Raw genomic sequence first — 57,671 nt, 5'->3', positions numbered from 1 at the left:
CAGCGGATGACGCGGGTCCATAATAAAAACTAATGCATTGACGGTGCGGCCATCGTCCAGATCCAGCTTACACCAGGTCGGCAGGTAGCAGCCGGTGATCATCTCCCGCTTCCACAGCAGGGTCAACTCTTCTTCGAGAGTGTCATCAGGCAGGCGGTAGGCAACCCCGGTGGTGCGCCCGCCCTCTTTCAACGCCAGCATTCGACCCGGCTGAGTGGCGCTACCGCGCCCGGCGGTGAGCCGCAGGCAAAACGCGCGGTGCCAGCCCGGTAGCGTACCGGTACAGGACTCGCGATACTCCAGCGCCGGATTCCACATCAGCGAACCGTAGCCAAAGATCCACACCGAGCCATCGTCCGGACGACAGGCCAGGGTCGCCGCCAAAGAGGCTGCCCGCTGCTCTGCCGACCAAAGAAGCGATTCCTCAATAGCGCCAAACGCCGTTTTACAATCCGCATTCAGTAAGAAATCACGCGTTAACACTTTCTACTACCTCCGCCACTGCCCGCTTCCCGGCGATTATCTGGTGCCATCCGTGAAGTATTGCCGAATTATTATCCAGCTTTATTTGACAATAAGCAATGAACGAGCCGCGGGCAAGGGCTCAGGCAGCACATGAGGTAGCAAAAGCGATTACTTCTTCTTATGCCACTTATCATCATCGCCTTTTTGGTACTCATTTTTCACCGCCGCCCAGGCGACTTTGTGCGCCGTCTCTTCACGGCTGGCGTCATCACGTCGGTCTTCTTTATGCTTATACTGGTCCCAGGCGCTGTTAAAGGCCTCTTTGTAAATCTCCTGGGCATGCGCAGGCAGAACGTGCTGAACGCTGTCGGGTAATTCACTTTTGTTGCTATAGGGCATGGCGACCTCCAGATTTAGGGTGAATAGTCAGTCTGTCAGGCGATTTACCGGCTGGCAAGGCGATGGATAAATGAGAAAGATGTTTTAGTAATTATCTGAATAATAAATACAAAACGATAGTAACCGCAGTTTATGGCAATCTACCACTTTTCCATGGTCAGAGTGGTAAATTTAAGTAAAAAAACAAAGTAGTTCGATCAATGTCTGTTATTTTATTAACTTACAGTATCTATAATTATAACACCTGCACACCTGGAGATAATTCATGACCGATGCACATGAGGCGGTGAAAACCCGCCACAAGGAGACCACCCTCGCCTTTCCGGTTCTGGCGCTGGCGGTGCTGTTTTTCTGGGGAAGCAGCCAGTCACTGCCAGTGGTCGTTGCCATTAATATCCTGGCGCTGGTCGGGATTCTGAGCAGCGCGTTCAGCGTTGTTCGCCACGCCGACGTTCTGGCGCACCGCCTTGGCGAACCCTATGGTTCGTTAATTTTAAGCCTTTCAGTGGTTATTCTCGAAGTCAGCCTGATTTCCGCATTAATGGCCACCGGCGACGCCGCGCCGACCCTGATGCGAGATACGCTTTATTCAATCATCATGATTGTTACCGGCGGGCTGGTAGGTTTTTCTTTATTGTTGGGCGGGCGCAAATTCGCCACCCAGTATATGAATCTGTTCGGCCTTAAACAGTACCTCATCGCCCTCTTTCCGCTGGCGATCATCGTCCTGGTCTTTCCCATGGCGCTGCCCGGGGCTAATTTCACCACCGGCCAGGCACTGCTGGTTGCGCTGATCTCCGCCGCCATGTACGGCGTGTTCCTGCTGATTCAAACGAAAACGCACCAGAGCCTGTTTGTTTACGAACACGAGGATGACGGCGACGACGATGACCCGCATCACGGCAAACCGTCGGCCCATAGCAGCAAGTGGCACACCGCCTGGCTGCTGGTACACCTGGTTGCGGTTATCGCCGTGACTAAAATGAACGCCAATCCGCTGGAGACGCTGCTGACCAGCATGAATGCCCCCGTCGCCTTTACCGGCTTCCTGGTCGCGCTGCTGATCCTCTCTCCGGAAGGCCTTGGCGCGCTGAAAGCGGTCCTGAACAATCAGGTCCAGCGGGCGATGAACCTGTTCTTCGGCTCCGTGCTGGCCACCATTTCCCTGACGGTGCCGGTGGTGACGCTTATCGCCTTCCTCACCGGCAACGAACTGCGCTTTGGCCTTGGCGCGCCGGAAATGGTGGTGATGGTCGCCTCGCTGCTGCTGTGCCAGATATCGTTCTCTACCGGGCGTACCAACGTGCTGAACGGCGCGGCGCACCTGGCGCTGTTCGCCGCCTACCTGATGACCATTTTTGCCTGAACCTTCCCCGGCGGCGTCCGCCTGTCGGGGAGATAAAAAAAGCCTGCCGGTTTTGCAACGGGCAGGCTTTTGTCATTTCAGCGACGGTTACTTGCTGGTATCCAGCTCATCGAAGCCTTTAACCAGATCGTCGATGGCTTTCATCTGCTTAAGGAACGGCTCCAGTTTATCCAGCGGCAGCGCGGACGGACCGTCGCATTTCGCGTGTTCCGGATCCGGGTGCGCTTCAATAAACAGGCCGGCGATACCCACCGCCATCCCGGCGCGCGCCAGTTCGGCAACCTGCGCGCGGCGTCCGCCGGAAGCGGCGCCAAACGGGTCGCGGCACTGCAGAGCGTGAGTAACGTCGAAGATAACCGGTGAGTTATTGGAGGCTTTCTTCATCACGCCAAAGCCCAGCATGTCGACCACCAGGTTATCGTAGCCGAAGTTCGCGCCGCGATCGCAAAGGATCACTTTGTCGTTGCCGCCTTCGATGAACTTATCGACGATATTGCCCATCTGGCCCGGGCTCACGAACTGCGGTTTTTTCACGTTGATCACCGCGCCGGTTTTCGCCATCGCTTCAACCAGATCGGTCTGACGGGCGAGGAACGCAGGCAGCTGAATAACGTCCACCACGTCAGCGACCGGCTGAGCCTGGCTGGCTTCGTGAACGTCGGTGATGATTTTCACGCCGAACGTTTGTTTCAGCTCCTGGAAAATCTTCATCCCTTCTTCCAGACCCGGCCCGCGATAGGAGTGGATGGAAGAACGGTTAGCTTTATCAAAAGAGGCTTTGAACACATAAGGAATACCCAGCTTCTGCGTGACGGTCACGTAGTGTTCGCAGATACGCATCGCCAGATCGCGGGATTCCAGCACGTTCATGCCGCCAAACAGCACGAATGGCAGGTCGTTTGCTACGTTGATATCACCAATGCTAACCACTTTTTGTTTCATAAGTTCGCCTTATCAGGGTGTAACCGGAATGGTTTCAGACTAATGCAATGTAATTTGTTTGTGCGAAATGGTGTTGATCTGCGCGCGGATCATCTCGCTGATGGGATCCTCCGGGCACTGTTCAACGAAGTAACTGAGGTCCTGCAGCGCCACGTGATCGCAATCCAGCTGGGCGTATATCAGTCCCCGGTCGCGAATTTCGTACGGGTCTTCCGGATTGAACTGCAGCAGCGCTTCGCTGGTCCGTAACGCCAGCTCCATCTGCCGCTCTTCCATCAGCGCCGATTTGAGCGTGTCGAGCAGCTTGCGGATCACTTCCGCGTTGTCGGCTTCATCGAGGTCTTCGTTAAACAGCTCGGCGACCGGACTAATATTGCCCTTCAGCCACACTTCCAGCGTATGCTCGTTGAGCGTTTCGCCGTTAAATGGATTAATGAGCCACATCTCTTCGCTCTCTTCAGGGTCGGCGCGAAGCAGCATCTGGGTCGGAAAAATCACCGGCACCACCGGCAGCGCCAGACGCTGAGCAATCCACAGCAGGATTGCGCCTAGCGATACCGCGCTACCCTGACGATTGTTCAGGACTTTATCAAGCCAGAGCACGTCGGACAGGCGGTAAACGCCGCGCGAATCGCTAAAGCCCCAGTCATGATAGAAAAGCTCCAGCAGACGTTCTATCTGGCGCTCCTGGTCCCACGAAGAGGCAATCTCCTCACGCGCCAGGCCCAGCAGCCGCTCCAGCTCATCCTGCACATAGTGCGTCGGAAAATCGTCGCGGATTAATTCAGAAATGAGGACCATGCCGTCGCATAACGGCGCTTTATTAAATTCGAAATCAGCTAACGACCTCATGCCTTACCCCAGTAACGGTGTTCTTGTGATGGCGAGTTGAATAATGATAAACAACACCACCAGGGCCAGCAGAAAGGCGACAAACCGGCTCTGCTGACTGCGCTGGCGACGACGGCCCAGCGCGATAAATCCCAATGCGATATAAATGATAACGCCAAACAGCTTCTCAGTCAGCCACGTACCCTCTTCGGTAAACGGCAGATAGTGCGTTATTGCCATTAATCCGGCGCCGCTGAGAAACAGCAGCGTATCGCTACAGTGCGGCGCGATACGAACCCAGCGCTGGTCGAGCAGACGGTTTCCGCTCCAGCTCCACCAGTAGCGCAGCACGAACAGGCTCACCGAAACCACCACGCAGGCGATATGCAGATACAGTACCGCGTTAAACAGATTCATACGCCTCCCTGATATTGCCCGAGCGTCAGACGCTCGTTGTCTCCGTAGTCGCGACAGGTGGCAATATTGCCATAACCCGCCGCGCGAAAGATTGCGCGCACCGCTTCCCCCTGCGTCCAGCCGTGTTCCAGCAGCATCACGCCGCCGGCAGCCAGATAGCGGCGGCCTTCGCGGATGATATGCGCCAGATCGGCCAGACCGCCATCGGCGGCGACCAGCGCCGTTTTCGGCTCAAAGCGCACATCGCCCTGCGCAAGATGCGGGTCGGTTTCATCGATATAGGGCGGATTGCTGACGATGATGTCGAACTGCTGCCCGGCGAGCGCGCTAAACCAGTGGCTTTGCAGTATCCTGACGTTAGGGATAGCGAGATGTTCAGCGTTACGCGCCGCCAGCGCCACCGCGTCGGGCATTACGTCAACGGCGGTGACGTGGCAATCGGGGCGTTCGCTGGCCAGCGCCAGAGCGATGGCGCCGGTGCCGGTGCCGAGATCGAGAATGCGGCACGGCTTGTCGGATAACCGCGCCAGCGTCTGTTCAACCAGGCATTCGGTATCCGGACGCGGGATCAGTGTGGCGGGAGAAACGAACAGCGGCAGCGACCAGAATTCGCGCTGGCCCACCAGATGAGCCACCGGCTCGCCCAGGGCGCGACGGCTGAGCAACGTTTCCAGCTCGGCGGCCTGCGCCGCCGTCAGCGCCGTTTCGCCAAAGGCGAGAATATAGGTCCGCGCCCTGCCGGTCACGTGACCCAGCAGGATTTCGGCATCCCGGCGCGGGCTTTCACTTTGGCTCAGGCGGACGATGGCCTGCGTCAGCCACTGCTGAAAAGTCATCATTCCTGCTCGGAAAGGGCGGCCAGCTGATCGGCCTGATATTCCTGAACGATCGGCTCAATCAGCATATCCAGCTTGCCTTCCATCGCTTCGTCCAGACGGTAAAGCGTCAGGTTGATGCGGTGATCGGTCACGCGGCCCTGCGGAAAGTTATAGGTGCGGTTACGATCGCTGCGATCGCCGCTGCCCAGCAGGTTACGACGCTCTGAGGCTTCCGCCTGCTGGCGCCTGGAGACTTCCGCGGCGCGAATACGCGCGCCAAGCACCGACAGCGCTTTGGCTTTGTTTTTGTGCTGAGAACGTTCGTCCTGACACTCGACGACGATGCCGGTCGGCAGGTGGGTAATACGGATCGCCGAGTCGGTGGTGTTAACGTGCTGACCGCCCGCGCCGGAGGAGCGGAAGGTATCGATGCGCAGATCGCTCGGGTTGATATCCGGCATTTCGGCTTCCGGCAGCTCCGGCATCACCGCCACGGTGCAGGCGGAGGTATGGATACGCCCCTGGGATTCAGTGGCCGGTACGCGCTGTACGCGATGGCCGCCGGATTCGAACTTCAGTCGCCCATAGACGCCGTCGCCGCTGATTTTGGCAATCACTTCTTTAAAGCCGCCGTGCTCGCCTTCGTTGGCGCTCATGATTTCCACGCGCCAGCGGCGTGATTCCGCGTAACGGCTGTACATACGGAACAGATCCCCCGCGAACAGCGCCGCTTCATCGCCGCCGGTACCGGCGCGAACTTCAACAAACGCGTTACGCTCGTCGTCCGGGTCTTTTGGCAGCAGCAGAACCTGCAGCTGCTGCTCCATCTGCTCACCCTTTTCTTTCGCTTCGCGCAGCTCTTCCTGCGCCATTTCGCGCATTTCCGGGTCGTCGAGCATCATCTGCGCGGCTTCGATATCATCCTGCAGCTGACGCCAGTCGGTGTAGCAGCGGGCGACGTCGCTCAGCTGTGCGTATTCGCGCGACAATGCGCGAAATTTATCCTGATCGGCGATGGTTGCGGCATCGCCGAGTAGCGCCTGAACTTCCTCATGGCGTTCGTAAAGGGCTTCCAGTTTGGCAACAATAGAAGGCTTCATAGGCGTGAATTCACCCTGTCCTAAAAAAGAGAGAAAGGTGCGCTATTCCAGCCCGAGGCTGTTGCGCAGAATATGCAGGCGTTCATCATCCCCGTCACGGGCGGCCTGCTGAAGAGATTTGGTTGGCGAGTGGATCAGGCGGTTAGTCAGCTTACGCGCCAGATCCTGCATGATTTCCTGCGCATCGCCGCCCTGATTGAGCGCAGCCAGCGCTTTTGCCGTCAGCTCCTCGCGGACCTGCTCGGCCTGGGAGCGATATTCGCGGATAGTCTCGCTGGCGCTCTGAGCGCGCAGCCAGGCCATAAATTCGCTGGCTTCCTGCTCGACAATGGTTTCCGCCTGCACCGCCGCGGCTTTACGCTGCGCCAGATTGTGCTGAATGATGTTTTGCAGATCGTCCACGCTGTAGAGATAGGCGTTCGCCAGCTTGCCAACCTCCGGTTCGACATCGCGCGGAACGGCGATATCCACCAGCAGCATCGGCTGATTGCGGCGCGCCTTCAGCGCGCGCTCCACCATCCCTTTGCCAATAATCGGCAGCGGGCTGGCGGTAGAACTAATAATGATATCCGCTTCTTTTAGCCGTTCGTCGATGTCGCTCAGGGCGATCACCTCCGCGCCGACTTCATCGGCCAGCGCCTGAGCGCGCTCGCGGGTGCGGTTAGCAATCACCATCTTGCGCACCTTATGCTCGCGCAGATGGCGGGCCACCAGCTCGATAGTCTCACCGGCGCCAACCAGCAGCACGGTCACGCTGGAGAGTGATTCGAAGATTTGTCGCGCCAGGGTACAGGCGGCAAACGCCACGGAGACCGCGCTGGCGCCGATATCGGTTTCGGTACGCACGCGTTTGGCCACCGAGAACGACTTCTGGAACATGCGCTCCAGCTCGCTAACGTTCAGGTGACCACGGCTGGAGTCGGCAAAGGCTTTTTTCACCTGCCCGAGGATCTGCGGCTCGCCCAGCACCAGTGAATCCAGGCCGCTGGCGACGCGCATCAGATGGCTAACCGCCTCGTTGTCCTGATGCCAGTAGAGGCTTTTGCGCAGGTCGTCTTCATTTAAACCGTGGTAGTCGCACAGCCAGCGGATAAGCACTTCCTGAAGGTTATCCTGCTCTTCGACGCTGAGATAGAGTTCCGTGCGGTTACAGGTCGACAGCACCACCCCGCCCTGCACCATTGGCTGGGCCAGCAAGCTCTCCAGCGCCTGATCGAGCGTATCCGGCGAAAACGTTACGCGTTCTCGCAGCGCTACAGGAGCTGTTTTGTGGTTAATGCCAAGAGCTAAAAGCGTCATTGTGAGGGAGTAGTACCAGCGTTGCTAAGGTTAGTCTGCAGGCATCATACAGGATGCGCGTAATCAATAAAAGAGAGGCTCCCCTTTTGGAGTAATAGCTAATCTGTAATAGCCATTAACGGTAATTTTTTGATTTCAGACAACTTGAACGTAGACGCTACCGTCCGGCAACGCTAGCATTAATGGTTATAATTGTAACCCGCTACACAAATCGGCCGCCTGTTTCTCCCATTCGCCGCATTTCACTGTAGACATCAAGGATTTGTCATCATTATGAATCGACTGTTCCGCCTGTTGCCGCTGGCAAGCCTCGTTCTGACCGCCTGTGCGATTAATGCTCCGAAAGGGCCGGGTAAAAGCCCGGATTCTCCACAGTGGCGTCAGCACCAGCAAGATGTCCGCAATCTTAATCAGTTCCAGACGCGCGGCGCTTTTGCTTATCTTTCTGATGAGCAAAAAGTCTATGCCCGCTTCTTCTGGCAGCAAACCGGCCAGGACCGCTACCGCCTGCTGCTGACTAACCCCCTCGGCAGCACCGAGCTGTCGTTAACCGCCCAGCCGGGCAGCGTGCAGCTGATTGACAATAAAGGCCAGACCTACACGGCGACCGACGCCGAAGAGATGATTGGCCGCCTGACCGGCATGCCGATTCCGCTCAACAGCCTGCGCCAGTGGATTATTGGCCTGCCGGGCGAGGCCACCGACTACTCGCTTGACGACCAGTACCGCCTGCGCGAGCTGAACTACACGCAAAACGGCAAAACCTGGCACGTCACCTACGGTGGCTACACCTCGGACACCAAACCTTCGCTACCGGCCAATATGGAGCTTAACGACGGCAGTCAGCGCATCAAGCTGAAAATGGATAACTGGATTGTGAAATGATGACCCGCTGGCCTTCTCCCGCAAAGCTGAATCTGTTTTTGTATATTACCGGGCAGCGCGCCGACGGTTACCACACCCTGCAGACGCTGTTTCAGTTTCTGGATTATGGCGACACGCTGACGATTGAACCGCGCGACGATGGCCAGCTGCGTCTGCTGACGCCGGTTGACGGCGTGCCGGATGAAGAGAACCTGATTATTCGCGCGGCCAGGCTTTTAATGCAGGCCGCAGCCCAGGCCGGGAAGCTTCCTGCGGGCAGCGGCGCCGATATCAGCATCGACAAGGTTCTTCCGATGGGCGGCGGCCTCGGCGGCGGTTCGTCCAACGCCGCGACCGTACTGGTGGCGCTGAATCACTTATGGGGCTGCCATCTCTCGGAAGATGAGCTGGCGGCGTTGGGTCTGCAGCTGGGCGCCGACGTGCCGGTGTTCGTGCGCGGCCATGCGGCCTTTGCCGAAGGCGTCGGGGAAATTCTCACCCCGGCCGAACCGGAGGAAAAATGGTATCTGGTGGCCCATCCGGGAGTGAGCATTCCCACGCCGATCATTTTTCGCGATCCGGAACTACCGCGCAATACCCCGTCAAGGTCAATTAATACGTTATTAAAATGTAAATTCGGCAATGATTGCGAGGTTATCGCAAGAAAACGTTTTCGTGAGGTTGATGCAGCGCTTTCCTGGCTGTTAGAATATGCGCCGTCGCGCCTGACTGGCACCGGTGCATGTGTGTTTGCTGAATTTGACACTGAATCCGCCGCTCGTCAGGTGCTTGAAAAAGCCCCGGCATGGCTGCATGGCTTCGTAGCGCGAGGTGTTAATATCTCTCCGCTCAAGCAGGCGCTGCGCTAAGTTCTGCTCATTATAGCAAATTTGGTGAAAACGCCGGGGAAACTGAGTTACGGTGACAACGTCACCCTGTTCCAGACGTTGCATCGGGCTCTTTAAATACACCGCCTGGATGAAATCGTGCCCACCCGCACCGTTTTTGGCCCATTTCATCCACCACTGGACGCATGCCTGAGGTTCTTCTCGTGCCTGATATGAAGCTTTTTGCTGGTAACGCCACCCCGGAACTAGCACAACGTATTGCCAACCGCCTGTACACTTCTCTTGGCGACGCCGCTGTAGGTCGTTTTAGCGACGGCGAAGTCAGCGTACAAATCAATGAAAACGTACGCGGTGGTGATATTTTCATCATCCAGTCCACTTGTGCTCCCACCAACGACAACCTGATGGAACTGGTTGTTATGGTTGATGCTCTGCGTCGTGCTTCGGCAGGTCGTATCACCGCTGTTATCCCCTACTTCGGTTATGCTCGCCAGGACCGTCGTGTTCGTTCTGCTCGTGTGCCTATCACCGCGAAAGTGGTTGCTGACTTCCTGTCCAGCGTCGGCGTTGACCGCGTTCTGACCGTTGACCTGCACGCAGAACAAATTCAGGGCTTCTTTGACGTTCCGGTGGATAACGTATTCGGCAGCCCGATCCTGCTGGAAGATATGCTGCAGCTGAACCTGGATAACCCTATCGTGGTTTCTCCGGACATCGGCGGCGTGGTTCGCGCTCGCGCTATCGCCAAGCTGCTGAACGATACCGATATGGCTATCATCGACAAACGCCGTCCGCGCGCTAACGTTTCTCAGGTGATGCACATCATCGGTGACGTCGCCGGCCGTGACTGCGTAATGGTTGACGATATGATCGATACCGGCGGTACCCTGTGTAAAGCTGCGGAAGCGCTGAAAGAGCGCGGCGCGAAACGCGTATTCGCCTACGCCACGCACCCGATCTTCTCCGGCAACGCCATCCAGAACATCAAAAACTCTGTGATTGACGAATTTGTCGTCTGCGATACTATTCCGCTGACGCCGGAAATCAAAGCGCTGGAAAAGGTACGTACTCTGACGCTGTCTGGTATGCTGGCCGAAGCGATTCGTCGTATCAGCAACGAAGAATCTATCTCTGCTATGTTCGAACATTAATCGAGCCCGGCTCAAAAACCCGCTGCGGCGGGTTTTTTTGTCTCTGAACCTTTTATTCTCCACAAAATCATTCGGCATGCGTCAAGGCGGCAAGTGAATGAATCTCCGGCAGCGTACAGGCAGTACGAGACCGGGGTAAATGAACGCAGCCAACACAGAGGCATCCCGAAGGATGACGTGGAAATGACCGATGCCTCCTTCACCTGCCATTTAGTTGACAGATGATGCGCTCATGGATGAAACATTATTGTGAACAGATTATTTTCCTCACATGTGATGCCTTTCCGCGCCCTCATCGACGCTTGTTGGAAAGAAAAATATACCGCTTCGCGGTTTACTCGTGATGTGATTGCCGGAATTACCGTCGGGATTATCGCTATCCCGCTGGCGATGGCGCTGGCAATTGGCAGCGGTGTGGCGCCGCAGTACGGTCTCTATACCTCCGCGGTGGCGGGGATCGTAATTGCGTTAACCGGCGGCTCGCGCTTCAGCGTGTCCGGGCCAACCGCCGCTTTCGTGGTGATCCTCTACCCGGTCTCGCAGCAGTTCGGGCTCGCCGGGCTGCTGGTCGCCACCTTGATGTCGGGGATCTTCCTGATTCTTTTCGGCCTGGCGCGCTTTGGCCGCCTGATTGAGTATATTCCGCTATCGGTCACCCTCGGCTTCACCTCCGGGATCGGTATCACCATCGGTACCATGCAAATTAAAGATTTTCTCGGTCTGCAGATGGCCCACGTGCCTGAACATTATCTGCAGAAAGTCGGCGCGCTGGCGATGGCGCTGCCGACCATTAACCCCGGCGATGCCGCCATCGGCGTTGTCACGCTGGGCACGCTGATTATCTGGCCGCGTCTGGGGATTCGTCTGCCGGGCCACCTGCCGGCCCTGCTGGCGGGCTGCGCGGTGATGGGCGTGGTCAACCTGCTTGGCGGGCACGTCGCCACCATCGGCTCTCAGTTCCACTATATTCTCGCCGACGGCAGCCAGGGCAACGGTATTCCGCAGCTGCTGCCGCAGCTGGTGCTGCCGTGGGATATGCCCGGTTCAGACTTCACCCTCAGCTGGTCCTCGCTGCAGGCGCTGCTGCCGGCGGCGTTTTCCATGGCCATGCTCGGGGCGATTGAGTCCCTGCTGTGCGCCGTGGTGCTGGACGGCATGACCGGCACCAAACACAAGGCCAATAGCGAGCTGATTGGCCAGGGGCTCGGCAATATCGTCGCGCCGTTCTTCGGCGGCATTACCGCCACCGCCGCTATCGCCCGCTCGGCGGCCAACGTTCGCGCCGGGGCGACCTCGCCGGTTTCCGCCGTGATCCACGCGCTGCTGGTGATCATGGCGCTGCTGGTGCTTGCCCCTCTGCTCTCCTGGCTGCCGCTTTCCGCGATGGCGGCGCTGCTGCTGATGGTGGCATGGAATATGAGCGAAGCGCACAAGGTCGTTAACCTGCTGCGCTATGCGCCAAAAGACGACATTATCGTCATGCTGATGTGTATGTCGCTGACCGTCCTGTTTGATATGGTCATCGCTATTAGCGTCGGTATTGTGCTGGCTTCCCTGCTGTTTATGCGCCGGATCGCGCGGATGACCCGCCTCGCGCCGGTCAACGTTGAGGTTCCCGATGACGTACTGGTGCTGCGCGTCATTGGTCCGCTGTTTTTCGCCGCCGCGGAAGGGTTGTTTACCGATCTGGAAACGCGGATTGCTGGCAAGCGTATCGTCGTGCTGAAGTGGGATGCGGTGCCGGTGCTGGATGCCGGCGGGCTGGATGCCTTCCAGCGCTTCGTGAATAAGCTGCCGGAAGGCTGTGAGCTACGCGTGTCGAACCTGGAATTTCAGCCCCTGCGTACCCTGGCGCGGGCAGGCGTTAAGCCGATTCCGGGCCGCCTGAGCTTCTACCCGGACCGCAGCGCCGCGCTGGCGGATATTTAATTACCCGGCGGCAGGCCCCGGCGCCTGCCGCATCATTACGCCAATCGCCTGCTGAAGCCAGCCAAGCACCTCCGGCGTCATCCACGTTCCCTTCATCAAATGCGGCTCCCGCTCCATGGCATAACGAAACTTCTGCTGCGTGTGCAGATCCTTTCCCGCGTAAGACTGGAACAGCGTCAGCCAGCGCTGCGCCAGCTGCTGACCTTCCGCGGAGGCAGGCTCCCGCTTCTCACGACAGGCCCGATGCAGCTCGGCCACCAGCGCCGGCCACTCCATCAGGCGATCGAAATAGTGCTGCCGTGTAAAAGCCAGCTCTTCGGCGTTCAGATAGCGCGCCCAGATGGCCAGCTTGCTTTCGGCAAAAGCACGGGTAATGAAATCAATCATCTCCGGCGTCACCCCGGTTTGCTCGCGCATCTGCGGTTCGGCGGCGTGCATCTCATTCAGGCGAGTCAGAAACTCCGGCCTGCCGGCGGTATCCTGCTCCAGCTGCGCCATCCAGCGGGTGGCCAGCGCAATCGCCCGAGGCTCATCGGCCGGACAGCGTTCGCCCATAAGCTGCTGCGCTTCACCCACCAGCTCCAGCCATATCTGGTTACGCTGCGCATCCTGTTCTGCGAACGGCAGCACCTGTAATTCCTGTTGACTAAACCAGCGATCGTACATTTTCATCAGCTCCAGCGTTTGTAGCCAGGACTCCAGGTCGGGCTCGTCTCCGCTGTCCAGCTCTTCACGCAGCAGCGCCAGGCGCTGGCGCAGCGTGGAGAGGGTTTGCAGCTGCCGGTCGAGGGTGGCGATCTGCTTGACCAACAGGTCGGACAGCGAGAAGGCGTCCCGGTCGAGATAGTCCTTGATAGTGGCGAGTTCCAGCCCGGCCTGCGCCAGCGCTTTGATCATATGCAGTCGCTGAACGGCCGCCAGATTATAGAGCCGGTAACCCGCCGCGCTTCTGGCCGAAGGCGTCAGCAGTCCCGTTTGTTCATAGTGATGTAGCGTGCGGACGGTTATGCCGGCGCGCTTTGCCAGTTCACCCACCTGAATTAACATGACTGCTCCTTTCGTTTACCAGTGGCGCCACTCTGCTGCCTGACGTGACGTCAGGGTCAAGCGTTCTGTACAGGAATTGTATTAGGCAGGCGGTGCCGAAGAAAGACGAAGAGAGAAAGGAGGATTTGAGACACCAACAGGCGGGCAGCCTGAACGGGCGGCATGAAAACGCACCAGCCGTTCACAACGGCTGGCGGTCTGGAATTCACTCAGCTGTGGCGATGCTGATCGCGGCGGCAGCGTTTATCGTAGTGGCGTACCCACCAGTATCTGTCGCTAACCTGTTCATGACCGCCGATACGGGCGCCAGCCAGCCACAGTACCGCGCCGACAAAGATACTCAAGATCGCGCCGTGTGCGAAAAACTGCGGCAGGTCAAGCTGCGGAAGCTGGTTTAAAATAGAATAACCAACGCCGACAACCATGACGACCAACCCCAACCCCATCAGCACATTACCGAGTAACGAAGCGTTTCTGCGTTTCATATGTCACCTCCGGAACCTTGGGTTGCATGGGAATATCCCCAAATCTTATAGGTGTAGTATAGACAATGGCCAATATAGCGATTGCGTGGACGATCACAGAAGCGAACATCTTGCCAACAAAAGTTTACAAATAACCCACTGAACAACATCAAATTCTAATTATTCAAATCCGTGATTATCTGTGGCGGGTGCGTTTCGCTGGCAGAATTTTGTCAACCGCGCGCGCAGACAGTACACTACGCGCCAGAGAACGATCCAAGCAGGATAAAAAAGTGAGCATAAAATTAATTGTCGGCCTGGCGAACCCCGGCGCTGAATATGCAGCGACCCGACATAACGCCGGCGCCTGGTACGTGGATTTACTGGCTGAACGCCACCGCGCGCCGCTGCGCGAAGAGAGCAAATTCTTCGGCTACACCTCGCGGATTAACCTTGCCGGCGAAGATGTCCGCCTGCTGGTGCCGACCACCTTTATGAACCTGAGCGGCAAAGCCGTCGGCGCGATGGCAACCTTCTTTCGCATCAACCCGGACGAAATCCTGGTCGCCCACGATGAGCTCGACCTACCGCCAGGCGTGGCTAAGTTCAAGCTGGGCGGCGGCCACGGCGGCCATAATGGCCTGAAAGACATCATCAGCAAGCTGGGCAATAACCCGAACTTTCACCGCTTACGCGTGGGAATCGGCCATCCGGGCGATAAAAATAAAGTTGTCGGTTTTGTGCTGGGCAAGCCGCCCGCCAGCGAACAGAAGCTGATTGATGAGGCCGTTGACGAAGCAGTACGCTGCACCGAGGTGTGGCTGAAGGATGGCCTGACCAAGGCGACCAACCGTTTACACGCTTTTAAAGCGCAATAACCGGTCGGCGTGCGGAATTTTTGTCACGCACCGTGTATAATAGGCGAAGCTATTTACTTTTCTGCAATCTGTTCACTGTAACAGGTTGATTATCCAAAGATTAAGGTGATTTAAATCATGGGATTCAAATGCGGTATCGTCGGTTTGCCCAACGTCGGCAAATCCACCCTGTTCAATGCGCTCACTAAAGCGGGTATTGAAGCGGCCAACTTCCCCTTCTGTACCATTGAGCCGAACACCGGTGTCGTGCCGATGCCCGATCCGCGTCTGGACAAACTGGCTGAAATCGTCAAACCACAGCGTATTCTGCCGACCACGATGGAATTCGTTGATATCGCAGGCCTCGTTAAAGGCGCGTCGAAAGGTGAAGGCCTGGGCAACCAGTTCCTGACCAACATCCGCGAAACCGAAGCTATCGGTCACGTAGTGCGCTGCTTCGAAAACGACAACATCATCCACGTTAACAATAAAGTGGATCCGGCTGACGATATTGACGTTATCAACACCGAGCTGGCGCTCTCCGACCTGGACACCTGCGAGCGCGCTATCCACCGCGTGCAGAAGAAAGCCAAAGGCGGCGATAAAGACGCGAAAGCCGAGCTGGCGGCGCTGGAAAAATGCCTGCCGCACCTTGAGAACGCCGGCATGCTGCGTTCGCTGAAGAACCTGACCGAAGAAGACAAAGCGGCGATTAAATACCTGAGCTTCCTGACCCTGAAGCCGACCATGTATATCGCCAACGTCAACGAAGACGGCTTTGAGAACAACCCTTATCTCGATCAAGTTCGCGAAATTGCCGCCGCCGAAGGTTCTGTGGTGGTCGCCGTTTGCGCCGCCGTTGAGTCCGATATCGCCGAGCTGGACGATGCCGACCGCGATGAGTTTATGGCCGAGCTGGGTCTCGAAGAGCCGGGCCTGAACCGCGTTATCCGCGCCGGCTACGAGCTGCTGAACCTGCAGACCTACTTTACCGCAGGGGTGAAGGAAGTGCGCGCCTGGACTATCCCCGTCGGCGCCACTGCCCCGCAGGCCGCGGGTAAAATCCACACCGACTTTGAAAAAGGCTTTATCCGCGCGCAGACCATCGCCTATGAAGACTTTATTACCTATAAAGGCGAACAGGGTGCCAAAGAAGCCGGGAAAATGCGCGCTGAAGGTAAAGACTACATCGTGAAAGATGGCGATGTGATGAACTTCCTGTTCAACGTCTAAATAAAATTTGTTGTCTCATGAGGTTTCATTGAACCTCATGAACATCGAAAAAAACCACAAAATCCACGCAATTGCGTGGATTTTTCATTTCAGCAAGCGCGTAAGCAAGTCGCAGATGGAGTTAGCCCGACACAGGCTCGCCAGTTAGATAAGATCCGCAAGGTCAACGACGTATCCAACACCTTTAAGCTGATCGCTAAAGAGTGGTTGCAGATGAAAGACTGGGCCGAAATTACCAAAACGCGCCGACTGGATATGCTTGAACGTGTGGTTTTCCCCGCAATAGGTAAGCTCCCAATCAGAGAGGTCACTCCACACCACATCCTTAGAATTCTTCAAGAAACTGCTAAACGAGGAGCACCGACAGTTGCCGCTGAAGCTCGCCACACCGTTTCATCAGTTTTTGAGTTAGCAGTTGCAACGCTTAGAGCTGATAGCGATCCTGTACGGCCTGTGCGCAAGGCCCTTCCGGCCAATAAGATACAGCACAAACAAGCACTGAATCCTTAGCAAATCGGAAAGTTATTAAACTGTTTTGATAATAGTCGTGGCTCGTACCAGGTTAACTATTGTATGTGGCTTATGTGGTGGACATTGACGCGTCCTGCAGAAGCCACCGAAGCAGAATGGACAGAATTCGATCTTGATAACGCCCTGTGGACAATTCCGGCAGCGCGAATGAAAGCCCGCAGAGAACACGTTATTCCCCTCCCCTCACAAGCTATCAAAATGCTCAGAACACTACAGGGATTAACCGGGCATCGGCAGCACCTTTTCCCGGGCAGGGATAATCCGTTAGGTCCAATGACATCGCACTCGCTGCGCCAGCTACGTAAAAGCCTCGGCTGGAGTGGTACATATAGCCCACATGCAACCCGAACCACAGGAAGTACCCGTTTAAACGAGATGGGCTATCGACCTGATGCTATTGAGGCCCAACTTGCGCACGCTGATACCAACAATGTTCGTCGCACATACAACCATGCAACTTATCTTGATGAGCGAAAGGTTATGATGCAGGACTGGGCAAATAAACTTGAAGAATGGGTAGGAAGCGCGCGCAGCACTATTGATGTTTCGTAAACCATGATGTATTGGTCTGTTAATGCTGATTATTAACGATAATTTCCCATCAGATTATAAAAACTATATTTCAGCCTACAATTTTGTAACTATCTGATTATACGACCATTGTTACTCTCCTCACCCAGCGTTATAATTTCTTAGCACCCATTAGCGCAGGATGTTCCCATGAGCCGATACCGTGTCTCTGGCAGTGAAGGACAATATGAGAAAAACTCCGATGAGCAAGTTCTGGCAAATAAGCTGGGGATTGCTGATTCTGGTGAGATGGACGAAGCGGAGCTTGTGCTGTTAGAGAAGCTCTATCACTGCATTTTTGAAGAGCAGTTTCCAGCAGGGCAGATCACCGTTGCTTTGCTGAAAAGCTGGCATCGCCGCTGGCTGGGAAACATCTATGAGTGGGCCGGGCAAGAAAGGACTGTCAATATCAGCAAAGGGGGCTTTATGTTCGCGCCCTCTGCACAGTTGCCAAAACTAATACACGAATTCGACGCTAAATACCTTGCCCGATATACACCATGCACTAACATGAGCGAAGAACAGATCATAGAGGCTATTGCTGTAACCCATGTAGAGCTGATACTCATCCATCCATTCCGGGAAGGCAATGGACGTTTATCACGACTTTTAGCTGATGTGATGGCGGTTCAGGGGGGACACAGGCCGCTGGATTATCAAAGCTGGGAGCAAAACAAAGCCGAATATATTTCGGCTATCCACGCAGGTATGTCAATGGACTACGGCCCGATGTGTTATTGGGTCGGTACTGCGTTAAGACGTGATTAAACAGCAAGACGAAGATGGGCGAACTTTTTGCGCGTCGCTTCAAGCGAAGCTTCGATCTTCTCAGAAGACTGCCCCGTCTCAACGGCGGTTGACGTTGCTACCGAGCGAACAATGTCAGCGCGAGACGGTTTAACGTAATACACCTGCGTTTTCTTGTCATTGCTCATCGCGATTCCTCAGCTATCGAATGTGTAATCTGTACTCATTATATCAAGGTTTCGACACGACTTCACATCATCTGTAGCCCGACGTCATCAAGGGGCCATCTAGCTCTGATTTAGCACTGCACTGAATTTGGGTCAGGGTCAGTGGTAACTAGCCTCAGATAGCAGCATCAACTAAAGTGAGTACAGACATGAGTATGAAAATAAAAATCAAAAATAAAAACATTAAATATCAATTCAATAAATATCAAATCACGATTCAACGTCTAAGCATTTCTTCGCCGTCATGCCCTCCACAAAATCCACGCGCTCGCGTGGATTTTTTATTGCCCGCCGTTCCCGTCAGTTCTGACCCGCCGCCAGCGAATATTTCTTTATTTTGCGATACAGCGTGGCGATGCCGATGCCCAGCTCATCCGCCGCCTGCTTTTTATTACTGTAACGAGAGAGCGCATCGCGGATCATCTGCCGCTCCATCTCCTCCAGCGCCGTCACGTTCTCCTCCTGAGTGAGTGTCGCTGACGCTGAAGCCGACGACGTCGCCTGGCTCGCCGCTTCACCGCTGCTTAACAGATTCGGCGGCAGCAGCGACATATCGATGATTTCTCCCGACGGCACCACGTTGACCAGGTACTCCATCAGGTTGCTGAGTTCGCGAATATTGCCCGGCCAGCGATAGCGCTTAAGGAAATCGATCACGTCCTGCGCGACGCCGGGGTAAACCAGGTTGAGCCGACCGGTATGCAAATGCAGAAAATAGTGAATCAGTAACTCAATGTCGTCCTGGCGTTCGCGTAGCGGCGGCAGACGCAGCGGGATGACGTTCAGGCGATAGTAGAGATCTTCGCGAAACTTCCCTTCCGCAATGTACTGGTCAAGGTTTTGATTGGTTGCGGAAATAATGCGGATATCGACCTGAACCGGATGGCTGGCGCCTACCGGCTGAATCTCTCGTGATTCGATGGCCCGCAGCAGCTTGGCCTGCAGGGTGAGCGGCATATCGCCAATTTCGTCAAGAAACAGCGTTCCGCTGTTGGCCGCCTGAATCAGGCCAGTCTTACCGTTAGCCGATGCGCCGGTAAACGCCCCCTTCACGTAGCCGAACAGTTCACTCTCCAGTAGCTGCTCGGGGATGGCGGCGCAGTTAATGGCGATAAAGGGCTTCGTGTGGCGGTCGCTGAGCTTGTGGATAGCGCGGGCAACAACCTCTTTCCCGGTCCCGCTCTCGCCGGCTATCATCACGCTGGACGGGCTTGGCGCCACGCGGCTGATGAGTTTTTTCAACTGCCGCATAGGCCGACACTCGCCAACCATCGCTTCAATTTGCGGCCCTTCCTGCCCGCAGCTGAAATCGCCAGAAGAGTGCGACTGGTGAAAGGCCATTAAAAACAGCCATTGATCCTGCACCGCGTGCAGCTGGCCGATAATGAGCTCCTTGCGATCGTCAAAGGAGATAATGTGCTGCATATGGCCGTGCTTGAAATTATCTTCGAAGGTCAAAGGCTGAAACTGGATGGACTTACCAATCACCTGTCCCTGAGTGACGCTCATTATTTTCAAAGCGGCCTGGTTGGCAAATTTGACTCTTTGATCGTTGCCCACGACCAGTACGCCCTGATCCATATTTTCGATCATGGTTAAAAATATTTTATGGATATTGTCGCCGACCGCCCGCTCCTGCAAAAAGCGGGAAACGAATATGGTTGAGACATGACGAACATAATCAGAAAACTCCTGGATATTCGCATTTATACGTTCCTGCTGCTCGCGCGTCAGCGCAACCAGGCTAATAACGCCGACGCAGCGGTCGTAATACATCACCGGCGTGCCAAGAAAGGCTTTCTCTTCGCATTTCTCCTTATTGTTACAGTCTTTACACAGGGGGTCGAAGCGGGAGTGGGTAACGACCTTCTCGGTCTGTGTTTCAATAATGTAACGCAGAAGCCGTGAATTTGAATTTAATTTATAGCCAATCTGCTTACTATAAGCCCCGGTTCCCGCAACGCGGTATAATTCGTTATCGACAATCTCAACCTCCAACTGTAGTACGCTGGATAACATCCTTGCAAACTTTTGAATTGTAGGCTGAATCTGCATTAAAATGGAGGGTGCTTTGGACGGTATCATGTCTATCGGCCTTCTATTATTGCTCACCTGTTCGGCGTCAAGCGAAGCGGCTTTATTTATCTGCGGGGAATGATACCACTCCTTTTAGCCACCCGCGTTGATATAGATAGGGCCAATTCCCCCTCCTTATCTTAAATATGCAAGAGCTATCACAGTTTCTTATCATTATGATAAATTTGCCGCGGTTTTTATCATATTGGCGCAATGTGAAGATGATAATCGCATTATTTACGGCGGCAACCTGCGCCTGTCCCGCTGAAATGGACGGCGGGGGGAAAAATTTCACCTTTCTCTTCCCGGGATAACTCGCCTGAATTCGTGACAGACCTGGCATAATCTTAACTATTCAATCCTCTCCGCCGCCTCTCCCGGAGGATTTGGCACGCTTATTGTTAGTGGTAATACAGCGCTGGCAGTCGCTAATTCGGCAACTCTGCATATCCGACCGCACAGCAATCAATAAGCCGTCATTCACGACCAGGATTGAAACATGAAAACTGTTAACGAACTGATTAAGGATATCAATAAACTTAACTCTCATCTCAGTGAGAAAGACTTTCTGCTGACCTGGGAACAATCGCCGGATGAGCTGAAACAGGTGCTGGACGTCGCCGCCGCGCTAAAAACGCTACGCGCTGAAAATATCGCCACCAAAGTGTTCAACAGCGGATTGGGTATTTCCGTGTTCCGCGATAACTCAACCCGTACCCGCTTCTCCTATGCTTCCGCGCTTAATCTGTTAGGGCTGGCGCAACAGGATCTGGATGAGGGGAAATCGCAGATTGCCCACGGCGAAACGGTCCGTGAAACCGCCAACATGATCTCCTTCTGCGCCGACGCCATCGGCATTCGCGATGACATGTTCCTTGGCGCGGGCAACGCCTACATGCGTGAGGTAGGCGAAGCGCTGGATGATGGCCACAAGCAGGGCGTCCTGCCGCAGCGACCGGCGCTGATCAATCTGCAGTGCGATATCGACCACCCGACGCAATCCATGGCCGATCTCGCCTGGCTGCGCGAGCACTTCGGTTCGCTGGAGAACCTGAAGGGCAAGAAAATCGCTATGACCTGGGCCTATTCGCCGAGCTATGGCAAACCGCTCTCGGTACCGCAGGGCATTATCGGCCTGATGACCCGCTTCGGAATGGACGTCACCCTCGCCCACCCGGAAGGTTACGACCTGATCCCGGACGTTATTGAAGTGGCAAAAAACAACGCCAAAGCTTCCGGCGGCAGCTTCCGCCAGGTAAACAGCATGGAAGAAGCCTTTAAAGACGCCGATATCGTCTACCCGAAATCCTGGGCGCCGTACAAGGTGATGGAAAAACGCACCGAGCTGCTGCGCGCGAATGACCATGAAGGCCTGAAGGCGCTGGAAAAAGCCTGCCTTGAACAGAACGCCGGACATAAAGACTGGCACTGTACGGAAGAGATGATGAAACACACCCGCGACGGTGAAGCGCTGTATATGCACTGCCTGCCGGCGGATATCACCGGCGTCTCCTGCGACGCGGGCGAAGTCACCGAGGGCGTCTTCGAGAAGTACCGGATCCCGACCTACAAAGAGGCCAGCTGGAAGCCGTACATCATCGCCGCGATGATCGTCTGCCGCAAATACGCGAACCCGGGCAAGGTGCTGGAGCAGCTGCTCAAGGAAGCGCAGAAACGCATCAAATAATCCCCAGGCTGGCCTGCGGGCCAGCCCCACGACTTTCGCATTTCAAAAAGGATAAGGATCGAGTATGTCTGCTTTCTCACTGAAAATGGATATTGCCGAAAACCGTTTTTTTAACGGAGAGATTTCACCGCTGTTTTCACGCCAGCAGGCGCAGCAGGCTCGCCGCTTTCATCAAAAGATCGCCGGCTATCAGCCCACGCCGCTGGTGGCGCTGAACGAACTTTCCGCGCTGTTTGGGGTACAAAAAATCCTCGTTAAAGATGAATCCCGGCGCTTTGGCCTCAACGCCTTCAAAATGCTCGGCGGCTCTTATGCTATCGCCCGACTGCTGTGTGAAAAATATCATTTAGATATCAACGATCTTTCCTTCGAAACGCTCAAATCCAGCATCAAAGAGAAGATGACGTTCGCCACCACGACCGACGGCAACCACGGCCGCGGCGTGGCGTGGGCAGCCCGCCAGCTGGGCCAGAACGCCGTCATCTATATGCCGAAAGGCTCCGCGCAGGAGCGGGTTGACGCCATACTGCGCCTCGGCGCCGAGTGTATCGTCACCGACATGAACTACGACGACACCGTCCGCTTTACCATGCAGACCGCGCAGAAAAACGGCTGGGAGGTGGTGCAGGACACCGCCTGGGAAGGCTACACGAAAATTCCGACCTGGATTATGCAGGGCTACGCCACCCTCGCCGATGAAACGGTAGAACAGCTCTCCTCAATGGGTATCGCCCGTCCGACGCACGTGCTTCTGCAGGGCGGCGTGGGGGCGATGGCGGGCGGCGTGCTGGGCTACCTGGCCGATGTCTACGGCGCGAAGCATCTCCATTCCATTATCGTCGAGCCGGAGCTGGCCGACTGTCTCTACCGCTCTGCGCTAAAGGGCCAGATCGTCAACGTCAGCGGCGATATGGCCACCATTATGGCCGGTCTCGCCTGCGGTGAGCCCAACCCGCTGGGCTGGGAAGTGCTGCGCAACTGCGCCACGCAGTTTGTCTCCTGTCAGGACGCCGTCGCCGCCCTCGGCATGCGGGTGCTGGGAAACCCGGCGGGCCAGGATCCGCGCGTTATTTCCGGCGAATCCGGCGCCGTCGGTCTCGGCCTGCTGGCGGCGATTCATTTCCATCCGCAGCGCGAAGCGCTGATGCACAAGCTCAAGCTGGATAGCGATTCCGTGGTGCTGGTGATTAGCACCGAAGGCGACACCGACGTTAAGCACTATCGCGAAGTCGTCTGGGAAGGCAAACATCCGGCCGCGCAGTAGCCGATTGATCAACATTCCTCCCGCCCGGCGGGACCCCCGTATTCAGAACTGGAGAACATCCTTATGGCTAAGCAAATTCCGTTCAACGCGATCCTGGAAAAATCAAAACAATACGAAAAAGAGATGACCCGCTTCCTGCGCGATATGATCGCCATCCCCAGCGAAAGCAGCGATGAGAAGCGCGTGGTGCACCGTATCAAAGAGGAGATGGAGAAAGTCGGATTCGACAAAGTGGAAATCGATCCGATGGGTAACGTGCTGGGCTACATCGGCCACGGCCCGCGTCTGGTCGCCATGGACGCGCACATTGATACCGTCGGCATTGGCAACATCAAGAACTGGAACTTCGATCCGTACGAAGGTATGGAGACCGATGAGCTGATCGGCGGACGCGGCGCGTCTGACCAGGAGGGCGGAATGGCCTCCATGGTTTACGCCGGTAAAATCATTAAAGATCTGGGCCTGGAAGATGAGTATACCCTGCTGGTGACCGGTACCGTTCAGGAAGAGGATTGCGACGGCCTGTGCTGGCAGTACATTATTGAACAATCCGGTATACGTCCGGAATTCGTGGTCAGCACCGAACCTACCGACTGCCAGATTTACCGCGGCCAGCGCGGGCGTATGGAGATCCGCGTGGAGGTTCAGGGCGTCAGCTGCCACGGCTCCGCCCCGGAGCGCGGCGATAACGCCATCTTCAAAATGGCGCCCGTTCTCACCGAGCTGGAACAGCTTTCGCACAAGCTGGGCGATGACGAGTTCCTCGGCAAAGGCACCCTGACCGTTTCCGAGATTTTCTTCACCTCGCCGAGCCGCTGCGCGGTAGCGGATAGCTGCGCCGTCTCCATTGACCGCCGTCTGACCTGGGGCGAAACCTGGGAAGGCGCGCTGGAAGAGATCCGCGCGCTGCCGGCGGTGAAAAAAGCCGCCGCGGTGGTCTCGATGTACAACTACGAACGCCCCTCCTGGACCGGCCTGGTCTACCCGACCGAATGCTACTTCCCGACCTGGAAAGTGGAAGAGAACCACTTCACCGTTCGCGCCCTGAGCAACGCCTATGAAGGTCTGTTCGGCAAAGCGCCGGTGGTGGATAAGTGGACCTTCTCCACCAACGGCGTCTCCATTATGGGCCGCCACGGCATTCCGGTTATCGGCTTTGGGCCTGGGAAAGAGCCGGAGGCGCATGCGCCGAATGAGAAAACCTGGAAATCGCATCTGGTAACCTGCGCCGCGATGTATGCCGCTATCCCGCTGAGCTGGCTGGCCACGGAGTAATTGTTCGTCCTGTCTGCCGCCGCGCTCTGCGGCGGTATGTTGAGGTTTCTATGCGCGTACTGATTAAAAATGGCCTCGTCGTCAACGCCGACGGACAGCTAAAGCAGGACCTGCTCATTGAAGATGGCCTCGTCAAGCGCCTTGCCAGTTCTATTGAGGCAGAACAACCCTGCGAAGTGATTGACGCCGAGGGCTGCTACGTGATGCCCGGCGGCGTCGACGTTCATACGCATTTCAATATTGATGTGGGGCTCGCCCGCAGCTGCGATGATTTCTTTACCGGCACCCGGGCCGCGGCCTGCGGCGGTACCACCACAATTGTTGATCATATGGGCTTCGGGCCCGTCGGCTGCCACCTGCGCCACCAGTTCGAGGTCTATCGCGGCTACGCCGCCTATAAAGCCGTTATCGACTACAGTTTTCACGGCGTTATCCAACACGTTAACCACGGCATTCTCGACGAGATCCCGATGATGGTGGATAGCGGCATCAGCAGCTTTAAGCTCTATCTGACCTACCAGTACAAACTCAGCGATGATGAGATATTGCAGGCGATGCGCCACCTGCAGCGCGCCGGCGCGCTGACGACGGTGCATCCGGAAAACGATGCCGCCATCGCCCTGCGCCGGGCGGAATTTATCAACGCCGGTAAAACCGCACCGCGCTATCACGCCCTGAGCCGCCCGCTGGAGTGCGAGGCGGAAGCCATCGCCCGAACGATCAACCTCGCGCAGCTGGCGGGAAACGCGCCGCTGTATATCGTGCATCTTTCCAACGCCCTGGGCCTGGAGTACCTGCGCCTGGCCAGAAGACGCCACCAGCCGGTGTGGGTGGAGACCTGTCCGCAGTATCTGCTGCTGGACGAGCGCTGCTACGAGCGCGAAGACGCGCTTAACTATCTGCTCAGCCCTCCCCTGCGCAACGCCAGCAACAACGATGCGCTATGGCGCGGTATCCATGATGGAGATATTGACACGGTCGCCACCGACCACTGCGCGTTCTCTGCGCAGCAGCGCAGGCAGATCTCCGGCGGCGACTTTAGCCGCTGCCCGAACGGCCTGCCGGGGGTGGAAAACCGGCTGCTGCTGCTGTTCTCGCACGGCGTGATGACCGGGCGCATCACCCCTGAGCGCTTTGTGGCGCTCACCAGCGCCAACCCGGCGAAGCTGTTTGGCCTGTGGCCGCAGAAGGGGCTGCTGGCGCCCGGCGCCGATGGCGACGTGGTTATCATCGATCCGCAGCGTACCACCACCATCCGTCATGCCATGCTGCACGACAACGCCGACTATTCACCCTATGAAGGCTTTATCTGTCAGGGCGCGATTCGCCAGACGCTCTCCCACGGCAGAGTGATCTTTGATAACGGCACCTTTACCGGCATCGCCGGACAGGGCCGCTTTTTACGCCGACAACCCTTTTCCACCGCTCACCAGGCCGTCAGCGGAACAGAAACGTAATGAGAGGAAGCTATGAGTAAAAAAATTGTTCTCGCTCTCGGCGGGAATGCGCTGGGCGACGATCTCGCCGGACAGATGCAGGCCGTACGACACACCGCCCGGACGATCGTCGATCTTATCGCCCTTGGCCACCAGGTGGTGGTCACTCACGGCAACGGTCCGCAGGTGGGCATGATCAACCAGGCCTTCGAGGCCGCGGCAAAAACCGAGGCCCATACGCCCATGCTGCCGATGTCGGTCTGCGTGGCCCTGAGCCAGGGCTACATCGGCTACGACCTGCAGAACGCGATTCGTGAAGAACTGCTAACGCGCCAGCTGGATATCCCGGTGGCGACCCTGATAACCCAGGTGGAAGTGGATGCTAACGATAAGGCATTTCTTAATCCGACCAAGCCCATCGGCTCGTTCTTCAGCAAAGAAGAGGCCGAAAAGCTGAGCCAAAACGGCTACATCATGAAAGAGGACGCCGGGCGCGGCTACCGTCGCGTCGTCGCCTCGCCCATGCCGGTAGATATTATCGAGAAACAAACGGTAAAAGCGCTGATGGATGATTGCCACGTGGTGATCACCGTCGGCGGCGGCGGCATTCCGGTGATTCGCGAGGGTAACCATCTGCGCGGCGCCAGCGCGGTTATCGATAAGGACTGGGCCAGCGCGAAGCTGGCGGAGATGATCGACGCCGACCTGCTGATCATTCTCACCGCCGTAGAAAAGGTGGCGATCAACTTCGGTAAACCTGACGAGCAGTGGCTGGATAACCTCTCCCTGCGCGATGCCGAACGCTTTATCGAAGAGGGGCACTTTGCCAAAGGCTCAATGCTGCCAAAAGTGGAAGCCGCCGCCGCCTTCGCCCGCTCAGGGCCGGGGCGTAAAGCGCTGATCACGATGCTGAGCAAAGCCAAAGAGGGGATTGAAGGAAAAACGGGCACCATTATTAGCCAATAAGCTGTACGCCACGGGTTGCCGGGAACCTCCCGGCAACATTTCCCCTCGCAGAAGCTCAGACCTCAACCGCCTCAGCCAGACAATCCGGCTGGCACGCTTGCCTCACCTGGTTCATCAGCCCCCCCGGCGCGCCGTTTCTCACCTGCAGGATCTCCGCCAGCACGCTGATGGCAATCTCGTTTGGCGTCTCGGCGCCGATGTCATAGCCAATCGGCGCCCGCAGACGGCTGATATCCGCCTCCGTTACGCCGTTTTCCCGCATCTGGCGGACAAAGGCCTGCACTTTCCGCCGGCTGGCCAGCAGCCCCAGCCACGCCACCGGCTGGGTTATCAGCCTGTCCAGCGCCTCCCGATCCTGGTTGTTGGTGGCAATCAGCACGAAATCCTGCGGCCGGACCGCCATCGCCTCCACTACGTCCGTGAAGCTGGCAGCGTGCACCAGCCGCGCCGAAAGCGGAAAAGCGTCGGGGCAAAGGCTGGCGGAATAGATATCGCCAACGCAGATGTCAAAATCCACCCGCGCCGCGGCGTGGGCAACCGCGCGGTTGACGTGCCCGGCGCCGACCAGCAGCAGGCGCGGGCGCAGGCCGTGCACGCTGATGTAAACCGACATCGCGCCGCCGCAGTCGGAGCCCACGGCGTCGCTACCGGTGCGCGCCATGCGGCCGTGAAACATTCGCGACGCCCGTTCGCGCAGCGCTTCCAGCGCCGCATCGATGACTTTACGCTCCACCATCCCGCCGCCGATGGTGCCCACAATCGAACCGTCCTCCCGAATAAGCATCTGAGCGGAGTGTCGGGGGGTGGAGCCCCGACTTTCGACAATCTGCGCCAGGGCAAAGGGGCGATTCTGCTCCTCAAGTCGTGCTGCTTCTGCAAAAATATTCATACTAACCTCAAAGGCGATGTTTACGGCTCTATATCCTTCATACTTCAAGTTGCATGTGCGTTGGCTACGGATTACTCGGCCCATCCATGGGCCTCGCCCTCACGGGCCGTCGCAAGCGACGTTCAAATCTGCTCCCGGCAGATTTGTCGCTCACCCCAGTCACTTACTAGAGTAAGCTCCTGGGGATTCACTGCGTTGCCGCGTGATTCGCCCCTACGGGACTCACCCTTTCAGGGCCAGCGCAAGCGCTGTTCAAAACGGTTAACCGTTTTGTCCTGCAACTCGAATTATTTTGGGTATATTTGTTTATCTGCGATATTTCCCCGGGTTCTCAGTTTGAGAGTTTACCCGACGTTGAAATAGCGTCGCAGCGACCCGTATCGACTATGCAATATTTATACTTAGCCGCCGTTTTTCATCGCAAATTGTGAGACAGGTCATTTCGTTAGCCGTAATGACGCTGCGGCAGGGATCCTACGCCGAATATTTCCTCTGTCGCCGCGATAAAAGAAAGCCGCCCGCTGAAATCACCGCCGAACGGCCGGCATAAATTATCATTCTGATATTCAGGATCTGATTTTGAGAAATCTCGCCGAATGATAAAGCGTATTGATTTGAGTTCTCATTTCCCCGCTGTGGAATTATTCACGCATTCGCGTCGAGTTTCGACCTGGTTCACAAATTAATTATTCTACCGCCGCGGTTTGAATAACTGGTGTGATTGTTGCTCCTCTTTCGTTATCCGTCGGGATGATTACCACCGGCAATGTCGATCTTACAATGATATCTAAGGAGAGGGTTATGGGAGATATAATGCGTCCCGTGCCGTTTGAGGAGCTTTTAACGCGCATTTTCGACGAGTACCAGAGTCAGCGGACTATTTTTGGCATCCCCGAGCAACAGTTTTATACGCCGCAGGCGCAGCGGTCGATCGGCGTATTCGGCGAAAGCTGCGCGACGCCGCTCGGCCCGGCAGCCGGGCCGCATACCCAGCTGGCGCAGAACATTATTACCGCCTGGCTAACCGGCGGGCGGTTTATCGAGCTGAAAACCGTACAGATCCTTGACCGCCTGGAGCTGGAAAAGCCCTGCATCGATGCCGAAGATGAGTGCTTCAACACCGAGTGGTCCACCGAATTTACCCTCAAAAAAGCCTGGGATGAGTACCTGAAAGCCTGGTTCACGCTGCATCTGCTGGAGCAGGTCTTTCCGCTGGGCACCCATAAAGAGAGCAAGTCGTTTATTTTCAATATGAGCGTCGGCTACAACCTTGACGGTATTAAGCAGCCGCCAATGCAGGAATTTATCGACAACATGATGGACGCTTCCGCCCATCCTAAATTCGCCCAGTACCGCGACACCCTGAACCGCTGGCTGCAAAATAGAACCTTTATCGACAGCCTGCCAACCTGCGCGCGCAAAGACGGGCTGGACAATCTGGCTCAACGCGTGCCGGCCAGGCTGGTTCAGGGCGTCACCCTCTCAACCATGCACGGCTGCCCGCCGGACGAGATCGAAGCCATCTGCCGCTATATGCTGACGGAGAAAAATCTCAATACCTTTGTGAAGCTCAACCCGACCCTGCTCGGCTATCCGCGCGTTCGCCAGATCCTTGACGCCTGCGGCTTCGGCTATATCGGCCTTAGCGAAGCGTCGTTTGACCATGACCTTAAGATCGACCGGGCGCTGGAGATGCTGACGCGCCTGATGGCGCTGGCGAAAGCGCGCAGCCTCGGTTTTGGCGTCAAGCTGACCAACACCCTCGGCACCGTCAACAACAAGGGAGCGCTGCCGGGAGATGAAATGTATATGTCCGGCCGCGCGCTATTCCCGCTATCGATCAACGTAGCCGCCCTGCTCTCGCGGGCGTTTGACGGCAAGCTGCCGATCTCCTACTCCGGCGGCGCCAGCCAGCTCAACATTCGCGAGATTTTCGACACCGGCATTCGCCCTATCACTATGGCCACCGACCTGCTGAAGCCGGGAGGATATCTGCGCCTGAGCGAGTGCATGCGCGAGCTGGAGAAAGCCGACGGCTGGAACATGACGCAGATCGACGTCGAGCGCCTCAACGCGCTGGCGGAAAAAGCGGTGAGCATGGACTACACCCAGAAACAGTGGAAGCCGGAAGAGCGCATTGATACCGGCGAGCCGCTGCCGCTGCTGGACTGCTACGTCGCCCCCTGCGTGACGGCCTGCGCCATCAAGCAGGATATTCCGGAGTATATCCGCCTGCTGGGCGAGCATCGCTACGCCGACGCGCTGGAGCTGATTTATCAGCGCAACGCGTTGCCGGCCATCACCGGTCATATCTGCGACCACCAGTGCCAGTACAACTGTACGCGTCTGGATTACGACAGCGCGCTCAACATCCGTGAGCTGAAAAAAGTGGCGCTGGAGAAAGGCTGGGACGAGTACCGCAGCCGCTGGCATAAGCCCGCGGGATCCGGCTCCCGGCACCCGGTAGCGGTGATCGGCGCGGGCCCTGCCGGTCTCGCCGCCGGATACTTCCTCGCCCGCGCCGGGCATCCGGTCACGGTTTTTGAACGCGAAGCCAGCGCCGGGGGCGTGGTGAAGAATATCATTCCGCAGTTCCGCATTCCCGGCGAGCTTATCCAGCACGATATCGATTTTGTCGTCGCCCACGGCGTCAAAATTGAGTACGGCTGCGATCCGCATCTGAGCGTGGAAAAACTGCAGGCAAAGGGTTTTCGTTACGTGCTGGTCGGCACCGGTACCGATAAAAACAGCGGCGTGAAGCTGGGCGGCGATAACCAGAACGTGCATAAGTCGCTGCAGTTCCTGCGCGAGTTTAACCGCGGCGCCGAACTGAACCTGGGCAAACGCGTGGCCGTGGTCGGCGCCGGCAACACCGCCATGGACTGCGCCCGCGCGGCGCTGCGCGTGCCCGGCGTGCAGAGCGCGACCATCGTCTATCGCCGCTCGCAGCAAGAGATGCCCGCCTGGCGCGAAGAGTACGATGAGGCGCTGCTCGACGGCGTCGACTTCGAGTGGCTATGCAACCCGGAACAGTTTAACGCCGACGGGACGCTCGTCGTACGCGTCATGAAGCTCGGCGAGCCGGATGAGAAAGGCCGCCGCCGCCCGGTGGAAACCGATGAGATTCGCACCCTGCAAGTCGACTCTCTGATTACCGCCATCGGCGAGCAGCAGGACGGCGAAGCGCTGTCGGCAATGGGGATCCCACTCGACCCGCAGGGCTGGCCGGTGGTCAACGCCGATGGCGAGACCAGCAAACCGAACGTCTTCCTGATCGGCGACGTTCAGCGCGGCCCCTCTTCTATCGTCTCCGCTATCGGCAACGCGCGACGGGCCACGGACGCGATCCTGGCCCGGGAAAATATCGCCAGCAGCTACGGAAACAAAGTCTGGAACAACGTCGATCCGGCGAAGGTGTACCAGCGTAAAGGCGCCATCGCCGTCACGCTGGTGGATAAAAACCAGCGCGAGGCTTTTGTCGAGCAGGAAGCCAGCCGCTGCCTGGAGTGCAACTACGTGTGCAGCAAGTGCGTCGACGTCTGTCCGAACCGCGCCAATATTTCCGTGGCCGTGCCGGGCTTCCAGAATCGCTTCCAGACCCTGCATCTGGATGCTTATTGCAACGAATGCGGCAACTGCGCTCAGTTCTGCCCGTGGCAGGGAAAACCGTATAAAGACAAAATCACCGTGTTCAGCCTGGAGCAGGATTTTGTCAACAGCACCAATCCGGGCTTCTTCGTCGCGGGCGCCAGCGTCAAAGTGCGTCAGGACGGCCAGACGTGGCAGCTGGAAATTAACGACCGCGGCCAGTTTAACGAGGTACCGGCCCAGTTGGACGCCATGTGCCGCATCATAAGCCATATTCATCAGCACCAAAGCTATCTTCTGGGAGGCGTTGAAGTATGAGTATCCTGATCCTGAAAAATGCCACCGCCGCGCAGATCTATCCGGCGAAAGTGTGGGAGAACGTCGATATCGCCATTGAGAATGATAAAATTCTCGCTGTCGGCCCCGGCCTGTGCCAGCGCTATCCGCAGGCGCAGGTGAAAGAGATGCGCGGGCAGCTGGTGATGCCCGGCATGGTCTGCTCCCACAATCACTTTTATTCCGGCCTGTCCCGGGGGATTCAGGCCAATATCGCCCCCAGCCCGGACTTTATCTCCACGCTGAAAAACCTGTGGTGGCGCCTTGACCGGGCGCTGGACGAAGAGTCGCTCTACTACAGCGGGCTGATCTGCGCCATGGAGGCCGTGCGCAGCGGCTGCACGGCGGTTGTCGATCATCATGCGTCGCCCCACTATATCGCGGGCTCCCTGAGCCAGCTGCGCAACGCCTTCCTCAAAATCGGGCTGCGCGGGATGACCTGCTTCGAAACCACCGACCGTAACTTTGGCAGCCGCGAGCTGCGCGACAGCGTTGAGGAGAACATTCGCTTCGCCAGAGAGATCGACGCCGCGCGCGAAAAGGGCGACCAGCCTTATCTGGTCGAGGCCCATATCGGCGCCCATGCGCCGTTCACCGTGCCGGATGAGGGTCTGGCGATGCTGCGCGAAGCGCTAAAAGCCACCGGCCGCGGCCTGCATATCCACGCGGCGGAAGACCGCTACGATGTCTCTCACAGCCATCACCTTTACGGCAAGGACCTTCTGGCGCGGCTGGCGGAGTTCGACCTTATCAACAGTAAGACGCTGATTGCCCACGGCCTGTACATCTCCGATGCCGACGTCGAGCTACTCAACGCGCAGGACGGCTTCCTGGTGCACAACGCCCGCTCCAACATGAACAACCACGTCGGCTACAACCCCCGCCTGCCGCAGATGCGCAATCTGGCGCTCGGCACCGACGGCATCGGTTCAGACATGTTCGAGGAGATGAAGTTTGCCTTCTTTAAACACCGCGACGCCGGCGGGCCGCTGTGGCCGGACAGCTTCGCGAAGGCGCTGAGCAACGGCAATGAACTGTTGAATCGCAACTTCAACGCCCGCTTTGGCCGCCTTGAGGCGGGCTATAAAGCGGACCTCACCATTTGCGACTATATGGCGCCGACGCCGCTTATCGCGGAAAACATCGCCGGACATATCGCCTTCGGCCTGGGGGCAAACAGCGTGCGCAGCGTCATGGTGAACGGCGTGATGATCTACGAGGATCGCCAGTTCAGCTTCGACTGCGGGCCGATATTCCGCGAAGCGCAGAAAGTGGCGAAAAAAATGTGGGCGCGAATGGATGCGCTCCCCGCGTAGCCCGCGTAAAAACGCTAAACCGGCCTGGCAGGCCGGTTTTTTTTGCTGACAGAACGCGGGCGTATGAAATTGCCCGGCAGCTTCCGCGCCGCCGGGCGCGAGGTTTACAGCGACAGCAGCGCGGCGGTGGCGATATTGCGCTGCTTTTGCAGCGCGCTGAGCTGCTCTTCGGTCATGATACTCAGCGCCGCCGTCGGGCAGACATCAACGCAGGCGGGGCCGCGCTCCCGGGTGCCGCAAAGATCGCACTTAACGATAACCGGCGTCACACCGGCCTCCACCTCAATGGTAATCGCCCCAAACGGGCAGGCGACCACGCAGCTCTGGCAGCCAATGCAGCGCCCGCCGTCGGCCTCCACTTTCTCCGCCCCCATGCTCAGCGCCCCGGTCGGGCAGGCGCCCACGCAGGGCGCATTCTCGCACTGATGACACATCACCGGCACGCTAAGCTCGTCGAGGCGCATCACCTTCAGGCGGGGATGAAACTCCGCCCCCGGCGCCACGTGTTCCAGCGCACATGCTACCTCACAGGTCCTGCAGCCGATGCAGGCCTGCGAACTGGCAACGATAAAACGAGTCATATCTCCTCCCGGGCCGTGAATTGCATCAACATCTCGCTGGCCGCCTGCCGCCCGGCGACCATGGCGGTAACCACCAGGTCCGCGCCGGTCACGGCGTCGCCGCCGGCAAAGATTTTGTCATGGCTGGTTTGCGTCGTTCCGCGCCCTTTGCCGCCGGTCACTATCTGCCCCCAGCGGTCCAGCTTTATCCCGTGGCCGCGCAGCCACGGCATCTCGTGAGCCTGAAAGCCAAACGCCATAATGAGCACATCGGCTTTAAGTTCAAACCCGGAATCCGGGATCGGCTGCGGCCGGCGGCGGCCGTCCGGGCCCGGCTCGCCCATCTTCGTGCGGATCATCTCCACCGCGCAGACCTGCCCCTTGCGGTTGAGCTGAATGCGCTGCGGCTGCACGTTAAACTCAAATTTCACCCCCTCCTCCCGCGCGTTCACCACCTCTTTTTTCGACCCGGGCATGCTCAGCTCATCGCGATGGTAGGCGCAGGTCACGCTCGCTGCGCCGCGGCGAACGGCGGTGCGCAGGCAGTCCATCGCCGTATCTCCCCCGCCAAGCACTACCACCCGTTTCCCCTTAATGTCGGTCAGCGGATACTCAGGGCTCTCTTCGAGCCCCATCACCTCGCGGGTGCTGGCAATCAGGAACGGCAGGGCCTGAATCACGCCGGGGGCGTTCTCTCCCTCCAGGCCGGCGGCCATCAGACCGTAGGTGCCCACGCCAAGGAAGACGGCGTCATAGTTTTTCACCAGATCGGCAAAAGCCACGTCGCGCCCCACCTCCTGGTTGAGATGAAAATTGACGCCCATGGCGCTAAAAACGTCGCGTCGCTTCTCAAGCACGTTTTTATCCAGCTTGAACGGCGGAATACCGAAGGTCAGCAGGCCGCCGATTTCCGGATGGCGATCGAACACGTCAACGTGCACGCCCGCGCGCACGAGAATATCGGCGCAGCCCAGTCCGGCGGGCCCGGCGCCAATCACCGCCACCCGCTCCGGGCGCGGGGCTACTTTGCCGATTGTCGGTCGCCAGCCCATCGCCAGCGCGGTATCGGTGATATAGCGCTCAAGGTTGCCAATGGCGACCGAGCCGCCTTCGTTCTTTAAGGTGCAGGCCCCTTCGCACAGCCTGTCCTGCGGACAGACGCGGCCGCAAATCTCCGGCAGGGAGCTGCTCTGATGGCACAACTCCGCCGCCTCGATAATCTTGCCCTCGCTCACCAGGCGGATGAAATCGGGAATATGATTATGTAAAGGACAGGTCCAGTTACACCACGCTTTCTGCGCGCAGTAGAGACAGCGTTCGCTCTCATACTCCGCATCGCACTCGCTCAGCGGCTGATAGATTTCGCCGAAGTGCTGCATGCGGTCATCGGCGGGCACTTTTTTCGCCCCCACCCGCGGAGGTTTATTGAGTATCGCGCTGCGTCTGGCGCCGCGAACGGCGCCCAGCGGGGTTTCCAGCGCGGAGCGAATCTGCCGCGCGCTACGCAGCCGGTTAACGGCGGCCTCATCCATCAGTTGCAGCGCCTGGGTTGGACAGCTGGCCACGCACGCCTGCTGACCGGAAGGATGCTGGCTGCAAAGATCGCATTTCTGCGCCAGCTGCGGCGCGTCATCATCGTTGGCCACCATCTCAATGGCCCCAAAGGGACAGGCGATGACGCAGTTTTTACAGCCGATGCACAGCGCCTCTGTAAACTGAACGCTGTCGTTCGCCACGCGCAGCGCCTGGGTCGGACAGGAGCCGACGCAGGGGGCGTCGTTGCAGTGGCGGCAGGTCGTCGCGCTGCTGGCGTGGCGGTGGAAGAACACCCGAATGCGCGGCAGAAAGTCGCTGCGCTGCCGGGGCCAGCTGTCCTGGCGATGAGAGGTGACGCAGGCCACTTCACAGGCGTGGCAGCCAATACAGTTTGCAGAATCGGCAACAATAAATTTATTCATTTGCTTCCCTTTATTATTCCAGGACTCACCGGGAAGCAATGCAATAATCAGGCGCTTTTGTTCAGGGTATTCATATGGTGCTTATTTTTGCGAGCCGTCTCAAAAAAACAGGCCCACTCCCGCTTAGCGGCGCGATATATATCCGCTCTCGCTGAACAAAAATTATTCTCCGCACTCAGGGTTTAATCATGTTGATAATTCAACGTATCGCGCGTGATACCAAAATGAGACGCTCCCTGTCTCAATGTGATAGCGCGCGTTTATTCACCACGAGATTTATTTGAGAAGTTTCGCAGCGCGTCGATATTCCCGCCTTTTTCTCGTGAGTTATTTCACACAAATCTCCTTCAATTCTCCAGGCGCTTATTTTTGGCACAGCTTACGCATATTACTTCTCGTGCGCGCAACACGCTGATGAACGCATCGGCTCAGGGAGGCAGCGGCCTTCGAATCGTAACTTCGACTCTGTTCATGTTTATACGGAGTGAAGTCGTACAGGAGATAACAACTTCATGAAAGATATCGCCAATTCCGCCTCACAAAACGGGAGCTCGACCGCACCGGTCGATGAAATTTTACCCGTTACGCAAATGATTCTTTATGGGCTACAGCACGTGCTGGTGATGTACGCGGGCGCCGTGGCGGTTCCGCTCGTTGTGGGTAATGCGGTAGGGCTCCCGCCGGAGCACATTATTTTACTGATCAGCGCCGACCTGTTTATCTGCGGCGCGGCCACCATCGTGCAGTCGCTGGGGGTCGGTAAGTGGCTCGGCTGTCGGCTGCCGCTTATCCAGGGCTGTACCTTCGCCGCGCTGATCCCGATGGTGTTGATCGGTAAGGAGTACGGGATCGGCGGTATTTCCGGGGCGGTGATCGTGTCCGGTATTTTTATCCTCTGCTGCGCGCCGTGGATTAGCAAGCTCATCCGCTTCTTTCCCAAGGTGGTGATGGGCAGCATCGTCACGCTTATCGGCATGTCTATTATGCCGGTGGCAGGCGGGTGGATTGGCGGCGGGAGCAGCGAAATGAGCGGCTTTGGCGCCCCCTTCTCGCTGCTGATGGCGGCAATCACGCTGGTGATTATTCTCAATATTTACACCTTTGCCTCCGGCGTCGTGAAAAACACGTCGGTGCTGATCGGTCTTATCATCGGCACCGTACTCTGGAGCTGCTTTAAGCCTCTCGACTTTAGCCTCGTCCACGCCACCCCCTGGCTCCATCTGCCGACCCTGATGCCCTTCGCCAAACCTGAATTTCATATTATCCCCGTCGCCCTGCTGTCGATGGTGATGGTGGTGGTGATGGTGGAAACCATGTCCTCGATGATGGCGACCGGGGATATCGTCGGGAAAAAGGTGGACGCGAAGATGCTGCGCAACGGCCTCAACACCTGCGGTATCGCGACCACTATCTGCGGCTTCTTCAATCTGTTTCCCTACGCCGCCTTCGCGCAGAACGTCGGCCTGATCGGTTTAACCGGGGTGCGCAGCCGTTTTGTGGTGTCGGTCTCCGGCATCATTCTGATTCTGATGGGCGTGTTCTCGAGGATGGCGGCGCTGGTGGTGCTGATACCGAAACCGATCCTCGGCGGCGCGGGCATTGTCATGTTCGGTATGGTGGCGGTGTCCGGTATTCGTACCCTGGGACAGGTCAACTACCGCAACAATAATAACGGTATGGTGGTGGCATTAACGCTCGGCCTCGGCATGATGCCGGTGCTGGTGCCCAATCTGTTTACCCAGTTTCCGCCGATGGTTCAGCTGTTTCTGCACAGCGGGATTACGATTGGCACCCTGACGGCTATCGTCGCCAACCTCACCCTCAACGGCAGCGTGCCATTCCGCGTTAACCACGAAACGCCGGTCCCCGATCCGGCCCCGCCAAGCTCGGCGGCGCGCAACATGGCCGTCAGAACCGTCAGAATGTGGCTCCTGCTGCGCAAAGTTCAGAAGGAGAGACAGCCTGAAGAAGCGCAGGAGGGGTAATGATGCTCACCAGACTCCTGTTTGCCTTGATCACCCTGCTGCTGCTGGCGATCCCCGTCGTGCAGCAGGGTATCGCGCAGGGCCTGAACGGCCGTTTTAGCTATGCCCTGCTGTTCTAAGTTTAAGGACCACTGCTATGAAAAGAGTCACGACCGTCTGCCCCTACTGCGCCTCCGGCTGCAAAATGCAGCTCACGGTAGAAGAGGGAAAAATTACCCGCGCCGACGCTGCGATGGGGAAAAATAATCAGGGCACCCTGTGCCTGAAGGGCTACTACGGCTGGGATTTTATTGACGACCCGCAGATCCTCACCCCGCGCCTGAAAACGCCGATGATCCGTCGCCGGCGCGGCGGTAAGCTGGAGTCCGTCTCCTGGGAGGAAGCGCTCGATTACGTGGCAAACCGCCTCAGCGACATAAAAGCAAAGTACGGGCCGGATGCGATTCAGACCACCGGATCTTCGCGCGCCACCGGCAATGAAACCAACTACATCATGCAAAAATTTGCGCGCGCCGTTATTGGTACCAATAACGTCGACTGCTGCGCACGCGTCTGACACGGCCCTTCGGTTGCAGGTCTGCACCAGTCGGTCGGCAACGGCGCGATGAGTAATGCCATCACCGAGATCGATAATACCGATCTGGTGTTTATTTTCGGCTATAACCCGGCGGATTCGCACCCGATCGTGGCGAATCACATCCTCAATGCCAAACGCAACGGGGCCAAAATCATCGTCTGCGATCCGCGTAAAATCGAAACCGCGCGCATTGCCGACCTGCATCTGGCTCTGAAAAACGGCTCCAACATTGCGCTGCTCAACGCCATCGGGCAGGTGATTATCGAAGAAGATCTCTACGATAAATCCTTCGTCGCCGGGCGTTCCGAAGGCTTCGAAGCGTATCGCAACATCGTCGAAGGCTATACGCCGGAGTCGGTGGAAGCCATCACCGGCATCAGCGCCAGGCAGATTCGCGAATGCGCGCGGCTGTACGCCAGCGCCGGAAACGCCATGATTCTGTGGGGGATGGGCGTAACCCAGTTCTGGCAGGGCGTCGAAACGGTGCGTTCCCTGACCAGCCTGGCGATCCTCACCGGCAACCTGGGGAAACCGCACGTCGGCGTCAATCCGGTGCGCGGCCAGAACAACGTCCAGGGCGCCTGCGATATGGGCGCGCTGCCGGACACCTATCCCGGCTATCAGTACGTGAAATTCCCGGAAAACCGGGAGAAGTTCGCCAACGCCTGGGGCGTTGAGAGCCTGCCGGAGAACCCTGGCTACCGCATCAGCGAGCTGCCGCACCGCGTGGCGCACGGCGAAGTGCGGGCGGCGTACATTATGGGGGAAGATCCGCTCCAGACCGACGCCGAGCTTTCCGCCGTACGTCAGGCCTTCGAAGAGATGGAGCTGGTTATTGTCCAGGATATCTTTATGACCAAAACCGCCGCGGCGGCCGATGTGATTCTGCCCTCGACCTCGTGGGGCGAACATGAGGGCGTCTATACCGCAGCGGACCGCGGCTTCCAGCGCTTTTTCAAGGCGGTGGAGCCGAAGTGGGATCTGAAGACCGACTGGCAAATCATCTGCGAAATCGCCACCCGGATGGGGTATCCAATGAAGTACGACAACACGCAGCAGATCTGGGATGAACTCCGCCATCTGTGCCCCAACTTCTTCGGCGCGACCTACGAGAAGATGGGAGAACTGGGCTACGTGCAGTGGCCGTGCCGCGACGAGTCGGAGGCGGACCAGGGCACTTCGTATCTGTTTGCGGAACGGTTCTCCACGCCGAACGGGCTGGCGCAGTTCTTCACCTGCGAATGGCAGGCGCCGGTCGATAAGCTGAGCGATGCCTATCCGCTGGTGCTCTCCACGGTGCGCGAAGTGGGCCACTACTCCTGCCGTTCGATGACCGGCAACTGCGCTGCGCTGGCCAAACTGGCGGACGAACCGGGCTACATCCAGATCAACACCGCCGACGCCAAACGGCTCGGCATTGAGGACGAGGAGCTGGTGTGGGTTAACTCGCGCAAAGGCAAGGTGATTTCCCGGGCGAAAATCAGCGACAGGCCGAATAAAGGGGCGGTCTACATGACCTATCAGTGGTGGATTGGCGCCTGCAACGAGCTGGTCACCGAGAATCTCAGCCCGATAACCAAAACCCCGGAGTACAAGTACTGCGCCGTTAACGTTGAGCGTATTGCCGATCAGCGAGCCGCCGAACGGTACGTCAGTGAGGAATACAGCCAGTTGAAAGCCCGTCTGCGCGAAAGCGCCGCGGGGTAAAAAATATCGCCCCGGCGCTGTGCGCTCCGGGGCGATATTGTCTTTTCTTCTTCCCTCCGCCAGCGCTAACCGACGGCGGCCAGATCTTTGCGGCAGCGGCGCGCGACCTCAAGATACTGCTGCGGAGTGTCAACATCCCAGTGAATCCCCTGATTCGCCACGGGGATAACGCGCGCCGCCATCTGACCGATAACGTCCCGCAGGGTGGCCCCTTGCGGCGCGCGACGAATCAGAGAAATCGCCCGCTGGGGCAGAAGAACCGGATGGCCTTTACCGCGATCGTAGGCCGGTATAATGCAGCTCCCGGCGTCGGCGTTGGCCCACAGCCGGCGGTAGACGCCCGGCGTGACCTCCGGCATATCGCCCAGCGCCAGAAAGAAACGCGAAGCGCGAATATGGCCTACCCCGCACTGAATAGAAGAGAACATACCGTCCTGATATTGCGGGTTAAAGACCACCTCAACGCCCGGATGATCCCGATAGCACGCGGCCAGTTCGTCGCCGCGAAACCCCGTCACCAGCACCACCCGATCGCAGAACGCCAGGGCGCTGGCAAGGGCGCTATCGAGAATCGTTCCCTCGCCCCACGGCATCATCATTTTCCATTTGCCCATCCGGCTGGAGAGCCCGGCGGCCAGCATAACGCACTGTTTATCCATTTTTTTGCTCATCGTCATCCTCCCCCTGAAGCCGAATATAACGCCGCCGTCGGCTGGCGACGGCGGCGCTTGCGGCGATCAGGATTTCAGCACCGCTTTAATCGAGGTAATGATCGGCTGATATCCCGTACAGCGGCAGATATTCCCCTCCAGCGCCTCTTTCAGCTCATCGTCGCTGGGGGCCGGGTTGGCATCCAGCAGCGCCTTGGCGCTCATCAACACGCCGGGCGTGCAGAAGCCGCACTGAACGCCGCCGTGACGAATAAAGGCGTTCTGCAATTTTTTACCGACCGGATCGTGATGCAGCGCTTCGACGGTAGTGACCTCCGCCCCGTTGCACTGGGCGGCCAGCAACAGGCAGGAGCAGACCGATTTGCCGTCCATAATCACGGTGCAGGCTCCGCACTCGCCCACCGAGCAGCCCTCTTTGGTGCCGGTGAGCTTCAGCTCCTCGCGCAGAAAATCGATCAGGCGGACATTGTCTTTCACATCGCGGGCAATGCGGATGCCATTCACTTTTAGCTCAATATGGTTCATGTTCATGGCTCCTTATTTTTTCTGCTCTGTCATAACTTCCTGCAGCATCTGCCGGAACATATCGATAAATACGGGGACTTTATAAGGCGCAGACCAGCGTCCGCCGATGGCTTTTTCTACCTTGTCGTGCAGTACCCCGGCCGCATAGTCAATGGCGGCGGCGTCTAACGCCTTCCCGGTGAGCGCCTGCTCAACCTCAGTCAACCGCTGCGGTTTGGCCATCAGCGCGCCATCCACCAGACGGCACAGGCGAACCACGCCCTTATCGACCATAAACTGCCCGGTTAAGCTCTGGCGCGTAATGTTCAACGCATTGCGCCGGCCAAGCTGCAGATAGCGATTGATCAGCGGCTGCTGCGTCGGCGCCGGCAGGATAAAGCGGACAACCAGCTCATCGGGCTCAAGAAGGGTGCGATAGCCGCCCACGACAAATTCGCTGACCGGCATCCGGCGCGTTCCGCGCGCGCTGCGCAGCTCTACTTCCGCATCGTAGATAATGAGCGGCGGCATGGAGTCCGCGCACGGGGCGGCGTTGACGATATTGCCGCCGATCGTTGCCCGGTTGCGCAGCTGCAGGGAGCCGACGGTTTTACAGGCCGTAACCAGTAGCGGATAGCGCTGCTGAATCAACGGATGCTTAACCAGGTCGGTAAAGCAGACGCCGGAGCCAATGGAGATCCCGCCCTCAACGTCAAAAATCTCTTTCAGCTCCGCCAGTCCGGCAATGTTGACGAGCGGCACCTCGCCGGACAGCATCCGGGCCTGCACCAGCACATCGGTGCCGCCGGCAATAGGCATTGCCCCCTTCTCGGCCATCAGCGTCAGGGCCTCTTTCAGGGTTTGCGGGACGCTCAGCGACAGGGTGTTGAGGCGGTGAACCTGTTTCTTATCGCCAGACTCCAGCATCTGCTCGCTCTGGCGCTCCGGCTTCTTGAGGTTATAACCCAGGCGAACCTGCTCGAGGGTCAGCGGCAGGGTCCGGTTGGGGCGGTCGATGGCGAAGCTCACCGCGTTATTGAGAGCCGCAGCGCCCAGTTCAAGTACCGGTTCGCCGATAACTTTCGCCCCCATCGGGCCCGCTTTATCGTAGTTTTCCACCGCAATGATATCGATGTGCGGCATATCCTTGATGGTCGGCAGCAGATAGGTATCGAAGTTTTCCGATTTCACCACGCCGTGCTCGGTGTTGAAATCCTCGAGCATGCCGTAGCCGATCATCCCCTGCAGTACGCCGCCGTAGACCTGGCCGCTAAAACCAACCGGGTTAATGACTTTACCGACATCGTGGGTGGCGACGACGTTATTGACGGTGATTTTGCCGGTGCGCATATCCACCGCCACGTCGGCCAGCTGGCAGCCGTACACCCAGGTGAAATAGGGGCTGCCGCAGCCCTTCTCTTCATCCCAGTGAATATTCGGCGCCACGTGCCAGCCGTAGGCGGAGAGGTTTGCCCCGGTAGCCCGGGTCATATCGCACACCTGCTGGAAGCTGAGGCTCAGCTCCGGGCTGTGGCGGTTAAACACTTTGCCATTTTGCCAGGCGATATCGTCGATGCTCTGCGCTTTCAGCGTTTCCCTGACGGCGTCCGCCATGCGTTGTTTAATTTTGTTCGCCGCGCTCAGAATCGCCTGCCCGCCCATCAGGGTACCGCGCGAAGCGACCGTTGAGCCGCCGTCGGCGATCATCGCGGTGGCCGGTTCGCTAAACATCACCCGGTCGAGCCCAATACCAAAGGCTTCCGCCGCCAGCAGCGACATGGTGGTCTGCAGCCCCTGCCCGTTCTCGGATACCGAGGTGGAGATGTTCACGCTGGCGTCGGCATTCACCTGAATCAGCGCCGAGGACGCATCCAGCCCCTCGGCCCCCAGAGAGCAGCCGCGATGGCTCAGCGCGAAGCCAATCCCGTAGCGGATCGGGCCGCCTTCCGCGTTAAGCTTTTTGTAGTGCTCGCGTTTGGCCTCGTATTCGGCCTTGAGCAGCGTCTTCTCCAGCACCTCCCGCGCGGAGACGGTATGCTCGCTGAAGACCTGCCCGGCCATGCTGGTATCGCCCTGCTTGAGAATATTGCGCAGGCGGAACTCAACGGGCGACAGGCCCAGTTCGCCCGCCACGTCATCCATCAGCGATTCGTTGGCGAAAATGACCTGCGGCGCGCCGTAGCCGCGGTAGGCCGAGGTATAGTTGTTGTTGGTGTAAACGCCCACCAGATCGACGCGTACGTTAGGAATGTTGTAGGGGCCCGCCGCCTGCACGGAACTGCGCCAGGTGACAAACACCGTCTGGCCGCAGTAGCTGCCGCCATCGGCGATAATGTCGATTTTAATCGCCTGAATGCGCGCGTCGTCGTCCACGCCAATGCGGTATTTCATCTTATAAGGATGGCGCTTGTAGCTCTCGCGCATCGACTGTTCGCGGTTATAAGAGATCTTAACCGGCCGCCCGGTCAGGTGCACCAGCAGCGCCGCGCGGCAGGAGACGTTATCGATAATGTCATCTTTACCGCCGAAGGAGCCGCCGAGGACGGAGCGCTTAATGTTGACCTTCGCCTGGGGCAGGTCGAGATATTTGGCAATCACCGCCCGGGTGCGGTGAGCGTTCTGAATCGACCCTTCGATGGTCATGATCTGTTCATTATTGTCCAGGTAGGCGGTAATCGATTCCGGCTCAATATAGCCGTGCTCCTGGAACCCCACCTCATACTCACGTTCGAAGATATGGCTGGAGGCGGCAAAACCGGCATCGATATCGCCCTTCGCCGTGTGGTGGCGGTTGATGATATTGCTATCGAGTTCGCTGTGAATAAGGCGCGCTCCGGGCTTCATCGCCTCTTCCGGGGAGGTAATCGGCTCCCACGGGGTGTAGGTGATTTTGATTTTATCGACGGCGATGCAGGCTGCCTCGTAGGTTTCCGCCGCCACTACGGCAACCACGTCGCCGCGGTAGGCGATCTCCTTGTCGATAATCGGCGGATGATCGGGAACAATCGCTCCCAGCTTGCGCTGACCGGGGATATCGTTCCAGGTGGCAATACGCACGACGCCGGGTACTTTTTCCGCCTCCGACAGGTCGAGCGCATCGATGCGCCCGGCAGGAATATCCACGTAGCGACAGACGCCATACAGCATATTGTTCATAATAATGTCATCGCCGTAGACCGCTTTACCCGTCACCTTGGCGAGCCCGTCTACGCGGGGCACCTCACTGCCAACTAGCAATGTATCCATATTTTTCAGTCTCCACTCACAAAGAAAGATAACGGATTAAAGCAATGGCTATGCCACCTATAAATAAAGGGTTATTTCAGGCTGAGTTATGTGAGACGCATCTAAAAATAGCGGCCGGTTAAAGAATAAAAAGCGAATGAGGTCGCCGCTGATTATCAAAACGAGAGCATGCGTATCACTATGATAATTGGCGGTTCTCAATTGTGTTTCCAGGGTGACGCCAGCGGTGCATCCGCAGCTCCTGCCGCCGCCGGGCATTGAGCGCAACCGTCACCCTGCGGCAAAACGCATATCGAGGTGATGAAGCTTTTTGACGCCCCCGATTTCGAATAAAAAATAAAACAGACGCAATAATGAAATTTAAATTTCATAAACGAGCATGTTAACAAATGTGATATATATCATAATTTTAACAATTCATTTTCCTGCCACCGGGCCAGCCCCCCGTAAACAATCCTAAAAATTGCCATATATATCAATTAATTATAAAAACAGCCATTCCCCACACAAGGCTGTTACACATAGCCCACAAAACCAAACCGAAATAAAACTTTCAAAATGTGATCTGTTTGTATTTTTATTTCACTTATCGCGGTAATAATCACCTCTCACTAAACGCACTCTGCCCGCCTTGATGGCGCAGCAGAAATCCTAACCCCCCGGAGGATGCAATGAAGGAAGTGAGATCAGGACTTATCCGAACCGTTTATATTGGCCCGCCCCTTTTCCACCCTCACGCAGCCGGGGACTTTCTGAACGTCAACCACCCCGGAGGCCCCAGCCCCGCATCTACCGATGATTCATCATTAATCAAAAAGAAACCTCTTTGATCGGTTTTATTTAGCGCATAGCAATCGCGCTAAATAGTTGCACTAAGAACAAAAATTATTTCATCCCGGCCGTGCTTCGCCAGGCGCAAAGGCAGGCCGTGACAAGGATGGGATGACACGTTTTTATCTCGTGCCGTTAATCAAAACAAAAGGTATAAAAATGTCTCTTATTATGAATCTGAACCTACAGCAGAGAAAACGATTACACCAGATAACCCTGGTTGCGACATTTGGCGGCCTGCTATTCGGTTATGACACCGGCGTTATTAATGGCGCATTTTCCTCTCTGAAACAATATATGGCCCTGACCCCGACTACAGAAGGTCTGGTCATGAGCGTATTGCTGATCGGCGCCGCGTTAGGCAGCGTATTCGGGGGAAAATTCGCGGACTTCTTTGGCAGAAGAAAGTACCTGCTCTTTTTATCCTTTATCTTTTTCATCGGCGCATTAATGTCCGCTCTGGCGCCGGATATCACCGTACTGCTTATTTCACGTTTCATCCTCGGCTATGCCGTGGGTGGCGCTTCGGTGACTGCCCCCACCTTTATTTCCGAAGTGGCGCCAACCGAAATGCGCGGTAAACTGACCGGCTTAAACGAAGTCGCCATTGTTATCGGGCAGCTCGCCGCATTTGCCATCAACGCCATTATTGGCATCCTCTGGGGCCATCTCCCCGACGTCTGGCGCTATATGCTGATGGTGCAGACCATTCCCGCCATCTGCCTGTTTATCGGTATGCTGCGATCGCCGGAAAGCCCGCGCTGGCTGATCAGTAAAAACCGTCATGAAGAAGCGCTGGAAATATTAAAGCAAATCCGCCCTCTGGAACGCGCAACCAAAGAATTCAACGATATCACCACCTTAATTAAGGCCGAAGCGGACAAAAAGCTTCATTCGCAGAACGCCTTTGTCACCATTCTCCAGACGCCGTGGATTTTCAAACTCCTGCTGGTGGGCGTCATTTGGGCGGCGCTGCAGCAGACCACCGGGGTCAACGTCATTATGTACTACGGTACTGAGATCCTCAGCAGCGCCGGATTCTCAGAAAGAACCTCCCTCATCTGCAACGTACTCAATGGCGTGTTCTCCGTCGGTGGCATGCTATTTGGCGTGCTGTACCTCGTCGATCGTTTTAAACGTAAAACCATCATTATTTATGGGTTCGCGATCATGGCTACCCTGCACCTTATCATTGCCGGCGTAGACTACACGCTGGTCGGCGACGTCAAAGCCACGGCCATCTGGCTGCTTGGCGCGATGTTCGTTGGCGTTATGCAGGGAACGATGGGATTTATCACCTGGGTAGTGCTGGCTGAGCTGTTCCCGCTCAAGTTCCGCGGACTGTCGATGGGCATATCGGTATTTTTCATGTGGGTGATGAACGCCATCGTCAGCTATCTGTTCCCATTATTGCAGGCCAAGCTCGGGTTAGGTCCGGTATTCCTGATTTTTGCCGCGATTAACTACCTGGCGATTGTTTTTGTCATCGCGGCGCTGCCTGAAACGTCCAATAAATCGCTGGAGCAGCTGGAAGAGGAGCTTTCAGCAAATAAATCTACAGCGGGATTCAATACGGCCACCAAGGAAAACGGATTATGATCGATACTATTACGCAGGATAATCTCCATCTGTCGTGCCGGGCGAAAAATAAAGCAGAAGTCCTGGCCATGATTGGCGCGGACTTTAAGTCCAGAGGGTACGTCAGCGAAGATTGCGTGGCGTTTCTTGCTGAAAGAGAGCGTCAGGTCTCCACCTTTTTAGGCAATGGCATTACGCTGCCGCACCTGCCTAAATCAGCCACCAGCATCATTGTCAAAACGGGGGTGGAGATTTATCAATTCCCTGACGGCGTGATCTGGGACAGAAATAACGTCATGTTTATTGCCATTGGCGTAATTGCTAAAGAGAGCGAGCACATCGATGTGCTGAGAGAGGTGGCGTCGATCTTTAGCGACGAAGTCATCGCCAGAGCGCTGTCGTTGATTGCTAATAAAGAGGATTTTTTAAGGATCCTCCAGCAGAATCACTAAGCACGGCTATCTCCCGATAGTCGCCCGATAAAAGCCTGCTTGCGCGCAGGCTTTTTGCTTATTCAGGATGGACGTAGCGATTAGCTGCCTTTATATGTGGAGTAACCATACTGGCTGAGCAGCAGTGGAATATGCAGCTTTTCATTGGTGCGCGTGACGGTGAAGAGAACCGGGATCTCCGGGAAAAACGAGGCCAGTTTCTGTTTGCTGAAGTCATCGCCGGTTTTGAAGGTCACTTTATAAATCCCCGGCTGCATATCCCCTTCAGCTGGATAGAGCGATTTAATACGACCATCGTTGTCGGTGACGCCGGTGGCCAGCGCTGTCCATTTATTCGCCTGCTGTTTTTCAAGGGTGACCGTCACGCCCGATGAAGGCAGACCCGTCTGCTGATTGAGAATATGTACGCTGAGCGTCCCGACGGGGGCGCTAAATGCGGCTGGAGCCACAGACATAGCAGATAACAGAATCAGACTGGATAATTTTTTCACGATGTTTTCCCGTTGTGAATAATAACGTTCAAACGTTAGCACCTGGGCCGCTAAAATATATTCAACTTTTTGTGATAATCGCCTTAACGGAAGCAGGACGAGGAAAATAGCGAGCAGGGCAACAGCCCATTCGAAGTGATAGAATTATCTGAATATAAGGTGCATCCCTGGGGAGTGAATAAAGGCCCGCGCGCTTGCGCTATACTTATTTTCTTCCGCGTTCACAAAAGGAATTCACATGAAGATATGGCCAGTTCTGACGGGTGTGGCTATCGCCCTGACGCTTGTCGCCTGTAAATCCCCCACTCCGCCCAAGGGGGTCCAGCCGATAAATAACTTTGACGCAAGCCGTTATCTGGGGAAATGGTATGAGGTTGCCCGGCTCGAAAATCGTTTTGAACGCGGCCTGGAGCGGGTTACCGCAACGTATGGTCAGCGCAGCGATGGCGGCATCAGCGTGGTTAACCGCGGTTACGATCCGCGGAAACAGAAATGGAGCGAGAGCGAAGGTAAAGCGTATTTTACCGCGGCGCCGACCACCGCCGCGCTGAAAGTCTCCTTCTTTGGCCCGTTTTACGGCGGCTACAACGTGATCGCCCTGGATAGCCAATATCAGTATGCGCTGGTCAGCGGTCCCGATCGCGGCTATCTGTGGATCCTGTCGCGCACGCCGACCATCCCGGAATCCATCAAGCAGGAGTATCTGCGCATCGCGCGGGATCTCGGCTTCCCGGTAGAAAAATTAGTCTGGGTGAACCACGGGTAACAGGCTGAATCCACACTATCTTCAGCGAACCAACGAGCTGAAGATAATGTGGCGATAAGGCTGGAAGACAATAAATAATTAGTGCGATGACGGCTGGCTGGAGTCGGCCGCCTCTTCTGCGGTTTTAGCGGGAGCGATACTCTCTTTAATCTCTTTGGTTTTATTCGCCGCATCGTTGGCCAGGTTATTGGCATCAACAATCGCGCTGTCTTTAATTTTTCCCGCTTCTTGCACGATTTGGTCGCTTTTCTGCCGGGCATCCTGCTTCACGGCATCAGCCTGGGCCTGGGCTTGCTGAGCAATAGCTTCCGCTTTTTTATCCGCTTCCGCCTTGATGCTGGAGGCCTGGCTGCTGAGATTGTTCGCCTCGTCCGCCGCCTGTTTTTTTATCGCATCAATGTGTTTATCCGCTTCATCCTTAATTGCTTCGGCTTTATCGGACGCCGCCTCTTTAATTTGCTGCGCGTTATCTTTTGCTTTATCCAGATTTGCATCAACTTTTGATGAATCATCACAGCCGGCGAGAATTAAGCAAACGGCAGAAGCGATCAGCGTTTTACTCCAGAGTTTCATAGTCATTCCTTTATTTATTAATATCAGCGTATCGGGGAAGTCATCGCCGCAGGGTTGCCAGGATAATTCTCATAACAATGATGTCATGAAATTATTTAGCCCCAATACTTAGCCCTGCATCCCTTTATTTATAATCGCTAACCAGGCAGAGTCAAGTTCCTGCGCCACTCCCCCGGCGAGGGCTGACGTAAAAAACCCGGGCGGCTGCCCGGGTTGGTCACTGAAAAAAGAGCTTAGGCGGTGATGGCTGATTTTGTCAGCGTTGGGCCGGCTAACGCCAGCCGGGCGCCGGCATCGGTATCGGTATATTGCTTAAAGTTATCCATAAACAGTTGCGCCAGACTCTCGGCCTTCTCCTGCCATTTGTCGGAAGAAGGCCAGCCGCTACGCGGGTCAAGCAGCGCGCTGTCCACGCCAGGCACGCTTTGCGGGATAGCGAGACCGAATACCGGTACCGTTTCTTCGCGCAGCTCGCCGGTGGTCCCGTTTAAAATCGCGCTGATGATATTGCGCGTGTCGCGCAGCGAAAGGCGCTTGCCTTCGCCGTTCCAGCCGGTGTTAACCAGCCAGGCCTCGGCGCCGGCCTCCGCCATTTTGGCCGCCAGAACGCTGGCGTACTGCGTCGGGTGCAGCAGCAGGAACGCCGCGCCGTAGCAGGCGGAGAACGTTGGCGTGGGCTGAGTAATGCCGCGTTCGGTACCGGCCAGCTTCGAGGTAAAGCCAGACAGGAAGTGATACTGCATCTGCTCGGTCGTCAGACGGGATACCGGCGGCAGGACGCCAAAGGCATCGGCGGCAAGGAAAATCACCTTCGACGGATGGCCCGCACGCGACACCGGTTTCACGATGTTTTCAATATGCGATAGCGGATAAGAGACGCGGGTATTTTCGGTCTTGCTGCCATCGGCGTAATCCACGCTGCCATCGGCTCTGACCACCACGTTTTCCAGCAGCGCGTTACGACGAATCGCGCGATAGATTTCCGGCTCGGCCTGCGGGTCAAGATTAATCGTCTTGGCATAGCAGCCGCCTTCGAAGTTGAACACGCCGTCATCATCCCAGCCGTGCTCGTCATCGCCGATCAGCTGACGCAGCGGATCGGTGGAAAGCGTGGTCTTACCGGTGCCGGAAAGACCGAAGAACAGGGCCACGTCCCCCGCTTCACCGCGGTTCGCCGAGCAGTGCATCGAGGCGATGCCCTGCTGCGGGAGCAGATAGTTCATCACCGAGAAGAGGCCTTTTTTCATCTCGCCGCCGTACCAGGTGCCGCCGATAAGCTGAATTTTTTCGCTCAGGTTAAACGCGACAAAGTTCTCGGAGTTGAGCCCTTGCTCCTGCCATTTATCGTTGGTGCAGCCCGCGCCGTTGAGGACGACGAAGTCCGGCGTAAATTCAGCCAGCTCCTCTGCGCTCGGCGCAATAAACATGTTTTTGACAAAGTGCGCCTGCCAGGCCACTTCGGTGACGAAGCGGACGCCCAGGCGCGTTGCCGGGCTGGCGCCGCACCACGCATCAACGACATATAATTTCTTGCCGCTCAGCTGTCCGGCGACCAGCGCCTTCAGATCTGCCCATATCTCGGTGGATAGCGGCTTATTGTCGTTGCGGCCAAGGCCGGAATCGGCCCACCAGACGGTGTCACGCGTCAGATCGTCCCTGACAATATATTTGTCGCGCGGCGAGCGCCCGGTAAAGATCCCGGTATCCACGGCAACGGCCCCGGACTCGGTCATGACGCCGCGCGCCGCGCCGGTTAATTCCGGGCTGGTTTCATGCGCAATCAGCAAGTCGTAATCGGGGTTATAAAACAGCTCGCTGCTCTCCTGAATACCGAGCGAAAGAAGAGCGTCTTTTACTGATTCAATACGTGACATGGCACTCCTGACAAACTATTGGCTGGATAAGATGCTATTAGGGTATTTCAACCTGTCAGCTAAGCGGATGGATTTATTTTAATAAAAAAACCATCGTGAAATTAAATAAACAGGATGAACAGACCAGAGCCGGCGATGTAAAATCGTGCTCGTGTAGGGTGTCGCCTGAACTTTAGAAATATCGTTTGCACGAATAAGTCATAAGCTAACTCTGCAAAAAATGTTAACACCTGTAGATAATTATGTTAATTGCATAGTTTCTATACGTCATGCTAAAATTGCATAGCTATTATTGCAGGGCAGAGGAACGGATCGGTGCTGGCGAATCTTGAAGTAAAATGGCTTTACGATGTGATTGCCCTTGAGGAATCCAGAAGCTTTACCCTGGCGGCAAAAAGCCGCAATATTTCCCAGTCCTCCTTCAGCCGCCGCATCCAGGCGCTCGAGGCGTCGCTGGGCTTCAGCATCTTCGACCGTTCGGCAAACCCGCTGCAGCTGACCAACCGCGGGAAGATTTTTGTCGGCTATGCGCGAAATATGCTCGACGACATGGACTTCCAGATTAGCCGAATTAAAGGGCTGAACAACACCACCCAGAAAATAAGAATCGACGCGGCGCCGTCGCTTTCCGTTTTATTACTTCCGGAAATCATCGCCGGTTATACCGACCGAAAGAATAAAACTTTTCATGTTGAATCGATTAACGTCAACGATGCGGTGTTCAACCTGAAAGAAGGCAAAAGTGATTTTATCCTGTCATTTTATAATGAAGAGCTGATGAACTATCCGTTTATCAATCACAAAATTTTTGACTCGGCGCTGCACCTCGTTTCTCCCTGCGATAAACACGGCAGGCCGCTTTTTCATTTACACCGCGGGGTGCTGCCGCTGATGAAATACGCCAACGACAGCTATATGGGGCGCCAGGTGAATCAGGTGATCGACCGCAAGCCGGAGATCACCTTTTCGCTGACCTTTGTCTCCTCGATGAGCGAGCTATTAAAACGCATGATCCTCAACGGCGACGGCGTGGGCTGGCTGCCGCAGTACTCTATCAAGCGCGAGCTTGAGGAGGGCCGCCTGACGATTATGGATGAGAGCCTGTCGCTGCCGATCGGCGCCTATATTTACCGCTCCGGCGCGCGGCTCAACCAGTCAGCCGAGCGCTTCTGGCAGCATATTAAGTCTATGAATACCGTGACCGCATAACTCGCATGGCGGCGGGAAATTCGCTATCATCCGCATCCACTCCCTCTCCGTGCAGCCTGATGTCTACGATTATCGATACCTTTATCGCCCCGCCGTGCCACGCTGAAATCGACATCCTCTACGAGGATGACCATCTGCTGCTGATCGATAAACCCTCGGGCCTGCTGAGTCTGTCGGGGAAAAATCCGCGTAATCTCGACTCGGTGCATTATAGGCTGGTACAGCGGTTTCCCGGCTGCACTCTGGCGCATCGTCTTGATTTCGGCACCTCCGGACTGATGGTGATTGCGCGCAACAAGGCCATCAACGCCGCGCTCTGCCAGCAGTTCAGCCAACGTGCGGTGAGCAAAGTCTACAGCGCGCTGCTGTGCGGGCATCTGGCGGATGATGAAGGAACCGTTGACGCTCCGATAGCCAAAGATCCGGCGCTGTTTCCGCTGATGACGATTTGCCCGCGCCGCGGCAAGCCTGCCCGCTCCGGCTATCGGGTGGTTGAGCGCCTGCGCTATCAAGGTAGCGTGCCGGTGACGCGGGTCCAGCTGACGCCGGAAACCGGCCGCACCCATCAGCTGCGTATCCACTGCCAGTGGCTTGGCCACCCTATTCTGGGCTGCGATCTGTACGGCGGTCTGTTGCTTCCGGGAACAGAACAGGCGCCGCGTCTGATGCTGCACGCCAGCGAACTGCATTTCGTGCATCCGGTTAGCGGAGAGCGGATCGATGCGATAAGCCCCAGCGGGTTTTAACTCGCCCGCTCACCAGCCCTTTTACCGAATCTCTCCCGCACGCTGATTGACGTCGACGCTTTAATTCGAATCGCGGCATTGCAAATGCAAATATCATATTTGCTCGTTAATCACCGCCTCTGTAGCTTGTGCTCTATTCATGCTTTTCATGAAAGAACATTCAGGGCGCAACGGCTTTATGATTAAACTCGATAATATTCGCAAGACCTACCCCGGCAGCGCGCATGCGGCTATCCGCGGCCTTAATCTGGTGATTAATAGCGGCGAGCTGTGCACTTTCGTTGGCCCCAGCGGGTGCGGAAAAACAACCATTCTGCGGATGATTAATCAGCTGGATATTCCTGACGCCGGTGACGTATACGTTCAGGGCGTTAAGCTTGCCGCTGCCGATATTATTCAGGTGCGCCGCCAAATTGGCTTTGTCATGCAAAGCGCCGCCCTCTTTCCGCATCGTACTGTCGCGCAAAATATAGCCACGGTTCCGCGCCTTCTCGGCTGGAGCAAAAAGCATATCCAGGCGCGCATCGACGAATTAGTGGATTTGATGTCTCTCGACCGCAACGTCCTGCCCCGCTATCCGCACCAGCTTTCCGGTGGCCAGCAGGGGCGCGTAGCGATCGCCAGAGCGCTGGCCGCCGATCCGCCTATTCTCCTGATGGACGAACCTTTCGCCGCCATCGACCCGGTGGTTCGCGAGCGCCTGCAGGACGAGCTGCTGTTGCTGCAACAGCGCCTGCGCAAAACGATCGTCCTGGTGACCCATGATATCAATGAAGCTATTCGCCTTGGCGATAGAATCGCTATCTTCCAGGAGGGCGGCGAGCTGGCGCAGTTCGCCACGCCTGACCATATTTTGTCGCATCCGGCCAGCGACTTTGTGCGCCGTTTTATCGGCCCCGAACCGAATCTGCAGCGGCTGGGGAGAATTCAGGTCGGACAGCTCCCGCGTCATGACGTGCCGCTTATTGATGAGAGCCTCTCCCCCATCGCCAGCCCGCATCCGCCGGTCGCCAGTCCGCTGCGCCTGGTGCTGGACAAAAAACGGCGTCCGCTGAACTGGTTCGATCCGGTTAAGCGCCGGACGCTGCCGGTCGACGCGCCGCTGGCGGCCATCAACACGCTGCGCTTTGCCTACAGCGCGCTGCTGGATGCGCCCGGCGGCGTAGTGGTTCATGTCGATACCGACGGTGAATATCAGGGCAGCATCTCCCACGCTCTGCTGCAGAACGTGCTGGAAGGCCACGTGGATCTTCGCCGCTATGATTGACTGGCCGTGGATCCTCGACAACAAAATCATGATCGGTGAACTGCTCTGGCAGCATGTACAGCTGGTGATCGTTGCGCTGTTTTTCGGCACCCTTTTCACCGGCGTATTGATTAGCCTGACGCTGCGCTGGCCCGCGGCCGCCCAGCCGCTGATCTACCTGTGCGGGATACTGTTCACCATCCCGTCTCTGGCGCTGTTTATTCTATTACTGCCGTTTACCGGACTGTCGCTGATGACCTCAATCATCGGCCTGACGCTCTACTCGCTGCTGATCCTGCTGCGCAACGTTATCGCCGGAATAGAGAAACTCCCGGCGACGGTGCTGGAGTCTGCGCGCGCGCTGGGCTATACCCGCTGGTTTCGTTTTGTCGATATAGAGCTGCATCTGCTGCTGCCCTCGCTGTTCGCCGGGTTACGCATCGCTTCGGTGACGCTGGTCGGGCTGGTGACGGTCACCGCCTTAATTGGCCAGGGCGGTCTCGGGCAGCTTCTGTTAGCCGGGTTTAACCAGAACTTTGTCACGCCTATCGCGGTCAGCCTGGTGCTCAGCGTTGTGCTGTCTCTGCTGTTGGATTCGCTGATTGCCCGCGTCGGCTATTGGCTAACGCCGTGGGCCCGCTAATGGATATCCTGCAAGCAACATTTCACTGGTTATTACAACCGCAGCACTGGACAGGCGATGCGGGAATATTACTTCGCCTGCGCGAGCATCTTTATTATGTGCTGATTAGCATCGTCGTTGCCTCGGCGATTGCGCTGCCGCTGGGGATTATTCTCGGCTACTGGCGCAAGGGCGCGTTTGTGATTATTAATCTGTTTAATATTGGTCGCGCCATTCCCTCTTTAGGTTTAATTCTTTTATGCATTATTGTGTTTGGCTTTAATGATATTCCGGTCTTTACCGCGCTGGTGGCGATGTCGATTCCGCCGATCCTCACCAACGCCTGGGTTGGCATTTATCATGCCGACCGTCAGCTGTGCGATGCGGCAAAAGCGCTGGGCATGACGCCACTCCAGAGCCTGTGGCAGCTGCGGATACCGCTCGCCGCGCCGCTGATACTCGCCGGCCTGCGGACCGCGCTGGTACAGCTGATCGCGACCGCCGTCGTCGCCGCCTACGCCGGCCTTGGCGGCCTCGGGCGCTTTCTGATCGACGGACTTGGCCAGCGCGATATTCCCCAGGTCATTGCCGGTTCGCTAGTGGTATCGCTGCTGGCCATCGGCTGCGAGCTGCTTTTTTCATTACTCTCCCGGCGCATCGTTCCGGCGCCGGTCACGCAAATAAATTAATTTCCCAACAACAAAAAACCACCTGCAGGTAAAGAGGTATTATGAAGCAGCTATTTAGCATTTCCGCGTATCGTCGCCGCTTGCGTCTTTCGGTATTCACCGCGGGATTATTAAGCTTAAGTTTTAACGCCCTGGCGCAGGACGTCACCATTGGCGGAGCGAATTTCACCGAAAGTTCAATCCTTGCCAATATTTACGCCAGCGCGCTAAAGAAAAACGATATTGCGGTGAAAACCCGTCTTAATCTCGGCAATCGCGAGATTATTATTCCGGCGCTGCAGAGCGGCGAAATTGATATTGTTCCGGAATATCTCGGTGCCCTGCTGAACTATTATGACGGCAAAACGCTGGCTACCAGCCAGAGCGACGTTAGCGCTGAGTTAGCTAAAGCGCTGCCGGCGGACTTTACGCTGCTCACCCCCTCCCCGGCCTCGTCCATTACCGCCTGGGCCGTGCGCGCGGAAACGGCAAAAAAATATCACCTCAGCAAGCTTTCCGACCTGCAGCCCGTGGCCCATCAGCTGACTATCGGCGGCCCGCCGGAATTCCCGGTACGCGCCCTGGGCCTGCCGGGCCTTAAGCGCGTCTACGGACTTGAATTTAAGGCGGTGAAATCTCTGGATATGGGCGGGCCGCTGACCCGTCTGGCGCTGAACTCCGGCAAAATCGACGTCGCCACGGTCGTCTCCACTCAGGGCAACCTCGCGAAAGAGGATTGGGTGGTCCTGGAGGATGATAAGCATGAGCAGCCGAGCCAGAACGTGGTGCCGCTGGTGCGCAAAGCCAGCCTGACGCCGAAAATCAGCGAAGTGCTCAATGAGGTCTCCGGCAAGCTGAACAACGCCGCGCTGATCGAACTTAACCAGCAGGTCGATCTGCAGCATAAAGATCCGGCGGCGGTGGCCGAACAGTGGGTCAAAACGCACCTCAACGGCAACTAATTGCCGCCATGCCAGGGAAGGCATCACCTCCAACTGAGCCGAGAAAATGCCAAATAATCCTATGATCCTGAACCTTTTCTTCTTCAATCCCCAAGGTGACTACCGCTTTTCCTGGCGTCACCCGCAGGCGCCGGAGAAGGAAATTTTCAGCCTCAAGTACTATGCCGATCTGGCCCGTAAAGCGGAGGCCGCGACGCTCGACGCCATTTTTATCGCCGACCATATCGCTATCTGGGACACGGTGCCCAGCGGCTTAACCCACTACGCTAACGCCCGGCTGGAGCCCATCACTCTCCTCTCGGCGCTGGCGGCGGTGACGGAACATATCGGCCTGATGGGCACGGCTTCCACCTCTTATAACGAGCCCTATAATCTCGCCCGCTATTTTGCCTCCCTCGATTTTCTCAGCAACGGGCGGGCCAGCTGGAATATCGTCACCTCATGGCTGGAGGAGGAGGCGGCCAACTTCGGCCTTGACCACCTGCCGCAGCACGGCAGCCGCTACCAGCGCGCCGGTGAGTTTATTGATGTGGTCACTCAGCTGTGGGACTCGTGGGAAGACGGCGCGGTGCGCTATGACAAAGCCAGCGGGCTGTTTGCCGATTCCAGCAAGGTGCATCATCTTGATTTCGCGGGCGAGTTCTTCCGCGTGCGCGGGCCGCTGAACGTCCCTCGCCCGCCGCAGGGGCACCCGGTCCTGGTGCAGGCCGGCTCGTCGGAGGCGGGTAAAAACCTCGCCGCCGCCTGGTCAGATATGCATTTTGTGTTTATCAAATCTATCGCTGAGGGGCTGGCCTACCGCGAAGAGATGAACCAGCGTTTGCGCAGCCACGGCCGGGATCCGGCGCATTTCAAAATCATCGCCGGCGTTTTACCGGTGGTGGTGAATTCAAACGCGGAAAAGGAAGAGCGCCAGCGGCTTAACGAGCAGCTAATGAGCGACCAGATGGCCATCGACCTGCTCTCTTCCTATCTGCGCATGGATTTATCCGCTTATCCCGTCGACCAACCGCTGCCGCCGCTGCCGGAGGAAGAGACCTTTGATGGGATCCGCACCGCCCTCAGGCTGATTCGTGATTACGATCCGCAGTTGTCGATCCTGGCGTTGGGCAAGCTGTTGTTGCAAAGCTCCGATAGCTGGCTGCTCATCGGCAGCGCCGAGGAGATCGCCAGCGCGCTGACGGAAACCTGGCGCGCCGGCGCCGCCGATGGTTTTAACCTGATGTTCCCGCTGCTGCCGGGGGACTTCGACCGCTTCGTTGAGCAGGTAGTGCCGATTCTGCAGCGCAGCGGCGCGATGCGGGATCGCTATCCGACCGGCACGCTGCGCGAGAAGCTGGGTCTGCCGGTCGTCGAAAACCGCTTCGCCCGCGGGGATGGCAAACCGCTGGCTTCATAGCGCGGCTGTTCCCCGGTGGCGCTGCGCTGACCGGGCTACGGGTTCACAACCGCCTGCGGATCGGTAGCCCGGACAGGCGCAACGCGCCGCCTCCGGGGAAGGTGCGCT

At 57.0% G+C, this 57,671-nt stretch carries 46 protein-coding genes and 3 pseudogenes (1 of these 49 running past the window's edge); 28 read left to right on the top strand and 21 right to left on the bottom strand.

All coding sequences use genetic code 11. From position 1 onward, the window contains the following. Together SIK97_RS08350 and chaB are read right to left on the bottom strand one after the other, a co-directional pair. Window positions 1-483 carry the 5' portion of a gamma-glutamylcyclotransferase gene (locus SIK97_RS08350; RefSeq protein WP_004851874.1) on the bottom strand. The gene continues 198 nt to the left of window position 1, outside the view, so only the first 483 of its 681 coding nucleotides appear in the window; its start codon is at window positions 481-483; its stop codon lies off the left edge, out of view. Between the two features lie 150 nt (window positions 484-633). Continuing rightward, window positions 634-864 carry a putative cation transport regulator ChaB gene (gene chaB / locus SIK97_RS08345; protein ID WP_009651994.1) on the bottom strand — a complete coding sequence of 77 codons (231 nt, stop codon included), beginning with the start codon at window positions 862-864 and terminating at the stop codon, window positions 634-636. Between the two features lie 265 nt (window positions 865-1,129). Here chaB and chaA point away from each other — a divergent pair, with 265 nt between their 5' ends. Continuing rightward, window positions 1,130-2,230: a sodium-potassium/proton antiporter ChaA gene (gene chaA / locus SIK97_RS08340; protein ID WP_004121802.1), complete on the top strand. Its 1,101-nt coding sequence runs from the start codon at window positions 1,130-1,132 to the stop codon at window positions 2,228-2,230. Window positions 2,231-2,317: 87 nt separating this feature from the next. Here chaA and kdsA read toward each other — a convergent pair whose 3' ends face one another. The 6 genes from kdsA to hemA are packed head-to-tail and all read right to left on the bottom strand — an operon-like array spanning window position 2,318 to window position 7,637. Next, window positions 2,318-3,172, bottom strand: a complete 855-nt coding sequence (kdsA, locus tag SIK97_RS08335) for a 3-deoxy-8-phosphooctulonate synthase (protein ID WP_004851877.1) — start codon at window positions 3,170-3,172, stop codon at window positions 2,318-2,320. Window positions 3,173-3,211: 39 nt separating this feature from the next. After that, a complete protein-coding gene (gene sirB1 / locus SIK97_RS08330) occupies window positions 3,212-4,024 on the bottom strand; it encodes an invasion regulator SirB1 (protein WP_057173985.1) in 813 nt (270 codons plus the stop codon). Window positions 4,025-4,027: 3 nt separating this feature from the next. After that, complete coding sequence (sirB2, locus tag SIK97_RS08325) at window positions 4,028-4,420, bottom strand: invasion regulator SirB2 (protein ID WP_004851880.1); 393 nt, start codon at window positions 4,418-4,420, stop codon at window positions 4,028-4,030. Beyond that, the gene (gene prmC, locus SIK97_RS08320; protein ID WP_057173984.1) at window positions 4,417-5,256 is read right to left on the bottom strand and encodes a peptide chain release factor N(5)-glutamine methyltransferase; all 840 of its coding nucleotides are present in this window, start codon (window positions 5,254-5,256) and stop codon (window positions 4,417-4,419) included. The genes sirB2 and prmC overlap by 4 nt, the downstream gene beginning before the upstream one ends. Beyond that, on the bottom strand, window positions 5,256-6,338 hold the full coding sequence (gene prfA / locus SIK97_RS08315; RefSeq protein ID WP_004851884.1) for a peptide chain release factor 1: 1,083 nt from the start codon (window positions 6,336-6,338) through the stop codon (window positions 5,256-5,258). The genes prmC and prfA overlap by 1 nt, the downstream gene beginning before the upstream one ends. Window positions 6,339-6,380: 42 nt before the next feature. After that, window positions 6,381-7,637 carry a glutamyl-tRNA reductase gene (gene hemA / locus SIK97_RS08310; protein WP_004851885.1) on the bottom strand — a complete coding sequence of 419 codons (1,257 nt, stop codon included), beginning with the start codon at window positions 7,635-7,637 and terminating at the stop codon, window positions 6,381-6,383. 273 nt (window positions 7,638-7,910) lie between these two features. On the opposite strand from hemA, the gene lolB reads away from it, so the two are divergent. From lolB to dauA, 4 genes are all read left to right on the top strand, one after another. Continuing rightward, on the top strand, window positions 7,911-8,522 hold the full coding sequence (gene lolB / locus SIK97_RS08305; protein ID WP_004851888.1) for a lipoprotein insertase outer membrane protein LolB: 612 nt from the start codon (window positions 7,911-7,913) through the stop codon (window positions 8,520-8,522). Then, on the top strand, window positions 8,522-9,370 hold the full coding sequence (gene ispE, locus SIK97_RS08300) for a 4-(cytidine 5'-diphospho)-2-C-methyl-D-erythritol kinase (RefSeq protein ID WP_009651969.1): 849 nt from the start codon (window positions 8,522-8,524) through the stop codon (window positions 9,368-9,370). Before lolB ends, ispE begins: the two co-directional genes overlap by 1 nt. 182 nt (window positions 9,371-9,552) lie before the next feature. Further along, entirely contained in the window at window positions 9,553-10,500 is a 948-nt protein-coding gene (gene prs, locus SIK97_RS08295) for a ribose-phosphate diphosphokinase (protein ID WP_004103157.1), read from the top strand. Window positions 10,501-10,749: 249 nt separating this feature from the next. After that, a complete protein-coding gene (gene dauA / locus SIK97_RS08290) occupies window positions 10,750-12,429 on the top strand; it encodes a C4-dicarboxylic acid transporter DauA (RefSeq protein ID WP_014229756.1) in 1,680 nt (559 codons plus the stop codon). Here dauA and SIK97_RS08285 read toward each other — a convergent pair whose 3' ends face one another. After that, window positions 12,430-13,476: a MerR family transcriptional regulator gene (locus SIK97_RS08285; RefSeq protein ID WP_069684224.1), complete on the bottom strand. Its 1,047-nt coding sequence runs from the start codon at window positions 13,474-13,476 to the stop codon at window positions 12,430-12,432. Between the two features lie 209 nt (window positions 13,477-13,685). Further along, a complete protein-coding gene (gene ychH / locus SIK97_RS08280) occupies window positions 13,686-13,961 on the bottom strand; it encodes a stress-induced protein YchH (protein ID WP_004103160.1) in 276 nt (91 codons plus the stop codon). 272 nt (window positions 13,962-14,233) lie between these two features. On the opposite strand from ychH, the gene pth reads away from it, so the two are divergent. The 4 genes and pseudogenes from pth to SIK97_RS08260 all read left to right on the top strand — a co-directional run bounded on the left by pth (window position 14,234) and on the right by SIK97_RS08260 (window position 17,899). After that, window positions 14,234-14,818 (top strand): aminoacyl-tRNA hydrolase, encoded by a 585-nt coding sequence (gene pth, locus SIK97_RS08275; protein WP_032749932.1) that lies wholly within the window; start codon window positions 14,234-14,236, stop codon window positions 14,816-14,818. Between the two features lie 117 nt (window positions 14,819-14,935). Beyond that, window positions 14,936-16,030, top strand: a complete 1,095-nt coding sequence (gene ychF / locus SIK97_RS08270; RefSeq protein ID WP_032749933.1) for a redox-regulated ATPase YchF — start codon at window positions 14,936-14,938, stop codon at window positions 16,028-16,030. Window positions 16,031-16,105: 75 nt separating this feature from the next. Beyond that, window positions 16,106-17,113: pseudogene (locus tag SIK97_RS08265) on the top strand (tyrosine-type recombinase/integrase). Window positions 17,114-17,281: 168 nt separating this feature from the next. Beyond that, window positions 17,282-17,899 carry a Fic/DOC family protein gene (locus SIK97_RS08260; RefSeq protein WP_014229759.1) on the top strand — a complete coding sequence of 206 codons (618 nt, stop codon included), beginning with the start codon at window positions 17,282-17,284 and terminating at the stop codon, window positions 17,897-17,899. Here SIK97_RS08260 and SIK97_RS08255 read toward each other — a convergent pair. Together SIK97_RS08255 and SIK97_RS08250 are read right to left on the bottom strand one after the other, a co-directional pair. Next, window positions 17,896-18,066, bottom strand: a complete 171-nt coding sequence (locus tag SIK97_RS08255; protein WP_004900141.1) for a hypothetical protein — start codon at window positions 18,064-18,066, stop codon at window positions 17,896-17,898. The genes SIK97_RS08260 and SIK97_RS08255 overlap by 4 nt on opposite strands. 339 nt (window positions 18,067-18,405) lie before the next feature. Then, window positions 18,406-20,190 carry a sigma-54 interaction domain-containing protein gene (locus tag SIK97_RS08250; protein WP_057174094.1) on the bottom strand — a complete coding sequence of 595 codons (1,785 nt, stop codon included), beginning with the start codon at window positions 20,188-20,190 and terminating at the stop codon, window positions 18,406-18,408. A 490-nt stretch (window positions 20,191-20,680) separates the two neighbouring features. On the opposite strand from SIK97_RS08250, the gene ygeW reads away from it, so the two are divergent. The 5 genes from ygeW to arcC all read left to right on the top strand — a co-directional run bounded on the left by ygeW (window position 20,681) and on the right by arcC (window position 26,809). After that, window positions 20,681-21,868 carry a knotted carbamoyltransferase YgeW gene (ygeW, locus tag SIK97_RS08245; protein WP_057174093.1) on the top strand — a complete coding sequence of 396 codons (1,188 nt, stop codon included), beginning with the start codon at window positions 20,681-20,683 and terminating at the stop codon, window positions 21,866-21,868. Between the two features lie 64 nt (window positions 21,869-21,932). After that, complete coding sequence (gene dpaL / locus SIK97_RS08240; RefSeq protein WP_014229762.1) at window positions 21,933-23,132, top strand: diaminopropionate ammonia-lyase; 1,200 nt, start codon at window positions 21,933-21,935, stop codon at window positions 23,130-23,132. A 63-nt stretch (window positions 23,133-23,195) separates the two neighbouring features. After that, window positions 23,196-24,407, top strand: a complete 1,212-nt coding sequence (locus SIK97_RS08235) for a YgeY family selenium metabolism-linked hydrolase (protein WP_004851906.1) — start codon at window positions 23,196-23,198, stop codon at window positions 24,405-24,407. 50 nt (window positions 24,408-24,457) lie between these two features. Next, a complete protein-coding gene (hydA, locus tag SIK97_RS08230; protein WP_057174092.1) occupies window positions 24,458-25,864 on the top strand; it encodes a dihydropyrimidinase in 1,407 nt (468 codons plus the stop codon). 12 nt (window positions 25,865-25,876) lie between these two features. After that, window positions 25,877-26,809: a carbamate kinase gene (gene arcC / locus SIK97_RS08225; RefSeq protein WP_014229764.1), complete on the top strand. Its 933-nt coding sequence runs from the start codon at window positions 25,877-25,879 to the stop codon at window positions 26,807-26,809. A 112-nt stretch (window positions 26,810-26,921) separates the two neighbouring features. On the opposite strand, the pseudogene SIK97_RS08220 reads toward arcC, so the two are convergent. Then, window positions 26,922-27,698 (bottom strand): annotated as a pseudogene (locus SIK97_RS08220) (XdhC family protein); the annotation flags it as partial. Window positions 27,699-28,499: 801 nt separating this feature from the next. Between SIK97_RS08220 and ygfK the strand changes: the two are divergent. Both ygfK and ssnA read left to right on the top strand, forming a co-directional pair. Next, window positions 28,500-31,604: a putative selenate reductase subunit YgfK gene (gene ygfK / locus SIK97_RS08215; RefSeq protein ID WP_057174091.1), complete on the top strand. Its 3,105-nt coding sequence runs from the start codon at window positions 28,500-28,502 to the stop codon at window positions 31,602-31,604. 2 nt (window positions 31,605-31,606) lie between these two features. Then, window positions 31,607-32,938, top strand: a complete 1,332-nt coding sequence (gene ssnA, locus SIK97_RS08210) for a putative aminohydrolase SsnA (RefSeq protein ID WP_192845387.1) — start codon at window positions 31,607-31,609, stop codon at window positions 32,936-32,938. Between the two features lie 104 nt (window positions 32,939-33,042). Here ssnA and SIK97_RS08205 read toward each other — a convergent pair whose 3' ends face one another. Next, window positions 33,043-33,519 carry a 4Fe-4S dicluster domain-containing protein gene (locus tag SIK97_RS08205; protein ID WP_014229768.1) on the bottom strand — a complete coding sequence of 159 codons (477 nt, stop codon included), beginning with the start codon at window positions 33,517-33,519 and terminating at the stop codon, window positions 33,043-33,045. After that, window positions 33,516-35,456: a formate-dependent uric acid utilization protein YgfT gene (ygfT, locus tag SIK97_RS08200; RefSeq protein ID WP_319610929.1), complete on the bottom strand. Its 1,941-nt coding sequence runs from the start codon at window positions 35,454-35,456 to the stop codon at window positions 33,516-33,518. Before ygfT ends, SIK97_RS08205 begins: the two co-directional genes overlap by 4 nt. A 512-nt stretch (window positions 35,457-35,968) precedes the next feature. Between ygfT and SIK97_RS08195 the strand changes: the two genes are divergently transcribed. Both SIK97_RS08195 and fdhF read left to right on the top strand, forming a co-directional pair. After that, on the top strand, window positions 35,969-37,441 hold the full coding sequence (locus tag SIK97_RS08195) for a nucleobase:cation symporter-2 family protein (protein WP_032718844.1): 1,473 nt from the start codon (window positions 35,969-35,971) through the stop codon (window positions 37,439-37,441). 136 nt (window positions 37,442-37,577) lie between these two features. Continuing rightward, window positions 37,578-39,725 (top strand): formate dehydrogenase subunit alpha, encoded by a 2,148-nt coding sequence (fdhF, locus tag SIK97_RS08190; protein ID WP_077598948.1) that lies wholly within the window; start codon window positions 37,578-37,580, stop codon window positions 39,723-39,725. Window positions 39,726-39,790: 65 nt separating this feature from the next. Here fdhF and SIK97_RS08185 read toward each other — a convergent pair whose 3' ends face one another. From SIK97_RS08185 to SIK97_RS08175, 3 genes are all read right to left on the bottom strand, one after another. Further along, window positions 39,791-40,396: a CTP--molybdopterin cytidylyltransferase gene (locus SIK97_RS08185; protein WP_014838779.1), complete on the bottom strand. Its 606-nt coding sequence runs from the start codon at window positions 40,394-40,396 to the stop codon at window positions 39,791-39,793. A 66-nt stretch (window positions 40,397-40,462) separates the two neighbouring features. Continuing rightward, window positions 40,463-40,921, bottom strand: coding sequence for a (2Fe-2S)-binding protein (locus tag SIK97_RS08180; protein WP_009651983.1), 459 nt, complete (start codon window positions 40,919-40,921; stop codon window positions 40,463-40,465). 12 nt (window positions 40,922-40,933) lie between these two features. Further along, on the bottom strand, window positions 40,934-44,146 hold the full coding sequence (locus tag SIK97_RS08175) for a molybdopterin cofactor-binding domain-containing protein (RefSeq protein WP_049078901.1): 3,213 nt from the start codon (window positions 44,144-44,146) through the stop codon (window positions 40,934-40,936). A 990-nt stretch (window positions 44,147-45,136) separates the two neighbouring features. Here SIK97_RS08175 and SIK97_RS08170 point away from each other — a divergent pair. Both SIK97_RS08170 and SIK97_RS08165 read left to right on the top strand, forming a co-directional pair. Continuing rightward, window positions 45,137-46,598, top strand: a pseudogene (locus tag SIK97_RS08170) (sugar porter family MFS transporter). After that, window positions 46,573-47,007: a PTS sugar transporter subunit IIA gene (locus SIK97_RS08165; protein WP_004851939.1), complete on the top strand. Its 435-nt coding sequence runs from the start codon at window positions 46,573-46,575 to the stop codon at window positions 47,005-47,007. The pseudogene SIK97_RS08170 and the gene SIK97_RS08165 overlap by 26 nt, the downstream one beginning before the upstream one ends. A gap of 80 nt (window positions 47,008-47,087) precedes the next feature. On the opposite strand, the gene uraH is transcribed toward SIK97_RS08165, so the two are convergent. Then, window positions 47,088-47,462 (bottom strand): hydroxyisourate hydrolase, encoded by a 375-nt coding sequence (uraH, locus tag SIK97_RS08160; RefSeq protein WP_029946983.1) that lies wholly within the window; start codon window positions 47,460-47,462, stop codon window positions 47,088-47,090. Window positions 47,463-47,736: 274 nt separating this feature from the next. Between uraH and SIK97_RS08155 the strand changes: the two genes are divergently transcribed. Next, window positions 47,737-48,264, top strand: a complete 528-nt coding sequence (locus SIK97_RS08155) for a lipocalin family protein (protein WP_014229778.1) — start codon at window positions 47,737-47,739, stop codon at window positions 48,262-48,264. A 78-nt stretch (window positions 48,265-48,342) separates the two neighbouring features. On the opposite strand, the gene SIK97_RS08150 is transcribed toward SIK97_RS08155, so the two are convergent. Both SIK97_RS08150 and pckA read right to left on the bottom strand, forming a co-directional pair. Then, on the bottom strand, window positions 48,343-48,837 hold the full coding sequence (locus SIK97_RS08150) for a hypothetical protein (RefSeq protein WP_014229779.1): 495 nt from the start codon (window positions 48,835-48,837) through the stop codon (window positions 48,343-48,345). A gap of 233 nt (window positions 48,838-49,070) precedes the next feature. Beyond that, window positions 49,071-50,711: a phosphoenolpyruvate carboxykinase (ATP) gene (gene pckA / locus SIK97_RS08145; protein ID WP_057174143.1), complete on the bottom strand. Its 1,641-nt coding sequence runs from the start codon at window positions 50,709-50,711 to the stop codon at window positions 49,071-49,073. A 315-nt stretch (window positions 50,712-51,026) separates the two neighbouring features. Here pckA and SIK97_RS08140 point away from each other — a divergent pair, with 315 nt between their 5' ends. The 7 genes from SIK97_RS08140 (at window position 51,027) to SIK97_RS08110 (ending at window position 57,563) form a co-directional block, all read left to right on the top strand. Continuing rightward, a complete protein-coding gene (locus SIK97_RS08140; RefSeq protein WP_004851947.1) occupies window positions 51,027-51,920 on the top strand; it encodes a LysR substrate-binding domain-containing protein in 894 nt (297 codons plus the stop codon). A gap of 59 nt (window positions 51,921-51,979) precedes the next feature. Next, window positions 51,980-52,666, top strand: coding sequence for an RluA family pseudouridine synthase (locus tag SIK97_RS08135; RefSeq protein ID WP_014229781.1), 687 nt, complete (start codon window positions 51,980-51,982; stop codon window positions 52,664-52,666). A gap of 178 nt (window positions 52,667-52,844) precedes the next feature. After that, window positions 52,845-53,933, top strand: a complete 1,089-nt coding sequence (locus SIK97_RS08130; protein ID WP_025108425.1) for an ABC transporter ATP-binding protein — start codon at window positions 52,845-52,847, stop codon at window positions 53,931-53,933. After that, window positions 53,926-54,555, top strand: a complete 630-nt coding sequence (locus SIK97_RS08125) for an ABC transporter permease (RefSeq protein WP_014229783.1) — start codon at window positions 53,926-53,928, stop codon at window positions 54,553-54,555. The genes SIK97_RS08130 and SIK97_RS08125 overlap by 8 nt, the downstream gene beginning before the upstream one ends. After that, window positions 54,555-55,223, top strand: coding sequence for an ABC transporter permease (locus tag SIK97_RS08120; RefSeq protein WP_014229784.1), 669 nt, complete (start codon window positions 54,555-54,557; stop codon window positions 55,221-55,223). Before SIK97_RS08125 ends, SIK97_RS08120 begins: the two co-directional genes overlap by 1 nt. 41 nt (window positions 55,224-55,264) lie before the next feature. After that, window positions 55,265-56,164: an ABC transporter substrate-binding protein gene (locus SIK97_RS08115; RefSeq protein ID WP_014838787.1), complete on the top strand. Its 900-nt coding sequence runs from the start codon at window positions 55,265-55,267 to the stop codon at window positions 56,162-56,164. A gap of 46 nt (window positions 56,165-56,210) precedes the next feature. Further along, entirely contained in the window at window positions 56,211-57,563 is a 1,353-nt protein-coding gene (locus SIK97_RS08110; protein ID WP_049101199.1) for an LLM class flavin-dependent oxidoreductase, read from the top strand. Window positions 57,564-57,671 lie beyond the last annotated feature (108 nt).

This window comes from Klebsiella sp. JN_Kp126, from assembly GCF_033843325.1.
Lineage (GTDB): Bacteria > Pseudomonadota > Gammaproteobacteria > Enterobacterales > Enterobacteriaceae > Klebsiella > Klebsiella michiganensis.
The sequence above is the reverse complement of the archived record's forward strand: the minus strand, read 5'-3'. Positions and strand labels throughout refer to the sequence as shown.

What these genes read in the sequence shown, in the direction of transcription:
- chaB (WP_009651994.1), bottom strand. Translation starts at nt 864, where the DNA reads ATGCCCTATAGCAACAAAAGTGAATTACCCGACAGCGTTCAGCACGTT.
- chaA (WP_004121802.1), top strand. Translation starts at nt 1,130, where the DNA reads ATGACCGATGCACATGAGGCGGTGAAAACCCGCCACAAGGAGACCACC.
- kdsA (WP_004851877.1), bottom strand. Translation starts at nt 3,172, where the DNA reads ATGAAACAAAAAGTGGTTAGCATTGGTGATATCAACGTAGCAAACGAC.
- sirB1 (WP_057173985.1), bottom strand. Translation starts at nt 4,024, where the DNA reads ATGAGGTCGTTAGCTGATTTCGAATTTAATAAAGCGCCGTTATGCGAC.
- sirB2 (WP_004851880.1), bottom strand. Translation starts at nt 4,420, where the DNA reads ATGAATCTGTTTAACGCGGTACTGTATCTGCATATCGCCTGCGTGGTG.
- prmC (WP_057173984.1), bottom strand. Translation starts at nt 5,256, where the DNA reads ATGACTTTTCAGCAGTGGCTGACGCAGGCCATCGTCCGCCTGAGCCAA.
- prfA (WP_004851884.1), bottom strand. Translation starts at nt 6,338, where the DNA reads ATGAAGCCTTCTATTGTTGCCAAACTGGAAGCCCTTTACGAACGCCAT.
- hemA (WP_004851885.1), bottom strand. Translation starts at nt 7,637, where the DNA reads ATGACGCTTTTAGCTCTTGGCATTAACCACAAAACAGCTCCTGTAGCG.
- lolB (WP_004851888.1), top strand. Translation starts at nt 7,911, where the DNA reads ATGAATCGACTGTTCCGCCTGTTGCCGCTGGCAAGCCTCGTTCTGACC.
- ispE (WP_009651969.1), top strand. Translation starts at nt 8,522, where the DNA reads ATGACCCGCTGGCCTTCTCCCGCAAAGCTGAATCTGTTTTTGTATATT.
- SIK97_RS08285 (WP_069684224.1), bottom strand. Translation starts at nt 13,476, where the DNA reads ATGTTAATTCAGGTGGGTGAACTGGCAAAGCGCGCCGGCATAACCGTC.
- ychH (WP_004103160.1), bottom strand. Translation starts at nt 13,961, where the DNA reads ATGAAACGCAGAAACGCTTCGTTACTCGGTAATGTGCTGATGGGGTTG.
- ychF (WP_032749933.1), top strand. Translation starts at nt 14,936, where the DNA reads ATGGGATTCAAATGCGGTATCGTCGGTTTGCCCAACGTCGGCAAATCC.
- SIK97_RS08260 (WP_014229759.1), top strand. Translation starts at nt 17,282, where the DNA reads ATGAGCCGATACCGTGTCTCTGGCAGTGAAGGACAATATGAGAAAAAC.
- SIK97_RS08255 (WP_004900141.1), bottom strand. Translation starts at nt 18,066, where the DNA reads ATGAGCAATGACAAGAAAACGCAGGTGTATTACGTTAAACCGTCTCGC.
- SIK97_RS08250 (WP_057174094.1), bottom strand. Translation starts at nt 20,190, where the DNA reads ATGATACCGTCCAAAGCACCCTCCATTTTAATGCAGATTCAGCCTACA.
- ygeW (WP_057174093.1), top strand. Translation starts at nt 20,681, where the DNA reads ATGAAAACTGTTAACGAACTGATTAAGGATATCAATAAACTTAACTCT.
- dpaL (WP_014229762.1), top strand. Translation starts at nt 21,933, where the DNA reads ATGTCTGCTTTCTCACTGAAAATGGATATTGCCGAAAACCGTTTTTTT.
- SIK97_RS08235 (WP_004851906.1), top strand. Translation starts at nt 23,196, where the DNA reads ATGGCTAAGCAAATTCCGTTCAACGCGATCCTGGAAAAATCAAAACAA.
- hydA (WP_057174092.1), top strand. Translation starts at nt 24,458, where the DNA reads ATGCGCGTACTGATTAAAAATGGCCTCGTCGTCAACGCCGACGGACAG.
- arcC (WP_014229764.1), top strand. Translation starts at nt 25,877, where the DNA reads ATGAGTAAAAAAATTGTTCTCGCTCTCGGCGGGAATGCGCTGGGCGAC.
- ygfK (WP_057174091.1), top strand. Translation starts at nt 28,500, where the DNA reads ATGGGAGATATAATGCGTCCCGTGCCGTTTGAGGAGCTTTTAACGCGC.
- SIK97_RS08205 (WP_014229768.1), bottom strand. Translation starts at nt 33,519, where the DNA reads ATGACTCGTTTTATCGTTGCCAGTTCGCAGGCCTGCATCGGCTGCAGG.
- ygfT (WP_319610929.1), bottom strand. Translation starts at nt 35,456, where the DNA reads ATGAATAAATTTATTGTTGCCGATTCTGCAAACTGTATTGGCTGCCAC.
- SIK97_RS08195 (WP_032718844.1), top strand. Translation starts at nt 35,969, where the DNA reads ATGAAAGATATCGCCAATTCCGCCTCACAAAACGGGAGCTCGACCGCA.
- SIK97_RS08185 (WP_014838779.1), bottom strand. Translation starts at nt 40,396, where the DNA reads ATGAGCAAAAAAATGGATAAACAGTGCGTTATGCTGGCCGCCGGGCTC.
- SIK97_RS08180 (WP_009651983.1), bottom strand. Translation starts at nt 40,921, where the DNA reads ATGAACCATATTGAGCTAAAAGTGAATGGCATCCGCATTGCCCGCGAT.
- SIK97_RS08175 (WP_049078901.1), bottom strand. Translation starts at nt 44,146, where the DNA reads ATGGATACATTGCTAGTTGGCAGTGAGGTGCCCCGCGTAGACGGGCTC.
- SIK97_RS08165 (WP_004851939.1), top strand. Translation starts at nt 46,573, where the DNA reads ATGATCGATACTATTACGCAGGATAATCTCCATCTGTCGTGCCGGGCG.
- uraH (WP_029946983.1), bottom strand. Translation starts at nt 47,462, where the DNA reads ATGTCTGTGGCTCCAGCCGCATTTAGCGCCCCCGTCGGGACGCTCAGC.
- SIK97_RS08155 (WP_014229778.1), top strand. Translation starts at nt 47,737, where the DNA reads ATGAAGATATGGCCAGTTCTGACGGGTGTGGCTATCGCCCTGACGCTT.
- SIK97_RS08150 (WP_014229779.1), bottom strand. Translation starts at nt 48,837, where the DNA reads ATGAAACTCTGGAGTAAAACGCTGATCGCTTCTGCCGTTTGCTTAATT.
- pckA (WP_057174143.1), bottom strand. Translation starts at nt 50,711, where the DNA reads ATGTCACGTATTGAATCAGTAAAAGACGCTCTTCTTTCGCTCGGTATT.
- SIK97_RS08135 (WP_014229781.1), top strand. Translation starts at nt 51,980, where the DNA reads ATGTCTACGATTATCGATACCTTTATCGCCCCGCCGTGCCACGCTGAA.
- SIK97_RS08130 (WP_025108425.1), top strand. Translation starts at nt 52,845, where the DNA reads ATGATTAAACTCGATAATATTCGCAAGACCTACCCCGGCAGCGCGCAT.
- SIK97_RS08125 (WP_014229783.1), top strand. Translation starts at nt 53,926, where the DNA reads ATGATTGACTGGCCGTGGATCCTCGACAACAAAATCATGATCGGTGAA.
- SIK97_RS08120 (WP_014229784.1), top strand. Translation starts at nt 54,555, where the DNA reads ATGGATATCCTGCAAGCAACATTTCACTGGTTATTACAACCGCAGCAC.
- SIK97_RS08115 (WP_014838787.1), top strand. Translation starts at nt 55,265, where the DNA reads ATGAAGCAGCTATTTAGCATTTCCGCGTATCGTCGCCGCTTGCGTCTT.
- SIK97_RS08110 (WP_049101199.1), top strand. Translation starts at nt 56,211, where the DNA reads ATGCCAAATAATCCTATGATCCTGAACCTTTTCTTCTTCAATCCCCAA.